Source organism: Amphibacillus cookii (assembly GCF_016908375.1).
Taxonomy (GTDB): domain Bacteria; phylum Bacillota; class Bacilli; order Bacillales; family Amphibacillaceae; genus Amphibacillus_C; species Amphibacillus_C cookii.
Map to the genome: position 1 here is coordinate 57,672 of NZ_JAFBDS010000003.1, position 57,671 is coordinate 115,342.

Genomic DNA, 57,671 nt, shown 5'->3' on the forward strand with positions numbered 1-57,671 from the left:
TTTTACTTGCTGTTCCATACGCTCAATATAATCCTCTGCCTCAGCAAATTTATTACTGCTACGATCAATATAATCTGCTTGTAACACTTGATTAATTCCTTTATGGACACGGGCAAGATTTTCACGTCCTTTTAATTCTAGACGTTTAACATATAAATTCTTTAATTGCTGTTGCATCTCCCCGTATTTAGTCTCGATTTCTTCAATTTGTGTCGTTGCCGAATCATTCATTTCTGTTAATTGGTCTACCCGAGCTTGATATTGATTCATTTCTATTCTTGCTTCCTCTAAAAGTTCGTGCTCATCGGTTTGCTCGGCCAAAACGACTTGTTTGCTGCGTTTGTCTAACATTAATTTGGCTTGATTTAATTCTTTTTGATACTGTTGTTTAATCATGTACTGTTTTTCAATTAATTGTTTAAGTTTTTTTACCTCATCCTCACATTTTCGAATGTATTGGTTTAAATGTGTCATCGGATGCTTCTCTTCTTTTTGATCAAGTAAATGATGAAAATCAGCTACTACTGTATCTTTTATTCGCGTAAAAATATTTGTCATAATTATCCACTCCTTTTTTTAATCGATCATCCAATCTTCTTGTTCATACCCTTCAGGTGTCTTCCGATAGCCACGGTATGCATAATACAAAAGTAAAGCCGCCACAATACCCACTAATGCCGGGGTATTTGATATCGACATTGACAATGCAATTAGCACCACCACTGCCCAACCTAGCTTACCAAATGCTGAATCAGTTAATAGAAACCGGCGTACACCATAATAGCCAAGCGCTAATGTTAAAAACAATCCTATCAATGGGGCAACTGTGGTTAAAACGACCATACCTGCTATACCTGCTACAATTATAAATAGTAAAGTTCGCAATCCGCTTCCCCTCCTTTCGATAGTTAAAGTTTAACTCGATAGCTGAGAAAGCGTAACAGACTCTAGCTATATCTTTCACTAAGACTAGAGGCGTATTTATAAAACAAACCTTCAATAAGTGGGGTTTTACGGACGATTATCTGTGATAAACGGACGCCATTTAAGAACCAACAGATGTCTCGGAACAAAAGAGCGTCTTCCAGAACGTTTACTGACTTATAAGTACTTTAAAGTTTCCGCTCCTCGCTTTCTAAATTCCGAGTTCTCTATTAGCATTTTTTAGTTTCAAACAACAGAAAAGGCTTAGCTAATATTAGCTAAGCCTAAAGAATGAGCTTCTCCAGCTTTTTCTTTGCTCTTGTTCGGCATGAACAGTGAGATATGGATAGTCTTTTAATTTACCGTAATAAAAGGGTGTTAATTCTCGCCAATCCCTTAAATCTTGAGGTCTAATTAACCCCGGTGGCTTGGCACTATGATATATACCACATTCTTGCAACATCGATGCAACAAATTGTGAACAGAAAAAAGCATTTTCCCTATGAAACTCTTTATTTAACATGACACCAAATAAACCTAAAAAATTATAACGATATAAGTGCTTATGGCTTTCCATAATCATAATTTGTTCAACAAGCTGAGCATATTCCTCTTCTGTTACTTTTAACTGGTAAATGGCACACATTGAACGATTAAAAAAGGGCAAACTCAAATTCTCGCGAATAAAGCCACCGATAAATGGATTATGTGGTCGTTTCCGTCCAAAACTATAGACGAGCTTTAAATCTTGATCTAATGCAATGGATACATGATTTAAGGATTGTTTCGTATAAAGATCAATCGTTTTCGCCAATAGTGTACCTGTGCTTAAAAATAATAAGTACACGGTTTTTGTCTTCATATACTGCCTCCCCTCTTTATTAATAGACTGTGTTTATAAAGGTAAAGTTTCATAGAAATAAAAATAGTATAACAAAATATAGGCTGAATAGTAACAAATTTCTAAAAAATACGACGCTGTACCTAGAAATGAAGTGAAACTTCTTTAACTTTTCTAAACTATTAAAACAGGGAATGAATCATCGGCCGATGGTTCATTCCCTGTTCGTTTTATTCCTTCAGTTTCGATAGCGCATCTGCGAGCGCTGAATTGGTAAATTGATCATTATTTTTCTTCATATATTTGTTCACATCACGTTTTGAGGCTTTACCTGTCTTATTTTGCTCTTTTCTTTTCTGGAAAGCAGATAACTTCTCACGATATCCACAACGACAGGAAAAGGTTTGCGCTTCTCCCGTACCACGCATCTCCATTTTTTTATGGCATTGTGGGCAACGTGCATTCGTTTGACGTGCAATCTGTTTCTTTTCACCACATTGACGATCCTGGCAGACTAACATTCGGCCTTTCTTGCCATTTACTTCAAGCATCAACTTACCACAATTCGGGCATTTCGTTCCAGTAACATTATCATGTTTAAACGATGTCTCACTATTTTTTATTTCACGAACAACCGAGCTGGCATATTGCTTCATTTCATTAATAAACGTATCCTTTTGCAACTTTCCATTGGCAATGGCAGTCAACTTCTGTTCCCATTCTGCTGTTAAGACAGGCGAGCTTAAATCAGATGGAACCAGTTCAAGCAATTGGCGTCCTTTAGACGTCGTATAAATGTACTTACCACGGGCTTCAATATAATGAGTATTATATAATTTATCGATGATGTCAGCACGGGTAGCTACCGTACCGAGACCCCCTGTTTCATTCAAAGTACGTGCTAATTTTTTATCATCCATCTCCATAAATTTAACCGGATTCTCCATCGCTTGGAGTAAAGTTCCTTCTGTAAATCGCTCAGGAGGTGTGGTTTCACCTTTGGTTCGTTTCACCGTAACGTCTAACTGTTGACCTTCTTTTAAAACAGGTAGTGATTCTTGGTCACCTAGATCTTGATAAAGCGCTTTCCAACCAAGTGCTTTCACCTGTTTGCCACTTAGTTGGAACGTTTCTCCATCAATCTCAGCGATAAACGTCGTTTGTTGATAGAGGTAAGGCTTAGACAAAACAGCAAGGAATCGTTTAACGACAAGATCATAAATTTTTCGTTCTTTATCATCCAGATCAGCTAGATTAACTGACTGTTCAGTTGGGATGATCGCATGATGATCAGAAACCTTTTTATCATCAACAAATGATTTATTCGCTTGAATACCTTGATTTAAAATTGTACGAGCCGCTTTTGCGTATTGATCAACACCACATGCATCGACCCGGTCTTTTAAGGTTGAGACAATATCAGAAGATAAATGACGTGAATCGGTTCTTGGATACGTTAATATTTTGTGTTGTTCATAAAGCTTTTGCATGATTGATAAAGTCTGTTTACCGGAGAAACCAAATGCTTTATTTGCTTCTTGCTGTAAAGCTGACAAATCATATAACGGTGGGGCGTAACTTTTCTTTTCTGTTTGCTTGACCGCAGTCACTTTTGCTTTTTTACCTTTAAGACGCTGAAGCAATTGATCTGCTTTATTTTCATTAAATAGACGACTATTTTGATTAGCATCTTGCCAATTAAAACTTAAACCAGAATCGGTTTGTGCTTTAATCCCATAATAAGGCTGCGATTTAAATTCGTTAATCTCTTTTTCGCGTTTCGCGATCATGGCCAATGTCGGTGTCTGAACTCGACCACTTGAAAGCTGTGCATTATGCTTTGTTGTTAGGGCACGCGTTGCATTTAAACCCACATACCAGTCCGCTTCAGATCTTGCAGCAGCAGCCATATATAAATGGGTATAAGCTTTTCCAGGTTTTAAATTTTTGAACCCATCACGAATCGCTTTATCGGTCACCGATGAAATCCATAGACGTTTAATCGATTTATTAATACGTGCCTTTTCAATTATCCAACGCGCAACGAGTTCGCCTTCACGACCAGCATCCGTTGCAATCACGATCTCACTAACATCTTTACGAATCAGTTGTGATTTCACTACTTGAAATTGCTTATTAGTTTGACGCATCACAACTAGCTTGAGTCGTTCTGGCAACATTGGTAAGTCTTCCAGTTTCCACGTTTTGTACTTTTGATCATAAGCTTCTGGATCGGCTAATGTAACCAGATGCCCCAGTGCCCAAGTGACAATATATTTCTGTCCTTCAAAAAAACCATTTTGCTTTTTCGTGCAATTTAAAACGCGAGCAATATCACGACCAACTGATGGTTTTTCTGCAAGAACAACCGTTTTACTCATTATGATTGTTTCATTCCTTCCTCTTTTACACTGCTTATAGCTTAACATAATTTAGTTGCGATTATAAAAGAATTCATTTTTAAGCTAAAATTAATAACGTTACATAATTTAACAGTGCAAAAATATATCCACCTGCTATATTTATACAAGTAATATAAGCTTGTTGTGGTTGGTCTGAACGATACCATTCAAACCACGCACGAATGCATTCGACACTAGCTAGTACAATTGGATAAACAACTGCCATAAGAAGTGCTGTCGTGTATGGTGGTCCCTCTAAACTTAAAATAAGCATAAACATTAAGGCGATACCTATAAAAATCCGAGCCACTACATCAATGAAATTATGTTTTTGATTAATATAGTTGAAACCAAACCACTTTCGTTTTTGTAAGCCGAAGCGTTGCTGAATCTGCTTAGAAATAAAGTATATGACTAACATTAAAACGATTGAATAACTGATCACTAATCCAATTAACATAGTAGTCCTCCCCCTACTCGTTTATATAACGATCATTTTTTCCTAATTTTACTATATATTTCATCATATCATTACGATCTGTCCGTGTAAACCTGCTATAATAGACAGATATATTCACTTTTATGATAAGGGGTGTTTAAAGATGACTATTGTGTTAACAAATCAAGGCTTTAGCGAAGCATCAGCTGTTGTTTATCCATACCAAGAACGCGCCCTGCAGTTTGGTGATGGGATCTATGAAGTCATTCGTATGTATCAAGGACAGGCATACTTAATGGAGGCACACCTTGATCGTCTATACCGATCTGCCCAAGCGATCAAACTAAGTATTCCATTTGAAAAAGACGACTTACATAACCAGTTAATTGAACTCGTTGAACGCAACAAGCTTACTAAAGATGGCTTAATCTATTTACAGATCAGTCGTGGATCAGCTAAACGGCTTCATCTGTTTCCAGACTGCGCGCCAAATTTCTATGCATACACTGACACACTCGCTCGCCCCATTTCACAGCTAGAGAGTGGCGTGAGCGTGGTCACACACGATGACATCCGTTGGCATTATTGTTACATTAAAAGCTTAAACTTACTTCCCAACGTTTTGGCGAAACAAACAGCTCATGAGCACGGCAGTTTTGATGCGATTTTGCATCGAGACGATATCGTAACAGAATCAACGGCAGCCAATGTCTTTATTGTTAAAGACAATGTCATCATTACCCACCCTGCAACTGAACGAATTCTCCACGGTTGTGTCAGAAATCGATTAATTGATCTCGCTAGAGCAAACGATATTTCTGTAATCGAAGCTTACTATACCGTAGCGGATTTGTTAAATGCAGATGAAGTATTTATGACCAGTAGTGGTATCGAAGTCCTTCCGGTTGTCAAAGTTGACGATCAAACCATCGCTAATGGTAAACGAGGAGTAATCACCAAGCAACTTCAGCAATGGTATCAAGAAGACGCAAATCTAATTTAACTGATCAGAGGAGGCGATTTTTTGAACAAAATTATCATTATTGGATCCCCAGGTGCAGGAAAATCGACCTTATCACGAAAATTAAGCGAAAAATTCAACATCCCCATCCACCATCTCGATAACTTGTATTGGCAAGCGGGTTGGCAAGCGATTGATGATACGGTATTTCAACAACGCCAAGAAAAGATCTTATCTGCTGATCGTTGGATTGTTGATGGCAATTACAGCGCCACGCTTGATATCCGCATAGCAGCATGCGATACAGTGATTTTTTTGGATTATCCAACTTGGCGTTGCTTAGTAGGAATTACGAAAAGACGATTGAAGTATCGCAAGAAGACAAGACCAGATATGGCTGAAGGGTGTCCAGAAAAATTAGATTGGGCATTTTTCCTGTTCGTTTTAAGATTTAGGCGTGACAAACTCCCAAAGACCGAGGCCATGCTCAAAAAAATCGGGCCCGATAAAAAGGTTTATCGGTTAAGGTCACCTAAACAAATGAAGCAACTATTGACAAATGTGCTTTAATCAATCTTTAAGGGAGGGAACAAACATCCCCTCCTTCTGTTATTTCTATTGTATAAAACGAACCTTCAATCAGCGGGCGGAGGGCTACAGGACGTAGGTCAGCAGACGTGGGCCACAGGACGTGGCGGTCTTAGTCTGTAATCCTTCTAAAGACATGGCGGTCTTAGTCTACGATCTTACCTGCCCACTGATGGTTCGTTGCGTGAATCAGGACATGAGCGTCCGTTACCTCCCGCCTAAATAGATGATGGCTGGGCTGCTCTATTTTGAGGCGGGGGTTTTACTGACGGTTATCTGTGATAAAGGTGCTACAATATAAAAAAAACATTAGGAAAACAAGTTATCAGATAGCGTAGTGCAAAAGCTATCATGCAACCTATTCAAAGCGCCTACTACACGACAATAACAGTGCGTTACATTAGCGCTTCACTTAATGAACATCAAGCCATTTGCTTTTGTGTAAGTAAGTGACGCGTTATAAGTGCTTAGTTAATTTCTGAGCAAAAATAAGGAATGAAAACGATCAGCACTCAAAAAATAAATTATTTTTCATGTCTTCTTCCGTTTCTAATTTATAACAAATAGTTTTAAACATTTAACGTTAATTTTAAAAAAAGTTATAATTAGATGAAAATTAACATTTTTTGTTATAATAATTCAATATCAAAAAATTTAAAATCTAGTTTGTTTTTGAAAACATTAACCTAAGAATAGGTATTAATAGTACAATAAATAACACCAATACATTATATACAGTTGCATTTAAATTAAAAGCATTTCGACAAATAGTCAAAATAATAAATAATAGTATGGGTATTAAATAAACCATCATTTTCTTCATAACAACCACTCCTATTTTTCATTAATTAAATAGCTTCTTCCATATTGTCGTCATCATCACTAAAAGTTAGCAATATATATGATAAATTTATAATTATTCTTATAAGATCAATCTACTATTTTCGTTCTTAATTATAAATCTGCTCAAATGTAATTTATGTTTAGGATGTAAAACATTTCTTTAATGACAGTTAACCTTTTTTTGTTGAACTAAATGCAACCGTTTTACTGATACCTCTATCCTCGCTTTTTTCATTTTATATTTAAGCGTCCACGATAACTATTAAACATATAAAAATTTGCAAATATATTACAAATTTTTATTTACTTATGTAATTATAATAACATTTTTATATAATTTAGAAGTGCTTTTTTCTATAATTATAAATTATTTTCTGTTTTTAACACTTTTTTATCAAACTAAAAATATATTGGTGAAATCTCCGTCGTTATGCAATTGCTTAACATAAAGTGAACCTTCAATCAGGGGGCGTTTTACAGACAGTTATCCGTGATAAATATATCTTTTATCTAAGCCTATTCATCCTCCTCCCTTTATACCAATACATATGCTAAACTAGCTGTAACAACATTAATAGACGATTGGGGAATATCAGAAATGAAAGTCATATTTAACGCTGACGATTTTGGTTTAACAAAAGGGGTGACTGAAGGGATTATCAAAGCACATTTAAACGGGGTGATCAATAGTACCACCTTAATGATGAACGGGAAAGCGGCTGACTATGCCATTGCGATGGCTAAACAAACCCCTTCTTTGCCCATTGGTATTCACCTTGTCCTTACCTATGGAAAACCTTTGTGCAATGATGTTCCTGAGCTTGTTAATGCCAATGGTGACTTTAAATTCACTAAAGACATAGAGCAATTAAGTCCGTGTGAAATTGTCCAAATTGAGCAAGAGTGGCGGACACAAATCGAGGCCTTCCTCTCAGCTGGTTTAACGCTTAATCATATCGATAGTCACCACCATGTTCACGGATGGACGGCATTAAAAGGTTTAATCATTACACTCGCAAAGGAATACCATGTACCGTTAAGATATACTCATACACTGAAAGATGAAAAAGACTTGCTTTATACAGATAAACTGTGGGCACGTTTCAATAATAACAACCACGACTTAGACGTGTTTCAACAACTAAAGAAAGTAAAGGCGGATTCAATTGAAGTAATTACACATCCTGGGATCGTTGATCAAGATTTGAGGCAGGTCAGTTCATATGTCGATCAACGGGAGCAAGAGTTGGAGATACTTTGTCAACTCAATGTACCCAATTGGGTGAATTAGTCTTTCAGTTTTCTGGTTGTTGCTAGAGGTAATCCCTTTATACGATTTCAATTAAAAAGGATGTGCTTCAAGCGCACATCCTTTTTCTGTTTATTTATATACTTTAATACGCTCTTCTAGTGGTTGGAACTGCTTTTCTCCCGGCTCAATCTCTGGTTTACCAAACGGCATTTGCGCGCGAAGTAACCAACTATCTGGTAACTGCCAACGTTGTTTGACTTGATCGTCAATTAACGGATTATAGTGTTGTAAAGAAGCACCTAACCCTTCATTTTCTAGAGCTGTCCACACCACATGTTGCAGCATACCTGACGCTTGATCTGACCAAATTGGGAAATTATCTTTGTACAATGCCATTTGTTCCTGCAAATCTTTCACCATATCTTGGTCTTCAAAAAACAGCACCGTACCATAGCCTGCTTTAAAGCTATCAATACGCGCATCCGTGTCTGGAAAGTTTTCAGCAGGAACGATCTTACGCAATTCTTCTTTTGTCATATCCCACAGCGCTTTATGCTCTTCATTAAATAAAACCACAACTCGTCCACTCGTTGCATTAAATGCATAAGGGGTGTGTTTAACTGCAAACTGAATAACTTCTTCAACCCGTTCCTCATCAACAACTTTCTCATCACTTATAACGTAAATTGAACGACGATGCTCGATTGCTTGGTAAAAATCTCTTGCCATAAGTATCTCCTCCTTGTATATACTAGATAATAATAGATCCTTATAAAATGAACCTTCAATCAATGGGCGGAGGGCTACAGGACGTGGCGGGTCTAGTCTACGATCTTACCTGCCCACTGATTGCAAGTTCGTTGAGTGAATCAAGACATGAGCGTCCGTTATCACCTACTTCAATCGATTGACCTCTATTCTCTATTTGAGAAGGGTGTTTTACGGACGGTTATCTGCGATAAAAATTTTTATAAGAAAATGATCTAATGATTACTATACCCAGCAAAGAAACAGATTAAACATTTGCCGACTTTTTCCTTCATTCCTATGTGTTGATTAACTTCGATGGTTTTTTAACGAATAGAGCACTAAACAATCCAATCAGGGGAAAAACAAGCATCGTAAGCAGTACAGGATGATAACTTCCGAATAAATCAAATCCACTCCCAAAAGGCAGTGGTCCTAGTGAAGAACCAATAACCATCATCATTGCAGCTACACCATTAATTGAACCGATATAACGACGCCCAAAAAAATTAGGCCAAATTGCTTTTAATCCAATACGTTCAAGCCCATTAGCAACACCCCAAAACAGACCAAAAACAAAAGCTAATACGCTTGATACCAGCATGGTTAATAATATTAATAGAAAAATTTCAATAATAAAAATGCCTACTAAGGCATAGTGACTTGGTATTTTATCTAAAACATATCCCGAGACAAAAGACATTGGAATGCCAACAAGCGCCATCATACTTAAAATCGTTGCTGCCATTTCTGCTGATAAACCATTGCTATTAAAAATTGAGAAAATATGAAAGGTAATTCCGGTGTTAATCATGGATGGAATACCAATACAAACTAAAATCAACCAAAAAGCACGTGTCCTCATCGCTTCCTTTAACGTCCAATCTGCCTCTATCGGATCTACCGTTACCGAAGCAAAATCGATCTTGTTCGTTATATTTTTTATTTTTCCATCTGGTTCCAAACCAATATCTTCTGGTTTATTGCGTACAAAAAACCAAGCTACAGGAACAAAAATAATCAGTAAAGCTACACCCCAGAAACGCCATGCAAATTGCCAACTCCACGTTCCAATTAACCACGTGTTAACAACCGGGAATAGTGCCGAACTAATAAATGTCCCTAATGACATCAAACTAAACGCTACCCCCCTCTTTTTAATAAACCACTGTGCCACTAAAGTGTTGGGAATGAGCGTCATGCTTCCTTGACCAAGTAACCGAATAAGGAAAAAACCAACAGCTAACATACCAATCGAATTAACGGTACTATTAAAAAATAACGCACACGCAAATAAAACACCAATGGTAACCATCATAATTCGCTGACCAAAGCGATCAATAAATCGTCCAACGACAATCATAATCATACCCGCACAAAAGGTCGCGATTGAATAAACACCAGAAATTTGTGTCCGTGACCAACCAAAATCATTGATAAATTGATCAATAAATGTTGAATTTGAGTACGTTTGACCAGGACCAGAAAAGAAAACACCTAGAGCTGCTACTGCAACCATCATCCAGCCATAAAAAAATTTCTCTTGAAAATATTTAAACAAAACCTTGCCCCTTCCTAATCTTTATCTTTTGAAAAAATGACTTTATATAAAACGAATCTTATTTTCGTTCGTCTCCCACTGATTGCAGGTTCGTTGAGTGAATCCGGACAATAGCGCCCGTTATCACCCACCTCAATTGATTTGCTCTACTCTCTATTTTGAGGTGAGTGTTTTACGGTCGATTATCTGCGATACGTTATGGAAAAGCTTACAATTATTTATTCCTTTTTAATTTCCTTAATTCAAAAAAAGCGTAAGAAAACAGAATTTCATTGCCTGTTTCAATGTAGAAACGATATTATTCACTTCTTTTAGCTAAAATATATAGGCATTCTAATATTAACGACTAATTATTATCCCGTATCCGCAATTGATTCAATGCTTCGTTAGCCTCTCGATAATAATTAGCAGATACCTTATATTTTCTTATTTGATAATAATAATCGCCTGTCATTTGCAAATAGTAAGCATAGCTTAAATACAGTTTTCTTTTTTTGAAAAACGGTAAAATTTCTTTCTCCATTAACACTTCAAAACCTTGATCAAAACCATAAATCAAGTAGTAATAAATACTAATTTCATAGTTTAATGGTTGGGAAATCGTTAATTCATGGTTTACTAGTTCTCTAGCAACCTTATGCCATTGTTTTGCTTGCTCAATATCCCCACAGTTATAATACGCTTTAAAAAGGCCGCTAATCGCATTTAACTCTGCTTCAGTAAAAGAATGCTTTGACAATTCATAACAGTGCTTATAATAGTGGATGGCTTGATCTGTTAGCTGCATATCACTGTAAAGCTCACCCATCGCCTGGTTACATCTGACTAACACATCATGCTCTTTTAGTTCTGTAGCAATCTTGCATGCTAACTCGAAATTTGTCAATGCTTCATTAACCTCGTTCATCCTTTTATAAGCGACGCCAAGTATAATATGAGATTCAGCACAACGCTTTAATTGGTACGTGTTCCGATAATAATCTAAGGCGCGTTTTACATAAACTGTACTATGATAAGTGTAATAGAGTCGAGTCGCTGTACATGAAATTTGGAAATAGAGATCATGTTTTTCTTGTTGATTATTAACGAGCTCTTCAGGCATCATTTTCTCCGCTCGCAAATAGAATTGAAAGGCGTCTTCATAAGCCAAGTTTGAATAGTTGTAATAGCCTGAAAATTTCAACCAATAGTAATGTTCAATTTCATTGAAATGACTCCTATCTTGTTCAAGAAAAGCATATTTCCGTTTTGCGTAATTAAGTTGATTCGTTAAAATAAAATAAAATAATGTATGCAGTTCGACTAACCAATACAAATCAGCATCAATTACCTTCTCTATTTCTTCTTCAATCCGTTGATAGGTTTCATGCGCCCTTATTATGTTTTCGTCTAATAGTTGATTAAACCATTGATAAACAAGGTTATTTATATTATGATCAAGTACCCGTTCGGGTTGAATTTCCAAGCGTTGACATATCTTTTCTATCGCATCTGGATTAGGATCAGCACTATTACGCTCTATTTTTGATAAATAAGATACCGAAACAATACCTTTAGCGAGCTCCTCTTGAGTCATATTGGCTTTTGTGCGGAAATACTTAATTTTGTGACCAATACCTTCTGACATCATATCACCTCTTATCCCTTATCTTACACAATAAAATATGGGAAGTCATTATTAATAAAAATGTTTACTCCATCTATTTCTATCTCCTCTCTATATCGTTCTTTTTTTAAAAAACTTAAATACTTGATATTTATTTCTATTTGGTGGATCTCGAACAAGTGAAGCATTTTATTGACAGTTATTATAGAAGGGAAATGTAATGATTAGATAATTATTTTTTAACATCAATTGACTTCATTACATTTTTAGCTTAAGCTAGGCTTTAATTATGTCTATTTTGATGGAGGAACAATCAAGTATGTTACAAGTGACAAATGTAAGTTTGCGTTTTGGCGATAAAAAGCTGTTTGAAGATGTTAATATTAAATTCACACCGGGGAATTGTTATGGTTTAATCGGAGCGAACGGCGCTGGTAAATCAACATTCCTTAAGGTATTATCCGGAGAAATTGACCCACAATCTGGCCATGTTTCTCTTGGCAAGGACGAACGATTAGCGGTTTTAAAACAAGACCATTTTGCTTATGAGGACTACCAGGTACTCGAGACTGTGATTCTGGGTCACGAACGCCTTTACCAAGTTATGAAAGAGAAGGACGCCGTTTATGCTAAAGCTGATTTTAGTGAAGAAGATGGCATGAAAGCAGCCGAATTAGAAGGTGAATTCGCAGAATTAAATGGTTGGGAAGCAGAATCAGATGCTGCCATTCTTTTAAAAGGATTAGGTGTGGCAGAAGATGTCCATGATAAAAAAATGGCTGATCTTAGTGGTTCAGATAAGGTGAAAGTATTGCTTGCACAAGCTTTATTTGGGTCACCAGATATTTTATTACTTGATGAGCCAACGAACCATTTAGATATCCAAGCCATTCAATGGTTAGAGGAATTTTTAATCAATTTTGACAACACGGTTATCGTTGTGTCCCATGATCGACATTTCTTAAATAAGGTTTGTACACATATTGCTGATGTCGACTATGGAAAAATTGAACTTTACGTTGGTAATTATGATTTTTGGTATGAGTCAAGCCAGCTTGCATTAAAAATGGCTCAAGACCAAAACAAGAAAAAAGAAGAGAAAGTTAAAGAATTACAGAACTTTATTGCCCGATTTAGTGCCAATGCTTCTAAATCACGTCAAGCGACTTCACGTAAGAAAATGCTCGATAATATCACTATTGAAGATATTAAGCCGTCTTCACGTCGTTATCCTTATGTAGCATTTAAACCAGAGCGAGAAATAGGTAATGACTTATTACGTGTTGAAGGAATAAGTAAAACGATTGATGGCGTTAAAGTCCTTGATAATGTAAGTTTCACCTTAAATCGTGATAATAAAGTTGCTTTTGTTGGACGAGATGAATTAGCGAAAACGACATTATTTGATATATTAATGGGCGAGATTGAACCTGATGAAGGTAGCTACTCGTGGGGCGTCACCACATCTCAGGCTTACTTCCCGAAAGATAATAGTAAGTTTTTCGAGAATAATGAATTAACATTGGTCGAATGGCTCCGTCAATACTCTCCTGAAGACCAAACAGAAACGTTCTTGCGTGGTTTTCTAGGTCGCATGTTGTTTTCTGGAGAAGAAGCTTTAAAGAAAGCAAAAGTATTATCTGGGGGCGAGAAGGTCCGTTGTATGCTTTCAAAAATGATGTTATCAAGTGCCAATGTACTCATCTTGGATGAGCCTACGAACCACTTAGATCTTGAATCGATTACATCAGTCAATAATGGTTTAATTCAATTTAATGGAGCTATCTTGTTTACTTCGCATGATCATCAATTTATTAATAGTATAGCGAATCGCTTGATTGAGATCACACCAAAAGGGTTGATTGATAAAGAAATAAGTTACGATGAGTATGTAAGCGACAGAGCGTTACAAGCTGAAATTGATAGCTGTTATCAATAGACAGAGGGACCTTTCCCTTTGTCTATTTTTTTTAAAAAAACACTTCTTTAAATACATTATTTACTTTAAAATTTTCTTTTATTGATGTGACAACTTTGTGAATTTTATAATGAAAATGCAGTAAAATATTGATATGACAATACTATCCAAAAAAGTTTGTGAAATATTATACAATTCCCTTGATACTTAGCAGACTTAAGAGTATAATAAGTTTTACAACATATTTGAAGGTATGTTTATTTAAAGTTGTGAAATAATGAACCTAAAAACGGAGGATGACAAACATGAAAGTAGCTGTAATTGGATGTACACACGCAGGAACAGCAGCCATTAAAAACACGCTTGCATTATACCCTGACGCTGAGATTGAAGTATTTGAACGTAATGATACGGTCTCATTCTTGTCTTGCGGTATTGCACTCTATGTAGGTGGTGTTGTCGAAAAGGCAGAGTCACTTTTTTACGCATCAGTTGAAGGTTTTGAAGAACAAGGCATTAAAATGCATATGCAACATGAAGTACTTAATGTTGACATTGACAAAAAACAATTAGCAGCAAAAGATTTGAATACTGGCGAATCAACGAACTATGACTATGATAAGTTGATTATTACCACTGGATCTTGGCCAATTACACCGCCAATTCCTGGATCTGACTTAGAGAACGTTGTACTATGTAAAAACTATGATCACGCGAAAGATATTATTCGTCGATCAGAGCATGTTAATAACGTCACTGTTGTCGGTGGGGGGTATATCGGTGTTGAACTTGTTGAAGCATTTGAAGAAAACGGTAAAAATGTAACATTAATCGATGCTGAATCACGTATCCTTAACCGCTATTTAGATAAAACCTTTACTGATCCTGTTGAAGCTTCATTCCGTGAAAAAGGCGTTAGCTTACTTTTAAATGAAATGGTTTCGGGCTTTGAAGGTAATGGTAAAGTTGAAAAGGTAATAACCAATAAGAGTGAAGTAAAGGCAGACCTCGTTGTGATGTGTATTGGCTTCCGTCCAAACACAGACTTAATCAAAGGGCAAGTCGATATGCTTCCAAATGGAGCAATCGTTGTTGATGAGTATATGCGTACAAGTGTAAAAGACGTATATGCAGCAGGTGATTGCTGTGCTGTACCTTACACACCAACAAAACAGCCTGCGTACATTCCATTAGCAACCAATGCGGTCCGAATGGGAACACTCGTCGCGCAAAATTTAGTTGAGGCTAAGCTTCCACATCCAGGTACACAAGGTACTTCTGGTTTGAAGATTTATGATCATTATATTGGATCAACTGGTTTGACAGAAACAGCAGCTGAAGTCAATAAAATCAAGGTGCGTTCTGCTTACTTAGAAGAAACATATCGTCCCGACTTTATGCCAGAAAACAATGTTATTAAATTGAAGTTAGTATATGAAGTAGACAGTCATCGTGTCGTTGGTGCGCAAGTTATTTCTGATACTGATCTTACACAAGTTGTCAATACAGTTAGTGTAGCGATCTCTAATGATATGACAATTGAGCAACTGGCATTAACAGACTTCTTCTTCCAACCACACTTTAATAAGCCAGTGAACTATTTAAATGAAGTCGCTCTTAAAGCGATGCAACAAGAAGTGAAAGAAGCGGTAAAATAAAGATATTTCGTCACGCTTGATTTTTGATCAAGCGTGACGATTTTTTTATGCGAATTTCTCTCTTCTTTCGTGCGTTCGCTCGATACTTTCATGCGAAACCCTCTCTTTTCGTGCGTTCGCTCGATCTTTCGTGCGAAACTCTCTTCTTTCGTGCGTTCGCTCGATCTTTCATGCGAAACTCTCTCTTTTCGTGCGTTCGCTCGATCTTTCATGCGAATTTCTCTTTTTTCTTGCGTTCGCTCGATACTTTCATGCGAAACTCTCTTCTTTCGTGCGTTCGCTCGATCTTTCATGCGAATTTCTCTTTTTTCTTGCGTTCGCTCGATACTTTCATGCGAAACTCTCGCTTTTTCGGGCGAACTCGCGACTCTTTCATGCGAATTTTTCTCTTTTCGTGCGTTCGCTCGATCTTTCATGCGAATTTTTCTCTTTTCGTGCGTTCGCTCGATCTTTCATGCGAAACTCTCTCTTTTCGAGCGAACGCATGAATCAATCCACCTAGTTTGCGGATCTGTTTTTTGTTGCTTGAATAAGTGGTTTAATTTCTGCGCGTTTGTTTTCATGTAAGCTGGCGACAATTTTACTACCTACTACCACACCATCACAATATTTGCTTAATGCTCGTACCTGTTCTGGCTTGGAAACGCCGAAACCCGCTAATACAGGTTTGTCAGTCATCGTCTTTAATTGCTCCAAATATATCGTGACCTTATCAGCAAAAGCCGCGCGTTCACCTGTTGTACCCGTTACCGTGACCGCATAGAGAAACCCTTCTGTTTGCGTAGCAATTTTTTTTAATCGTTGGTTAGAACTTGTTAAAGCAGCTAGACGGATGAGTGCTATTTGGTAATCTGCTAAGGATGGAGTCAATAAACCTTCCTCTTCTAATGGGAGATCAGGAACAATGATGCCATCTACACCTGCTTGTTGGCAAGATAGAGCAAATGCCTCAATCCCATAGCTATAGATCGGGTTAAGGTACGTCATTAATACAATCGGAATTGAGCGGTCTTGTTTCGTTTCTGTAAGTTTGTCTAACACAGACCGCAAGCTAACACCTTCGGCTAATGCTCGCAATCCAGCTGCTTGTATCGTCGGTCCATCTGCAACAGGATCAGAAAAAGGTATGCCTAATTCAATAGCTGTCGCCCCTTGCTCTTGCAAAAATTTTATCTGTTCAGGTAATGCGTCAATCCCACCATCACCTGCCATAATGTAAGGTACAAAAATTTTATCCCCTTTGGAAAGGGTCTGTTCAAAGGCTTGATCCAACTTCGCTTTAGGCATTTCCCTCACCTCCTAACGCATCTTTGACTGCTTCAACATCTTTATCACCACGACCAGAGAGACAGACCACAATCGATTGATCGGCAGGCATCGTTGGTGCGAGTTTTTCTAAATAAGCGATGGCATGGGCACTTTCTAACGCTGGGATAATCCCTTCTGCTCGTGATAATAACTTAAGCCCTTCTAGAGCCTCATTATCTGTTATCGAATGGTAGTTAACACGTTTAATCTCTTTAAAGTGACTATGTTCCGGTCCAACCCCCGGATAATCGAGCCCTGCTGAAATAGAATGTGCTTCTTCCACTTGCCCCTCTTGATCTTGGAGTAAATATGTCATCGTACCGTGTAAAATGCCGACCTTACCTTCTGTTAAGGTGGCCGCATGTTTCCCTGTATCGATACCTGATCCCCCTGCTTCAACACCATACAGCTTAACCGTGCTGGCATTCACAAATGGATAAAACATCCCCATCGCATTGCTACCGCCACCAATACAGGCAACAACAGCATCAGGCAGACCAGCTTCAACCTCGGCAAACTGCTGCTTTGTTTCTGTGCCAATGACACTTTGAAAATCACGGACCATTTTTGGAAACGGATGTGGGCCGACCACAGAACCTATAATATAGTGGGTATCTTCAACATGGGCAACCCAATAACGTAGTGCTTCATTAACCGCATCTTTTAACGTCCCACTCCCTTGGCTAACACTAACCACTTTAGCACCAAGCAACTCCATTCGAAAAACGTTAAGCTTTTGTCTACGAATATCTTCTTCACCCATAAAAACGATGCACTCAAGTCCTAACAAAGCACATACAGTTGCTGTGGCTACACCATGTTGACCAGCGCCTGTTTCAGCGACTACTTTCTGTTTGCCCATCCTTACGGTCAATAACGCTTGCCCCAGGGCATTATTTATTTTATGTGCTCCGGTATGATTGAGGTCTTCTCGTTTTAAATAAATCTTTGCCCCACCGAGAGCTTTTGTTAAGCGTTCTGCAAAATATAATGGCGTTTCACGCCCAACATACTTTTTCAAATAATAATTAAATTCCTTTTGAAATTCTGGATCTTCACTGGCTTGCTTATACGCTTGTTCTAGCTCAATGACTGCAGGCATTAATGTTTCTGGAACGAAGCGTCCGCCGAAAGAACCAAAATGTCCGGTTTCGTTTGGTTGTTGATAAGCTGACATATGCTTTCACCTAGCCTTCCTTTGCATTTTTTATAAATTGAATGATTTTTTTATCATCTTTTACACCATTGATCTCCACACCACTTGAGACATCAACACCAGCTGGCTGTATGTGTTCGATCGCTTGTTGAACATTGGTTAGGGTTAATCCACCAGCCAAGATCAGCTTTTCCCGACTTCGCTTAAATGAATCAATTAAGTTCCAATCAAATACATGGCCACTTCCTGCCACAGCACCGTCAAGCAAGACATAGTCAACGTCATTAATATAGTGACCCACACGGTCAACATCACTGGATGTTTGAATGGAAATCGACTTAATAACGGGATAGCGACTCGCTCGACACGCGGATAGTGACTCATTGCCGTGTAATTGCACATAGTCGAGCCCCACTTGATCAGCGATCTGATTAACTTCTTCAATGGGTTTATTAACAAAAACACCTACTGACTTTAGAGACGAAGGCAACCCCATACAAATGGCTTGTGCCGCTTCAATCGTTAGCTGTCGCTTGCTTTTCGCAAAAATAAAACCAATCAAATCTGCTCCAGCATCAGCTACTACCCTTGCAGTTGCTTGAGACTGAACGCCACAAATTTTAACCAACATGGTCTTCACCCACATTAATAAAATCATTAAACGTTTGCTTCACGTCTTCCGACTTCATCATCGTTTCCCCAACTAAAATGGCGTTTGCTCCTGCCGCTTTCACTCGAGCAACGTCATCCGATGTTCTCATGCCGCTTTCACTAATTAACACTTGTTTGGCTGGATCAATCGATGGTGCTAACTGTTCGGTAATCGCCAGGTCAACTTCAAAAGTCTTAAGATTCCGATTATTCACACCGATTAACGTCGATCCTAAACGTTGAGCTACATTCATTTCAACTTGATTATGAACTTCAACGAGTACTTCTAATCCCAAATCAGTCGCATATTGAAACAGGAACGCCAGTTTTTCCTCAGATAAAGCTGCTACAATTAACAAGATCACATCCGCCCCGCTGACATAAGCACGATCGATTTGAACGGGATCAATAATGAAATCTTTATTTAAAATTGGCAATTCAACCACTTGGCGTACAGCCTGTAAGTCAGCCATTGTCCCCTGGAAAAAGGGTTGATCCGTTAATACCGAAATCATTGAAGCGCCAGCAGCTTGATAAGCTTTGGCCTGTTTAGCAGGGTCTAAATTGGGATTGATCAAACCTTTCGATGGTGATGCACGTTTAAATTCAGCAATGATATTTAATCCATCACTTTTTTGACAATGCTGATAAAACGAGCGGATTGGCTGGATACGTTTGCGTTCAGCATACTTATTAGCTGCTTTTAAACGTTCCACTTCCTCCATTTTCTCCACTAAGATATCTCCTAAAACCGTCATTTCTTCACCCCTTGTTGGCTCTTACTGTAATGAATGAGGAAATCCAGCTTGGCTAACGCTGCTTTTGAATCAATGCTTTCTCGGGCCAATTGAACACCTTGCTGAACCGTATCTGCCTTCCCATTTGCAAAAATGCCAAGCCCAGCATTTAGCAATACCGTATCACGATGTGGGCCTTGCTTACCTTCTAATACAGCACGTAATATCTCTGCATTTTCTTGCGCTGTTCCCCCACGAATCTGCTCATTATTTACCGTTGGCAAGCCGACTTCCTCTGGTGTAATGGTAAATTGCATCATTTCTCCTCGATCAAGTAAAACACAGTGGTTCTCACCCGCAAGCGACGCCTCATCCATGTAACCTGCTCCATTTATAACAAGCGCCCGCTTACGCCCTAGTTGATGAAGAACATTAGCGACTTGTTCTAATAAATCACGGCGATAAACCCCTAACAACTGTGTCGTTAATTCAACAGGGTTCGTTAACGGACCAATCAAATTAAAAATCGTAGGTATCGCTAATCCACGTCTAACTTGCATCACTTGTTTCATCTCTGGATGGACATGCTGAGCAAATAGAAAGGCAATGCCGTTATCTTTTAACAGCTCTGTCATCTGTTCGGGTGTTGAGCTCAGTTCAACACCTAATGCTTCTAAAACATCTGCACTACCTGTTTGACTCGAAATACTACGATTCCCATGCTTAGCCACTTTAATACCGGCACCTGCTAAAACAAATGCACTCGTTGTACTAATATTAAAGCTTTGCGAACCGTCACCACCTGTACCACAGTTATCCATCGCACCAGCTATCTCTGTTGGTAAGGGTAAAGCCTTCTCTCGTATCACATTAACTAACCCGGTTATTTCACTTACTGATTCCCCTTTGACCTTTAGCGCGACTAAAAACCCTCCAATTGCAGCCTCTGATGTGTTCGGATCAAAGAGTAAACGGCTCGCCTGCTCCATCTCCGCAATCAACAAGTCCTGCTTATCAGTGACTTTCTCTAAGAAGCTTTTCACCTTTATCTTCCTCTCTAATTGTGGTTAAAAAATTCGCTAATAACTTCTTTCCATCTGTTGTACCAATCGATTCAGGATGAAATTGCATACCGTAAATCGGGAAATCGTTATGCTTCACCGCCATTATTTCCTGGTCTTCCAACGACATCGCCGTAACCGTCAAACAAGGCGGTAAGGTCTCTTTTAAGATGACTAAGGAGTGATAACGCATCACCTCAATCGTATCATTTAAATCTTGAAAAATATGATCATGATGATGCTTGATTTGCGATGTTTTACCATGCTTCACGAATTTGGCATGGCTCACGGTTGCTCCATAGGCTTCACCTATCGCTTGATGCCCCAGACAAATCCCTAAAATAGGAATCTTTTGTTCAAAGGCTTTGACAACATCAATGCATATGCCCGCTTCTTTTGGTGCACCTGGACCCGGAGATAAAACAATTGCTTCAGGTGATAATGACTCTATTTCTGTTAAAGTGATTTGATCATTGCGTACGACTTTGACCTGTTCGCCCAACTCACTAATGTATTGATACAAGTTATAGGTAAATGAATCATAATTATCAATTAATAAAATCATCGGTTCGCTACCTCCAATAACGATTTGGCTTTATTTAATGTTTCCTGATATTCACTAACTGGATCTGAATCATATACAATACCTGCTCCCGCTTGAACATAGGCTGTTTGACCTTTTACAACCATTGTTCGAATCGCTAAAGCTAAATCTAAGTCGCCATTTAGGTTAATATAACCAACTGATCCAGCATAGACGCCTCTTTTTTTGGACTCAAGTGCATTAATGATTTGCATCGCACGTATTTTAGGTGCACCAGAGACGGTTCCTGCCGGTAATGTTGCGATTAATGCATCCAATCCAGTCATATTTTTCGCCAACTTCCCTGTTACCTCTGAAACAATGTGCATAACATGTTGATAACGTTCAATCTCCATATATTTAGCGACTTCTATCGTGTGTACTTGGCAAACCCTTCCCAAGTCATTTCGGCTCAGATCAACAAGCATCTTATGCTCTGCTCGTTCTTTTTGGTCAGCCAGTAACTGTTCAGCTAGATCAAGATCTTCTGCTTCCGTTCTCCCTCTAGGACGTGTACCTGCGATTGGATTAGTGACTACCTCATCGCCTTTAATTTTAATGAGACTTTCTGGAGACGCACCTAAAACGATATAATTTTCAAAATCGATATAGAACATATATGGCGATGGATTGGCTAGTCGCAATCTACGATAGAACGTAAACGGATCAACAGTGAATGAAGCCTTCATTCGTTGTGACAAAACAACTTGAAAAACGTCGCCATCAATAATATGTCGTTTTGCCGTTTCTACCATTTCAATGAAGGTACGCTCATCAATTGAAGGGGTAAATGTTAAGGCGAATTTTTCGTTTCCTTGTTTCACTTGATTGGTCAAAATTTGTTCTGTCAATTGATCCAATTTAGCATTCAAATCTTGTTTCGTTCTTGTTTGCGTCATATCAACAGCAACGACAGTGACTGATTGTTGTTGATGATCAAAAATGACCACTTCTTGGTAGAACATCAGATGAACATCCGGCATCTCAATCTCATCATCAAGTCGTCCTCCTATATCTTCATATTGACGGATGCTGTCATAGCCGATATAACCAATTGCCCCACCATAAAAAGCAAACGGTAAATCTAAGTCAACATGAGGAATATGTTTTTTCACAATTTCCAGTGGATCGCCTTGTTCAATGTGGTTGTCTTGATCAGTATGAATTTCGACTCGCTGTTGTGAGGCGATAATCTCTTTAAACGGATTGACGCCGATAAATGAATAGCGTCCTTTCTCACCATGACCACTTGAACTTTCCAGAATAAATTTCCGCTTACCTTGAAGTCGATTAAACACAGCAATTGGTGTTAACGTGTCACCATTAAGTTCTCTTATTTGATATTGATAAACCATCATCGATCACCCCTTTTATTAGGATAAGTTACTTATCTTTCATCTAACCACTTATTATTTAATCAAAAAATATAGCTTTAAAGAGAGAATAAAACGAACCTTCAATCCGTTCTTCACCCAATGATTGGTCGTTGAGTGAATCAGGCCATTGATCTCAATAGATTGACCTCTACTCTCTATTTTGATCCGGACGGTTATCTAAGCGGACAAAAAACCCCTAAAACAGACTTAAGACTATTTTAGGGGACGATTTATTGAGCTCAAACCGCGGTACCACCACCAGTTTAGAAACATACGTTTCTACGCTTTATATCTTGTAACGGGGATCAACCGTTTCTTCTTACTCGTTTCCTTTCAGAAAAACTCTCGCAAGGCCATTCGGCTTAACAAGCATACTGGATTCACAGCCCCACCAGCTCTCTGTCATGACTTGGTTAAGCGTACTATTCTTGCATCATTGATTTTTTTGTATATACAAAAAGGGTTCCCTGATCCAGTAAGGACGAGGAAACCCGTGGTGCCACCTTGGTTAGCAATTTATTGCTCACTTGACGATCAATCATTTAGATGAATCGTTGTTTCTTGATAACGGTGAAACAAATCCCGTCAAAGCCTACTAAGCTAAATGCCGTTCAGTTTGAATGCTCAGAAGTCCATTCACTTAACACTCCACACTAGTTCGCACCAACCACTAGCTCTCTTTTCGTAAAGCCATTAAGCTACTCCTCTTCGTCAACACAAAACGTTATGAGTTGGTTACTATCATATTATGTTCAAGTAAAGAAGTCAACCTAAAAGAATAAGAATTTTTAGAAAATATCAATATCCTAAAGTAACCACTACTTTAAGTTGCTCTAAAAATAAAACGAAACTTCAATCCGTGAGCGGAGGGCTACAGGATGTAGGTCATGCAGATGTTGCCACAGGACGTGGCGGTCTTAGTCTGTAATCCTTCTTAAAGATGTGGTGGTTTTAGTCTACGATCTTACTCACCCATTGATTGTTAACTGAGTGAATCAGGACATTAGCGGCCGTTAAATAGGGTCTGTATAAACTCAAAGCTCGGTAATTTCTTCTTCAATCTTCTCACCTAAATGACGACCTGGTTGATCCGGATAGCAAAGGAGTTCATCACCGACAACTAATTCAATAGCTGGTTTAGCAGTTTGATCACCTGCTAGCAGATGCACACTATCTGCTTCTTGAACCGTTACCGATATTTGCTTATTTGTATCCTTTACTTGACAAACAATTCGAATAAATGGGCGACGCTCTAGCTTCACCCGCCCAACAGAAAGCAGCCGCGTCTTCGTACGATTCCATAACGGCACTTGCATACCTGGTTTGATTTCCGCTAAATATTGGGTTTTATCTTCACCTAATGAAATATAATGGTGATAGGCGCCAGCATTCACACGAAAGGGACGAGGAGGATAAGTTTCTGTCGAGCGATTTTCAGATAACGCCACTAAATAACCATTACCTGTGTTGCCAATTAAGACCCCTTCTAACGGATCAAGTTCATCGATTAAGTCTAAACACACACGCGTCCCTTCACCAATCGAGGCTATTTCAATAACTTTAGCTATTTCAAACGGTTCCATCATCAGCTTCCTTTCCAGCGATTCATCTCCAACAAAATATATATTTATCGGCGTGAACATTGTTGCCCTTTGGATTTAATCATTTAATTGATTTATGCATTTTCAAAAATTTTGCTATAAGGATTAATTAAGACTTTTCTATTTAGTTATTATCATATACAATATAAAACGAAACTTCAATTAGTGAGTGGCTTTGTTTTTCGCCCACTAATTGGTCGTTGAGTAAATCAGAATAGCATCCGTTATCGCCCAGCTAAATAGATCGATCTCTGCTCTGTATTTAGTGGCTGGCGGTTTACGGCGGTTATCTGTGATAATTTGACTTTACAATATATAGGAGGCAAGACCGATGCGTAAGGGTTTGATTATTTTGTTTCTACTGTTAGTGGTCACTTTTGGTATCATTGGATTACGGCAAGATGGACCGAATCACGATGTAAAGATTAAAGATGAAGGCGTCGCAACTATTGTAGACTTCTAGTTTAATGAAGGATTTATCTCTACAAACAAATTTAAGTATAATAGAAACCCTATTTCACATAGATAGCTTATTATTTAAGATGCAAAAAGGCACCTATAGATGAAGCACTTTACTCAAGTGTCTTCGCTATAGGTGCCAGTTTAGTTTAACCAACTTGCTTTCTTTCTACTCTAAAATAGTGACATCTACTTCACGCACACCCCAAGATAGGGCTTCTTCACGTGTAGGAACGTGAATATCAATTTTGTTACCTTGAATCGCACCACCCGTATCGCCTGCTACTGCTTCACCATATCCTTCTACATGGACACGTGTGCCTAGCGGAATAACAGATGGATCAACAGCAATCACTTTCTTATTGCGATCTTCATTTAAATTTAAACCTGTTGCAGTAATGCCTGTACAACCGTCGCATTCCGCTGTATAAGCAGTTGCTGTCATACTTATTGTCTTCTGCTCGGACGATTCTTCAGTCTGTGATTGATTGTCATCCGACTCAGAAGCTGCAACTTCTTCGGTCTCTTCTGGTGCTGACGCTGGTTGTGCGGGTGTTTCTTCAACCACTTGATCAACTGCTTCAGCATTTGGATAAATAACGAGCTCTTGACCAACAATAATGAGATCCGAGTTTAAGTCGTTCCAATTCATTAGATCAAGAACGGTCACCTCATACTCACCTGCTAGGTCATATAATGTATCTCCTCGTTCTACTTGATGATATATTTCTTCTTCCTCAATTTGAAGAACTTGTCCTGGGTGAATGATATCTGAATCAAGTTCATTTAATGTGCGTAACGTATCAATTGAGGTGTCATGAACGCTAGCGATTTTCCATAAACTATCACCTGATTCTACCTCATATTCTTGCGCATGAAGTGATGCCGAAATAGCAGTTGATACTACTGTCACTGTTAATAGTGACAAAACCATCTTCTTCATTTCATTGCCTCCTTTTCGTTAAGCAACTTCCATCATAGTACAAAGTATTGCTTAGCAGGTTACAGGCTAATTAAAGATTAATAAAAAATAGCGCTGTAACTGTTACATTTGTCATTCTGGGGCAATGTTTAAGGATTTTATACATCTTTTTGTTATTTTTTTACCGTTTTTTCTTATTTCCCTACTAGAAGTTGCGAGATTTAAATAAGAAAGACTATAATAATACTAAGAAATGAAGAGCAAGTGGAAGGACGGATTATGTTGTTTACTAGCAAACAAATCGCTACTTTTTCTGATTTAGAACATAGTTTATATAGTTACATTATTAAAAATATAGATAAAGTCATTTACATGCGGATCCGAGATCTAGCAAACGTCACACATGTATCGACAACAACGATTCTCCGATTTTGCAAAAAATTAGATTGTGACGGGTTTTCAGAATTTAAAGTCAAGCTGAAGATGTATCAAGAAGGCCAAGAGGAGAGAAACGACATCTTAACTGGTGAGAAGAGTTTAACTGAATTTTTAGAACGGACATTGACACAAGATTTCCAAAGTAAAATTAATGATATTGCTAAAGTGATTGCCAAAGCACAACGTGTCGTTTTCATTGGTATCGGCAGTTCAGGGATCTTAGCAGAATACGGTTCACGCTATTTCTCAGGTTTAAAGAAGTTTGCCTTCTATATTAAAGATCCGTTCCTCCCTATTCATGAACAATATATAGAGGATAGTGTCACGATTGTCCTTTCCGTATCCGGTGAGACCAGTACGACACTCGCACAAGTTAACCAATTTAAGCAAGAAGGGAGTGTTATTGTTAGTATCACTAACAATGCCGATAGTGCCCTTGCTAAACTATCTGATTATAATCTAGCGTATTATGTCAGTACCGAATTTGTTGGCAATACCAACTTAACGACACAAATCCCCGTTGTTTATTTACTAGAACGACTGGCAAAGGCAACTTATCAAGAGATGTCATAGGGATTAGGTAATCTTATTTTATTCATTAAACGCGTTTGACACATTTAAGCATTAAATTTTTTTGGAAAGCATTTAAAAACATCAACTATTTATATAAGTTAAAAACACCATCGTCAATGACGATGGTGCTTCTAATCTATTTAATTTAATTCTGTTATTCGCTCTGTTAAATCAATTCTCGGTCTTGCTTTAGGTACTTTCTGTGGATAACCGAGCTGGAGCATACCGACAAACTTTTCTCCTTGCTTCACACCAATCAACTCGCGAAAATGAACATCATCTGTTAACGGTCCAGTTTTCCAAATCATCCCGATACCTTTCTCCCAACAAAGTAAGCTGAGGTTATGAATAATTAAGCTCGTTGAAGCATAGTCTTCTTGCCTAACCTTAAGTAGATGACTTTCTTCCATGATCACCATTAAAAATACAGGTACGTGTTCAAAAGTTTCATAGGCCTTCTGATAAGCAGTTGCCTTCTCTTCTCCGGCTTTCCCCTTACTCATATATGAACCGGCGAGGTCAGCAAGCTTTTGCTTCGTATCACCAGTAATAAAAACAAAACGCCACGGCTGTGTCATTTTATGGTTTGGCACCCAAGCCGCTGTCTTAAGTAGTTGCTTTATTTCTTCTAGATCGACAGGTCTCTGGTCAAAACGCGAGATCGATCTTCTTTCTTTGATGAGTTGTTCAATCTGCAATTATCTCACCCCTTCTCCCCTTTGATGAAACTAGTATAGCATATTTTAGTTGAGCTCGCAGTTATGTTAGCTTGCTCAACCACTGATTTTTTAAATAGTGATTGCTTCTTCCGTATGATCATGTTAAGATGAAAATATATTAATAAATTAATTTAATTAAGTAGATTGGAAGGTGGTATTTTTGGATACTCAGCAGCTTGTGAGAACATTTAACACCCTTTTTCAACCGGAACACGATGTTCGGACTTTTTTTGCACCTGGACGGATTAATTTAATCGGTGAACATACAGATTATAATGGCGGCTATGTGTTCCCTGCATCGATTTCATTTGGTACTTATGCGGTAGCCGCTCCACGGGATGATCGGAAAGTTCGTCTTTATTCCATCAATTTTGAGGACTTAGGTATAATTACGGTTGATTTAGATGATTTAAGCTATAACAAAGCGGATAACTGGGCGAATTACCCTAAAGGAATGATTCAAGCTTTTATTGATGAAGGGTTCGCGATCGAACATGGTTTTGATATTTTATTTTATGGCAATATCCCCAATGGTGCTGGGTTATCTTCATCGGCATCAATTGAATTAGTAACGGGGGTTGTGTTAGCCTCCTTATACCATTTAGAGATTGATCGCATCCGTATGGTTCAGCTAGGTCAACAAGTAGAGAATAAATATATTGGCGTCAATAGCGGTATTATGGATCAATTTGCAATCGGGATGGGCAAGAAAGATCATGCGATTCTATTAGACTGTCATACATTAGACTATCAATACGCACCCGTAGAGCTTGGTGACTATGTGATTGCGATCATTAATACCAATAAACGCCGTGAATTAGCAGATTCTAAGTATAATGAACGTCGTAGCGAATGTGACAGCGCATTGCGTGACCTTCAGACCCAATTGCCCATCGAAAGCTTAGGTGAAATGAGCATTGCGATGTTTGAAGAATACAAAGGGCTAATTAAAGATGACATCCATGTTAAGCGTGCTAAGCACGCTGTTTACGAAAATCAACGTACAAAAGATGCTTTAGCCCGCTTAAAAGAAGGTGATCTTGTGCGCTTTGGTGCATTACTGAACCAATCCCACCTGTCATTACAACATGATTATCAAGTGACTGGCATTGAGCTTGACACATTGGCTGAGGCGTCATGGGCACAACCTGGCGTGTTGGGCGCTCGAATGACTGGTGCAGGATTTGGTGGTTGTGCGATCGCTTTAGTAGAAAAAGATAAACTGCCTACCTTTAAAGAAAATGTTACAAGAATCTATACCGATAAAATTGGCTATGCACCGACTTTTTATGAAGCAACAATCGGTGATGGCGCAAAAGAGCTTAACGAATAAGGAGGATATTTGCATGCGTGTATTAATTTTAGGTGGAGCTGGCTACATCGGTTCACATGCTGTCTATCAATTAATTGAACAAAAACATGAAGTGATCGTGATTGATAATCTTTCCACTGGTCATCGAGATGCCATTCATCCAGCAGCAACTTTTTATCCAGGAGATATCCGTGATCTTGTCTTTTTACGTGAAGTATTCGGAAATGAACAGATTGATGCCGTTATCCATTTTGCAGCGAATTCTTTAGTAGGCGAATCGATGGAGAATCCTTTAAAATACTTTGATAATAATGTTTATGGTACACAAGTATTACTGCAAGCAATGGAGGAATTCGGTGTGAAAAATATTGTTTTCTCTTCAACAGCAGCAACCTATGGCGAGCCAGAAGTGGTGCCCATTACTGAAGATATGCCTACTGTCCCTACTAACACATACGGTGAAACTAAGTTAACCATGGAAAAAATGATGCGTTGGTGTGAGAAAGCATATGGGATTCGGTTCGTTTCATTACGTTATTTTAACGTTGCCGGGGCAAGGGCAGATGCTAAGATTGGTGAAGACCATGATCCTGAAACACATCTGATCCCCATCGTTCTGCAAGTGGCGCTAGACCAACGTGAGTTTATTACTATCTATGGTGATGATTATCCAACCGAAGACGGGACGTGTATTCGTGATTATATTCACGTAGAAGACTTAATTGATGCGCATATACGGGCCGTTAAGTATTTATTAGATGGTGGTGATAGTCATATCTTTAATCTGGGAAGCTCCCAAGGCTTCTCTGTTAAGGAGATTGTCGCAGCCGCTCGTCATGTGACAGGCCACCCTATACCCGAAAAGATCGGCAAACGACGCGCAGGTGACCCTAGTAAATTAATTGCCTCATCAGCTCGAGCCAAAGCCATCTTAGGCTGGCAACCTAGTCGAACAGAAATTAAGCGTATTCTGACTGATGCATGGCGGTGGCATCAACAACACCCACACGGCTATAAGGAGGGATCGTATGATTGAACAGACCATCGAACAGTTAATCATAAAAGTGATCGAAGCCGGCTTGATTGATGCGCGTGATCGTATCTATTGTCGCAATCAAATCTTAGGCTTACTTGAACGGGATACATTTTCAAGTACGGACATAGCTGACAGTGATCGATCAATACCTCAGTTGCTTCAGCTATTAATTGATGATGCCGTGGCGCGTCATGTTATCGGTCCTGCCCTAGATGAACGTGAACGACTTGATGCCGAGTTAATGAACGTTTTTTTATCTAAGCCATCTGAGATTAATCAAATATTTCATCGGCATTATGCTGAACACCCTAAACATGCAACTAATTTTTTCTATCACTTGAGCCAAGTTAGCAATTATATTCAAACCGAACGCATTGCAAAAAACATACATTACAAAGCAAGTACAGATTATGGTAAAGTAGATATAACCATTAATTTGTCAAAGCCTGAAAAAGATCCTGAGCAAATCAAACGCGAGCGCCAAGTTAAGCAAGATGTCCAGTATCCCCAATGTTTACTATGTATTGAAAATGAAGGGTATGTGGGTAGGACTGGACATCCAGCTCGGTCAAACCATCGCGTGATCGATCTTAATTTAGCTGGAGAAGATTGGCATTTTCAATTCTCGCCATATGTTTATTACAATGAACACAGTATCGTTTTTTCTAAAGAGCATCGACCAATGGTCATATCTAAAAATACGTTTAAGCGGTTATTAGCTTTTGTTGAGCAATTTCCACATTATTTTATTGGTTCCAATGCCGACTTACCGATTGTTGGTGGTAGCATTCTTAGTCATGACCACTATCAAGCTGGGCAATATACGTTTGGAATGACTGAAGCAGATGATGCTTTTACGTTTACACTAAATCGTTATCCTGATATCACAGCCAGTGTCCTTCATTGGCCGATGTCTGTTATTCGCTTACGGCATTCGAGTCAAGAGCGACTTACTGACGCGGCTGACCAGATCTTAACCGCCTGGCGTCAGTATAGCGATCATGAAGCTGATCTTTTAGCTTTCACCGAAGAGACACCACACAACACGATTACGCCAATTGCTCGGTTTAGAGGTCAACAATATGAACTCGATTTAGTGCTACGTAATAACCGTACAACAGACACACACCCAGATGGACTGTTTCATCCTCATCAAGATGTCCATCATATTAAGAAAGAAAATATCGGCTTAATCGAGGTCATGGGTTTAGCGGTCTTACCACCAAGATTGAAAAACGAGCTTGATCAAATAAAGAAATATTTAACCAATCAATCCAGCGAAATCGAAGCTTATCATCAAGAATGGGCCGAACAAATGAAACAGAACACCCCGAATTTAACCGTTGACAATGTTGAGCACGTTGTCGAACAGGCGCTAGCGAAGAAATTTATTAAAGTGTTACAGGATGCAGGTGTGTTTAAATTAAACACAGAAGGGAAAGCAGCTTTTAAACGGTTTCTTTCAACATTAAATAGTTAAGTAAAGAGGAGGAATGATTATGCAAGTTAAACAAATCCCTTTAACGATTGAAGGGCAATCATGGACGGAATACACATTAGAAAATGATCACGGTATGAGTGTTAGCTTCTTAGATTTCGGTGGTATTATTACCTCTATAAATGTTCCAGATCGAAATCAGCAAATTGAGAACGTTGTCATTGGTTTTCGCAACTATGAAGATTACTTAAATAACAGTAATTATTTCGGTGCGCTCATCGGACGTGTAGCAGGACGTATTGAGAATGCTCGCTTCACATTAAATGACAAAACGTATACGTTACCAGCAAATGAAAATTCGCATCATTTACACGGTGGTCCAATTGGGCTCCACGCTGTTATATGGCAAGTCGAGTTAATCGAAACAGCCACACATGTAGGTGCTATCCTCTACCATACAAGCCTTGATGGTGAAGCAGGCTACCCGGGTACGATTAAATATAAAATATCGTATACGTTAACAAATGACAACGCACTCACGATCGATTACGAAGCATTCTCTGATCAAGATACGGTGTTAACCTTAACTAACCACTCGTATTTCAATTTATCGGGAGATTTAAAAGATACCATCCTTGGTCATCACGTTAAAATGGATGCAAGCCAATTTGTAGAGTTAGATGAAGAACTGATACCTACTGGAAGAATTTTGCCTGTCGCAAATACGGTATTTGATTTCACAACAGGACGTCCGCTTGCAGATGGTGTCGATTCTGGTGATCCACAAACCATTTATGCTAAAAATGGTTATGACCATTTCTTTATTTTTGATCAACAAAAAGAAGAGAAGATTATCGTGACAGAACCTCACAGTGGCCGAGTCCTAACCGTTACCACTGACCAACCAGGTGTTGTTATGTACACCTCAAATGGATTAGATGATACGTTAACATTAAAAGAAAGAAACAGCGCGAAGCACTTAGGGGTTTGTTTAGAAACACAAAGCTCCCCTGCATCACTTGAGCATGCAGGCTTTCCAAGCATATATCTTAAAGCATCAGAACTTTATCACAAAACAACAACCTTTACCTTTACAACACAGAGCTAACCAATGATCGTTATGTGCCTTTACTGAAAATAGTCATTCAACCTTGATAGCGCTCAATAGACTCTGACTTTACTTCTGCATGGATGCGCCCGCAACACGTTTAGCACGTTATGTCGTTCCGAAAAGCAAGGGATTCGCTTTTCGCGGGCTCATCCTATTCATGCAGAAGTTTCACCCCTTGCTTATCTCCAATTAGACTGTGGTTTCTACTGAATGCGATTTCTCCATTTTTCGTGCGATCGCAACTCGCTTTCATGCGAAATTCTTACTTTTCGTCCGATCAAGGTTTATAATCAATCGAAAATCTATATTCAAACGGAACGTTTATATTTAATATGAGATCTACCCTTATGCTATCCCTGGAAATTCAGATGCGAAAGTTGAGCATATAAGAACAAAGCGACGGCAAAGTAAAAGTGGACCTCATATCGAAATTTCACCATTTTTCGCAAACAACTCCACTAATATCAGTGCAACAGCTCCTAATGCTGTGGCATGATCACCTAAATCGGATAAACAAATCGCTGTTGACTTAGCTGAAGCTGTTAATGCACGCTCTTTCACCGTCGCTTTAATGGCTGGTAATAAATATTTACCTGCCTTAGCGACACCACCATTCAAAATGATTTGACTTGGATTTAACGTATGAATCAAATTCGTTAATCCGATTCCGATATATTTACCGGTTTCGGTTAAAATCATTTCGGCAAACTGATCTCCTGATTCTGCCGCTTTGTATACGTCATATGCTGTTAAATGATCACCTTCAGTTAAAGAAGTGGTAACCCCCTCTTTCATTAGCTGGTTTGTTCGCTCAGCTATAGCAGGACCAGAAATAATCGTTTGCAAACACCCGCGATTACCACACGAACAAACCTCACCATTTAAATCGATCGTCATATGACCAATTTCGCCGGCTATATGTGACTCCCCACGATATAACTCACCATCAATAGCAACACCAGCCCCTACACCTGTTCCAATGTTAACAGCGACAAGTCGGTCACTGCCTTTCCCTTGACCGAACCACGTCTCTGCTAATGCTAGGGCGCGAGCATCATTTTCAACGCTAACCAAATAAGTGAAGTGATTGGATAATGTCTCTTTAATTGGCATGTTATATAAGTCTAAGTTAGGTGCATAAAGCGATTCACCGGCTTCAGCATCGACTACGCCATGCATCGCTACCCCAATGCCGATCACATCATTAGCTCGTTCTGAGTTGAGTTTAAGGATTTCTTCTGTACCTTCAATTAACTTGTCGAGAAACTGTGCTTCTGTAATCGGTAATGGTAACTGATATTGTAGATTAGATATAATGTCACCAGCTAAATTGGTTAATACAATATCTATTTTAGTTGGACCTGCATCAATGCCAATCATATAGTACGCTTGATGATCAATCACAAGCATCGTTGGCTTCCGTCCACCTTTTGACATGCCTTGTGTACTTTCTTTAACAATCTTTTGATCGATTAACTCTTTAACAAGTGACCCCACTGTCGGAGGGGTTAATTTTGTTTCTTTCGCTATTTGCGCTCGAGATATGGGTCCATCATTTAAAATTTTCGTTAAAATAATTGATTTATTTAATGACTTCATCGCTTGAAAACTACCACGTTGCATCTACTTAACCTCCGTTAACTCAATACTATCCTGACCTTTATTTTATCACTTTAGTTAATTTAATTAAAGAAGTTGATAGAAATACATCGTCGATATTCACAGCAAAAAAGAACAAATTTGAGTAACTGGTCATTTCACGCTTAATAATGATAAAAAAATAGATGATTACTTAAAAAAAGTTGAAACGCTTTTACCTCGCGTTTCAACTTTTCCAACGGTAACGACACAGCATTTACAGGAGTTGATATTCTTTTAATAACCGTATTACCTCGGTATCAGACATACGGTTAAGCCCTTTATTGATGATTTGTTTTGTTTCATCCGGTAATGCTAAATCAGTAAGTTTTTGCCCATCGAGCATTTTAGCTGTTGAATCAAGTAAAACACGTATATCATAAGCAGAGGCAAAAACTTCTGGCACCCCTCTATCAATATTAAGTAAAGTGTAGACAGCCTCCATTGCTGTTCTTACAGAGTACTCAGTCGTAAAGACGGTATCTCTTGGTGTTTCAGCAAAGTTGCCAATAAAGGCAGCGTTAACACATCCCTCGGGCACCACATTGGGGCGATCACCAGCCGATCGAGTCATGAAATAAGAAGTAACAAAAGGCATCATACAGGGTATACAATTAGCAGCATGTGTAGCCATGTCATGAATTTCAACTTCTGGAACACCTAAGTGATAAAGCCATTCCTCCGTAATTTCAATACCTGTACAATCTTTCATTGGTTTTTTGATATAGTTACCAGGAACGTCACAATATAAGCTATAAACCCAAACAACTAACTGATCAGCTGGCTGATCCTTAAAGTGGGGTTGTCTGTTAAGGGTAAAGCTCATCAGCCAATTAGAGTCTTTAATAGTGACTATCCCACCAGTGACTACTTTCCCGCTAAAGGGATCACGTTTGCAAATTTTCTCAATATAAGTTGGGATACGATCGTCTAAAGTCGTGATCGTCGCTGATTCCCAGTTGCTTTCTGCAATGTTTCCACAGAATATTTCCGGTGATCCAAAGGCAGGATCTTGTTTAGCTATATTTTTCCACAGCTCCCAACTCCCCCCAAGATCATGATTAATAGCAGCTGGTGTATGATTATCACCAAGCGTAGAACTTTCCGTGTTACTTCCGTTCGTGATAAATACAAAGTCATCTTCTGTAAGTGATAGATGCTTTTCCTCGTTGTGCTGTTGATAAACGATTGTTTTAGCAACTTTTTTATTATGAGTAATGGCAAACTCTACTTGTGTCACTGTTGTATCGTATTGAAAGGTAACACCATGATTTTCTAGAAATGTTATAAGTGGTAAAGCTAAAGATTCATATTGATTATATTTGGTAAACTTAAGTGCAGAGAAATCAGGTAAACCACCGATATGATGAATAAACCGCGCAAGGTAACGGCGCATCTCCATTGCACTGTGCCATGGTTCAAATGCAAACATCGTTTGCCAGTAAAGCCAAAAATTCGACTCAAAAAAGTCTTCACTTAATACATCTGTAATTTTTAATTTTTCCAATTTATCTTCTGGAGTGAAAAAGAGTTGAATCAGTTCCATTGAAGCCGTTTGGCTCAAGGTGAACTTCCCATCAGTATGGGCGTCCTCCCCTCTGTTCACAATCGCACGTTGCAAAGAGTAATTGGGGTCTTCCTTATTAAGCCAATAAAATTCATCTAGTACAGAAGCTCCATCTATTTCTAGCGAAGGAATCGAACGGAACAAATCCCATAAACATTCAAAATGATCTTCCATTTCTCGACCCCCACGAATGATAAAGCCACGATCGTTATTATAGATACCATCAAGGCCTCCACCGCCAATATCAAGCGCTTCGAAAATATGGATGTTTTCACCTTTCATTTGACCATCACGAATGAGGAAAGCAGCGGCCGATAAAGAGGCTAAACCTGATCCAATCAGGTAAGCGCTTTTTTTATCGACATCTTTTGGTTTTTTCGGACGAGCAAATGCTTCATAATTTCCATTGCTATAATACATTAGAATAACCTCCTCGTTTTAAATTCATCTTCATTGTATTGGTTATTTTTGCATGCTAATATAGACATTAAATACTCGATGTTTAATTTTTCAACATTAATGTGAAATTGTATAAAAAATAATAATGCTTTGAAGTGTCGTGCAGTAAGAAAAAAACTTTTATGATTAAGAGGCGATTTACTGTGACCATGTATACGAAGCAAGCTTTAGCCAATGCCTTAAAAGATACGCTGAGTATAAAACCTTTAGACAAGATTACAGTTAAAGAATTAGTGCAAGTCTGTAATCTTAATCGGCAAACATTTTACTATCATTTTCAAGATATCTACGCCTTACTTGCATGGATTTATAAAACAGAAGCAATTGGGGCGATTAAGGATTGCAGTTCACACAAGACATGGAAACAAGGACTAACGATTATTCTGAATTACATGGCAGATCATAAGCGTTTGTGCATTAATACCTATCGTTCATTAGCAAGAGAGCATTTAGAGATGTCTTTAAATCAAGTGCTCTATGATTTGTTAGTGGGGGTGATCGATGAAATGACGGATTCTGAAAAATTATCTGAATCAGATAAGCAATTTATTCTTCAATTTTATAGTCACGCTTTTACCGGAATATTAATTGACTGGATTAAAGATGAGATGAACATACCAACAGAAAAAATGGTTGATTCTATTAGCCTATTAATGGACGGACAATTTGGCTACTTAATTGAAAAACTAAAATAGATTAAAAAAAGATCAGATGAAATAATACAATGCCGAAACTGACTAAATAGAACACCAAAAACCACAGGCTTATTGTTTAAGACTGTGGTCAAGTTCGTGATCTTATGGTTGTATACTATTTGACGTTGGTGAAGGGAATTCTCCATTTCATGCGTTTGTGTAATGGGGGTAGACTTTCGTTAACGTCTTTTCTATTTCTCTAATTATAGCAATGGGTTCGGTCATCCAGTGATTCGCTTTCCGCAGGCACGGCTTCAGCTAACTCATGTGCGCACCAAACGCGCACATGAGTGGATCTTCAGCTCGTGCTATTCCTGCAGGAGTCTCATTACTTCCTGACCGAACCCGTATGAATTTACGTGTAGATAGACATTTAAATTAAGTTAAGATCTATTGAATCGAAATCAGCCCAAAATGCACCTAACCAAACAAACATTCACTTATAAAATCGGCAATTATTCTCACCCACGTCATTTGACAAAGAACCGATCTTATTGCCCTTTTTTCGGGGTGAATTGTGACTCTCCGAATAAGTTCATATTTAGATTGATCAACCCTCTAAAACATTAATTAACTCAAATGTAGTCACATCAACCAAACCACGATTTGAGATGCGAATGTCTGGAATAACAGGTAGCGCAATTAATGACAATGTCATAAATGGTGCGTGGATCGAGCAGCCAAGGTGCTGCCATGCCGCTTCAAGTTGCTGAACCTGTCTGACGACGTCTTCTGCGTTACGATCTGACATTAAGCCAGCTACTGGCATAGGAACTTCTGCTAAAACGTCACCTTGATCAACTACCAACATCCCTCCACCAAGCTCAATTAACTTGTTAGCTGCGATCACCATATCGTCATCATTGGCTCCCATCACAAGCAAATTATGACTGTCGTGAGCAACCGTTGAGGCAACTGCACCACGCTTTAAACCAAAGCCATGGGCAAAGGCAACTGAAATATCACCCGATTGATGATGGCGATCAAGACAAGCCAATTTAACGACGTCTTGTGTTAAGTCTGAGTGTACTTCTCCTGTCTGATTCGCCGTTAGCTTAAATTGAGTACGCTCTGTTCGCGCACTATTTTCTATAATTTTTATTACATTCGTTGTAACGGTCTCCTTGCTTCCGCTCGTTTTAACAACAAGATCAGACTTCGTCACTGGACGTTGAACATGGACTGAATTTTTGATCTTGGCTGGATACGTATATGATGGTAAATCTATAGTGAGTTCGCCTTCGCGCGCAACCAGCTCACCATTCACAATCACCATTGAAGGTTCCATCTTTTCTAAATCGTCAAGAATGATTAAATCTGCTACTTTACGAGGCGAAACACTGCCATAATCATCAGCTAATTTGAAATAGCGAGCCGTATTTATGGTCGCAAGCTTAATAGCGGTAACAGGATCAACCCCCTCTTCTATCGCTCGCCTAACAACATGGTTAATTTGTCCTTTCTCAACTAAAGTCTGAGGGTAGATATCATCGGTCACTAAAATAATATGGTCTGTATTGACTTGATCTTCTGTTATCACCTTAATGACTTCCTTGACGTCTTGCCAAGCCGAACCTTCACGAATCATTAAATACATACCTAGACGCAGCTTTTCCAAAGCTTGTTCACGTGTCACTGTTTCGTGACAAGAATCAACACCAGATGCTAAGTACGCTTGTAACATTTGATCTGATCCTTCTGGGAAGTGACCCGTCACTGTCTGTTCTGCTTCAATCGTGGCATTGATCTCACCGATCATTTTCTGATCACGAGCGATCACGCCCGGAAAATTCATGACTTCTCCAAGACCAACCACGTTCGACCAAGTTAAACCTTCTTGAACATCCTCAACCGTAATCGTCGCACCAGCATCTTCCAAACCATCTGTTGCGGGTACACACGAAGGGAAAGTAGTGAACACATGCAAAGGTAGCTGTTGTCCCTCCTCATGCATATAGCGCACGCCTTCTCTGCCAAATACATTCGCCATCTCATGTGGGTCCATAAAGATACTCGTTGTCCCTTTGGTTAAGGCAATACGGGCAAATTCAGTTACGGTAAGCATCGTACTCTCAACATGCATATGACCGTCCATCAACCCTGGCGCAATATACTTACCATTAAGGTCAATCACCTTGGTCGCCTCACTAATCGTGTGATCGGCTTTGCCTACATATGCAATCCGTTGTTCTGAAATAGCAACATCGATCCCCTTATTTAGCTCACCTGTAATCACATTAACCAACGTCCCATTTTTTAAAGCGAGGTCAGCTGGCCGTTCTCCCAACGCTACTGCTATTAATTGTTTATTTATTTTCGGTAATTGACTAATCATTCATTAAACTCCCCTTCTCATTTCATTAACCGCATGATGGTATTGAAAAAAGCCTAGTAATAACTAGACTTTTCCAAATGTGCAACGAAAAGAAAGGAGACTAACAACATGTCAGACGCACCCTTCCTTGTCACACATGTAGTCCAATGATTTACGGTCATTCGGTAGAAACGCTTATGCCTATTCATAAGCTTATACATGTACTCCACAAGCTATGCTATTTTTTGTACCACATTTCCTCACTCAGAATCCACTTACTTGTTAAATGATCTTACACATGCGTGCACTCGCTGTGTTCGTTTTTATTATACTTGGCACTTTAAAATCTTAACTTTGTCGCTTCACACGTTTTGCTAACGCACAAAAAAACGATCATTTAAATAGTGATAAACGCCTTCTTCATCACAACTATATTCGGTGACTTCATCTGTTATCGCTTTTATTTCATCTGGAGCATTTTGCATGGCGACGGTTTGTCCGGCTAATTCAAACATTTGCAAATCATTAAAGCTGTCACCGATCGCTAAAATTTGATCTGATGTTAAATTCAACGCATCTAGGAAACTTTGAATACCCGTTGCTTTGTTTTTTTCTGCTACCATAATTTCGATATTATGCTTAGAAGACGACGATGTAGAGAAAGGGATATCTTGTTTGAGCTGTTCTAATGTTCTCCCCCACTCTACCATTTTATTCTGCTCTTTGCTAAAGCAGTAAAATTTAGAAAATGCTTCACCTTCAATACGATCGACAAATACAATGCCACCATGAATAGCTTCTTCTCGTTCAATCCATTCGTTAATACCAACGGTGTCAGGTTTGGGGCCCACAACAGCCTCAAGTAACATCGCTCGATCTTGTTGCTCTGCTTGGCAAGGTCCTGATGTAGGAAAAAGCTCATAGTATACTCGTTGCTGACGCGCCTTTTCGATGACGCGGTTAATCAGATCAACAGGCAAAGTATGCTGGAATAATTTCTTGTCCCCCAGATAACCGGTCATCCCATTTGAACTAATAACCCCATCTACCGCAAACCCTTCCGGTGTCGTCGTGTAAATCTCATCTTTCCCTCTGCCTGTTGCTATAAAAACATAGATACCTTTTGCACGCAAACGATCGATTATTTCTTTTGTGTTCTGACTAACACGGTTATAATGATCCAGAATCGTACCATCCATATCAAGAAAAATAGCTTTTGGTTCCGCCATGCAGTGATCCCCCTATTGCTTTATGTTTAAAATCTAGTATAGCACGTTTAAAAAAGTTGAACAGGGGGAATTTTCTACTTTCGTTGTCTGTCACTTTCAATTAAACACTGTCTATTGACAAAAAATCACCTATTTACAACATGTTCATCATTTATTAAGGAAAACACACTCATATGTTTCTCATTTAATCGGCGTTAACTGCGCTTCAATTGCCGAACGCTTTTCCTCTAAGAAAGGTGGCAACGCTAATGATTCGCCCAACGACTCGACCGGTTCATCTGTGGTAAAACCGGGTTCATCTGTAGCTAATTCATAAAGAATACCATTAGGTTCTCTAAAGTAAAGCGATTTAAAATAATAGCGATCAATTAAGCCAGAGTTTGGCATGCGTTCTTCTTTTATCCTTTCATACCACTGCTTAAGTTGTTGTTCATCCTTTACACGAAAAGCGACATGATGAACACTCCCTCGTCCTGGCTTTTCCTTACTTAAATCATTCCTCACTTCTAAATGCACTTCTGCACCTGTACCACCTTGTCCCGTTTGATAAACTTCAACATCTGCTTGTCCTTCCTGATAAGCGGGGTAACGACCTACATGTCTGAAACCCATCACACGAGTGAGCACACCTTCGGAAGGAGCCAGCTCAGGAATCGTCAATCGAATCGGGCCAAGCCCTGTTATACCATATTTTTGTGGAACTGGACTTTTATCCCACGGGATACCTGCTGCTACCCCTTGATTATTTTGATCGGATACAAGCATTAGCCGTTGACCTTCAGGATCTTCAAAGAAAATCACTTGACGACCCAATTGTTCAGTTAAACCTTGATATTTTACTTGATAGTGCTCAAAACGTTCAACCCAATACCTTAATGCCTCATCATCGCGCACACGTAAACCTGTAAGCGAGATACTGTTGTTACCTCGATAGGTTTGCCCTACACCGAGCATTTCAAAAAAAGTAAGATCTGTTCCGGGACGGCCCATTTCATCTGCATAAAAAAGATGATACATGTCTGGTGAATCTTGATTAACCGATTTCTTTACAAGTCGCATACCTAAAATTTCTGTATAAAAATGATAGTTCCGTTTTGCACTAGCTGTTAAAGCTGATACATGGTGAATACCTAAAAATTGCATCGTCTCTCCTCCAATATCGTGAAAATCTTATTATAGATAGTATACGCTATATTTATCTCGAATTCAAGATAAATATACAATACTCTTCTCTTCTTCTATAGCATATGGTATCCTTGATATAATTATATAGCTTTGACTACTAGGGGTGCCTATCAGTATAGGCTGAGAGAGAAGCGCGATGAGGCTTTTTAACTCTTTTGGACCTGATCTAGATTATACTAGCGTAGGGAAGTAGCTGATTTTACAACCCGTCAGGTCCTGTCTTTAGCTGATGCAGGCTTTATGAGCCTAAGCAACAATTAAAGGAGGACTCTTTTTATGAAAAAAACAAAACACATCACGGTGATGGCTGCATTTATCGCGATTGGCGTGCTTGGCGCCTCATTTCTCTGGTTTCCAACTGGGGTAGCGCGCGCTTACCCTGTTCAACATGCGATTAACGTAATTAGCGCCGTTATCCTTGGACCTCTACCTACTGTTATTATTGCATTTGGGATTGGTTTAATTCGTAATTTATTAGGATTGGGCACTTTACTTGCCTTTCCAGGCGGTATGGCAGGTGCATTGCTCGCAGGCTTTTTTTATCGATATAAACCAAAGATACGTGTGGCTGTGATTGGTGAGCTGATTGGAACCAGTATTTTAGGGTCATTATTATCGGTACCTGTTGCCCACTTATTAATGGGACAAAGCGTCGCCGTCTTTGCCTTTGTACCTGGCTTTTTTGTTAGCAGTATGACAGGTGCATTGCTGGCCAGCCTTATTTTATCACGGCTTAAACCAAGCAAATGGCAACAATATTTTCGTTAAACGTCACCCACTGCATTAAGCAGTGGTTTTTTTATAACTCAACTTTCGCATCTGAATTTTCAGGGATAGCATTCATATTAAATATAAGCGTTGCCTTTGCATATAAATTTTCGATTTTAGACGCGCAGGTGAGTTATGTTCCGCTTTCCGCGATCGCACGAAAAGTGAGAATTTCGCATGAAAACAAGTTGCGTTCGCACGAAAAGTAAGATTTTCGCATGAAAGCGAGTTGCGTTCGCACAAAAAAGTAAGAATTTCGCACGAAAGCGAGTTGCGTTCGCACGAAAAGTAAGAATTTCGCATGAAAGCGAGTTGCGTTCGCACGAAAAGTGAGAATTTCTCATGAAAGCGAGTTGCGTTCGCACGAAAAGTAAGAATTTCGCATGAAAGCGAGTTGCGTTCGCACACAAAATGGAGAAATCACATTCAGTATAAACCCTCAGTCTAAGTAGACATAAGCAAGGGTGAGACTCCTGCGAGAATAGAATGAGCCCGCGAAAAGCGAATCTATTGCTTTTCGGAGCGAAATAACGTGCTTAACGTATGCGGCACATCCATGTCAACAAGCCTATTGAACACGATCAAGGTTGAATTGACTATTTTCAGTGGGCGAAAGTTGAGTTTATACATTAAAAAAGCATAAAACGAACCTTCAATGATCCGCCCCCAAAAGTTACACTTAAACTCTAACTCTTGGGGGTTCTTGATATGGTGAAATATAGTTTTGAATTTAAAAGTATTTAAGTGGTGAAGGAAAAAGCAAACACACATCTACTAACGACAAGCGAATAAAAAGCTTCTAATAAACAAAATGACAATTAACAGTCAAAATATAATTAAAATTTGACTATAAACAGTCAAAATGATATCTTTAAGCTATTAAGAAGGAGGCACATAATGAAACAAGATGCAAATGTCTCATTAAAACCCACCATTCAATTTGAACAAAACAAACACCTTTTCACTAAATCCGAGCAAAAGATTCACCACTACATTACAACACATCAAGACCATGTTATTTATGATTCATTAACTGAACTCGCTGACCATTGCAAAGTCGCGGAGGCAACTGCTTTACGTTTTTTTCGCAAGCTTGGTTTTAGTGGTTTCCAAGCTTTTAAACTAGCCTACGCACATGAACTTACTCAAAGCAAGCCTAGCGATCAGTCAGTCGGATACACGAAACAAATTAAAGACAACATGATCAATGCAATCGAACAATCATTTCAACTGGTTGATCAAGATGAACTCAATCAAGTCATTGATTGCATTGACCAAACTGAGGATGTCGTCGTTTTTGGTATTGGTGCTTCAGGGATTGCTGCTCTTGATATGCAAAACCGATTAATGCGGATTGGCAAAAACATTTCCGTTGTGACGGATACACATGCTCAAATTATGCGAGCAACATCTGCAACTGATCAAACAGTGATTATCGCCATTAGTCTTACTGGAAGTACAAAAGAGATTATTGACAATGTCAACATAGCGAGAGAAAAAGGCGCTACTATCATTGCTTTAACAAATTATGCGAAATCTCCTTTAACTAAATTAGCACACTATATATTATTATCATCTGTTAAGGAGAACCCTATTGATAGAGGCTCGCTCGTATCTAAAATATCTCAATTATTTCTAATTGATTTAATTTGCACAGGATTAACGATAAAAAATAATGATGAGGCCAAACGCATTAAGAGAGAAATCACCGAGAATACAACAAACAAGATTTTTTAAGGAGAGGTACTATGCTTATTAAAGGTGCAAAACTATTTTTAGAAGACCGTGAATGTATCGGAAACATCTTGATAGAAGCCGGAAAAATAACAAAAATAGTTGAGAAGCTTCCAAATGATTTAGCTGAAAACACAACTATAATCGATGGCTCCGGCTTAAATCTTATTCCAGGCTTTATTGACACACATATTCACGGAGCAAACGGCGCCGATGTGATGGATGCCACAAATGATGCCCTTCAAACCATGGCAAGTTATCTCGTTAAAGAAGGAACGACGAGTTTTCTTGCTACAACCATTACGCAATCAAATCAACAAATTGAAGCAGCCCTACAAACAGCGGCACACTTTCATGGCGAACATGGCTCTGCTGAACTACTGGGTATCCACTTAGAAGGTCCATTTGTTGAAAAAGAAAAAGCTGGTGCTCAACCCACTTCATTCATTAAAGCACCTAATCTTGATTTATTTAATCATTGGCAACAACTAGCGAACGGTAAGATTCGCACCATTACAATGGCACCCGAGCTAGATCAGGACGGTACATTTATTCGAGCACTTCGACAGGAAAATGTCAATGTATCTGCAGGCCATACCAATGTAAATTTTTCTGAATTAAAAACAGCCGTGAATAAAGGGGTTAATCAGTTAACGCATTTATGCAATGCAATGAATGGTATTCATCATCGGGATATTGGTGCAGTCGGTGGTGCATTTTTACTTGATACACTGCATGCCGAAATTATAGCTGATGGCATCCATGTTTCCCCCCCAATGCTTGAGCTTATTTATCAAAATATCGGTACTAACCGCTTAATCTTAATTACCGATGCTATGCGCGCGAAAGGGCTCCCTGCTGGGGATTACGAACTGGGTGGACAACCTGTAAAAGTAACGGAAGATCGAGCTATTCTAGCAGACGGTACCTTAGCCGGAAGTATCCTCAACATGATCGATGGCGCTAAACAACTGCATCAACTACCCGATGTCACCTTAAGAGACATTGTTCAGATCGCATCTGTCAATCCTGCTAAGCAGATCCATGTATTTGACCACAAGGGCTCAATAACAGTGGGAAAAGATGCTGATTTATTACTCGTTGATGACGAATTAAATTTGAAAATGACGCTAACAAAAGGAAAAGTAGCATTTAATGAGGAGTGACAACATGAATATTATTAAAGTAGACGATTATCAAGCAATGAGTCAATGGGCTTGTCAGCATATTATTGGTAAAATTAACCAAACGAACCATCCCGTATTAGGCTTGGCTACCGGATCCACACCTGAGGGGATGTATCAGTGCTTAATTGACAGTTACCAAGCAGGGTTCGTTTCTTTTAAAGACGTAACAACCTTCAATTTAGATGAATATGTAGGATTAGCTATTGACGATCCCAATAGTTATCATTCGTTTATGCAGGATAAACTATTCAACCATATCAATATCCGTGAAGAACAGACGCATCTACCTAATGGGAATACAAAAGATCATCAACAGGAATGTAAAGATTATGAACGACTTATTCAACAAGCGAAAAGTATTGATCTACAAATATTAGGGATTGGATTAAATGGCCATATTGGCTTTAATGAGCCTGGAACACCTTTCACTAGTCGTACACACGTTGTTGAACTCGACCCATTAACACGTGAAGCGAATGCACGATTTTTTAATCAAAAACAAGATGTGCCAACACATGCCATTACGATGGGCATCGAAACCATTATGGAGAGTAAAGAAATCGTATTACTTGTCTCTGGAGCTAATAAAGCTGAGGCGGTTAAGCGTTTAGTTACAGGAGAACTGAGTGAGTCTTTTCCTGCTTCAATATTAAAACAGCACGATAATCTTACTATTGTAGTTGATCAGGCCGCAGCAGTCCATCTAAATTAACAGGCATCGATTTGCGAAATTTGTCATCCTATGTCAATTCACATCCTTTCTAGGCATGACAAATAAAACAAACCTTCAATGTAGTGAGCGCTTTTGTTCTTCGCCCGCTGATTGAAGGTTCGTTGAGTGAACCCGAATATGAGCGTCCGTTATCATCCACCTCCATCAATTTGCTCTACGCTCTATTTTGAGGAGATGGTTTACGAATGATTATCTGTGATAAAAATTCAACATAACCTAAAGCTAAGAAAAGCGGAATGCATGCGTTTATACTTGCTTTTAAGATTCCTTTCGCTCATAGCGTTTCTATGCTTGCATGCAAAAAAGGCGAATGAAAAATCGATTGATACATCTCATTCGCCTTGATCACGATATTTACTTTTGTCCCAAATGCATCCTTGATCACTTAGTACTTATTAAATGCATCAGGGTCTGGACCCCGTCGATCATCTTTGTTCATCGCATTAATCTGACTCATTTCCTCAGCTGTTAATTCAAAATCAAACACATCAGCATTGCTAATGATACGGTGTTCTTTAACCGATTTCGGTATCGTTACTACCCCGCTTTGTAAGTCCCATCGAATAATAACTTGTGCGACTGTTTTATTATGATGGTTCGCAATCTCGGTCAGAATAGGATCATCTAATAGTTCACCTTGTTTTAAAGGTGACCATGCTTCAAGTTGGATATGGTGATCACGACAATACGCACGTAATGGCTCCTGTGTTAAATGCGGGTGAAATTCGACCTGGTTAACCATTGGCACAATTTCACAATCCTTGATTAGCTCGGCTAAATGGCTTTCTTTGAAATTGCTGACACCAATCGCTCTGATCTTCCCTTCCTTATATAGCTTCTCAAGGGCACGCCATGTATCTTTGTATTTATTTAATTCTGGAACAGGCCAGTGGATTAAGTAAAGATCTAAGTAGTCTAACTGTAAACGCGCTAAGGTAGATTCAAACGCATCTAATGTTGATTGATAACCTTGATCACTATTCCATACTTTAGAAGTAATGAATAATTGATCTCGTGCAACATCAGATTGTTTGATTGCTTGCCCCACACCTTCTTCATTTTTATAAACAGCTGCGGTATCAATGCTACGATAGCCATTTTCAATTGCTTTTGTCACCGAGTGAATCACTTCATCTCCATCTTCTACTTTGAAGACTCCAAGTCCAAGCCAAGGCATTTCCACTCCATTATGCAATGTCGTTGTTGATGATAAATCGTTTAACATCATAAATGACCTCCTTCATTGTTATATGATCTATTGTCTCATATTTCTAAAAAAATGAAAAAGAATTTAAATGTTACAGGCTTGCTAAGATATAGAGTTGGATCATAGACATCTCAGATGGATCTCGTCTATTGCCTGATAATCGTTTTTTCGAATGAACGATAAAGCGAACCTTCAATCAGGAGAGCTTTTCGTTCTTTCCCAGTGATTGATCGTTGAGTGCATCCGAACATTAGCGGCGGTTATCTGTGATAAAAACATTGCATAATGCGAAGGCTAGACTTAAAATGTATATAGATTCGAAAGTTGCTTGCAGGAAACATTTAAGACGATGCACAATTTCTAACTGCACGCCTATACTAAAGATAGAACTCGAAATCAAGAAAGGATTTCATACTTATGGACGAAAATTTACTACTTGCATTTGGATTAACATTATTTGCTGGTTTAGCAACAGGTATCGGCAGTATACTTGCTTTTTTCACCTCCACAACGAACACGAAGTTCTTGTCTTTCTCACTTGGATTCTCAGCAGGTGTCATGATTTATGTTTCAATGGTTGAGATCTTTTTTAAAGCTCAAGAATCATTAATAGCAGAGCTTGGCCAAGTACGCGGTTCTTGGATGACCGTAATTGGTTTTTTTGGTGGCATGTTGTTAATTGCACTTATTGATCGATTTATCCCAAAGCAAGGTAACCCTCATGAAGTTAAGAAAATAGAGGATATGGATAAAAGACCGACACAGGTAAATGATCCAAGTCTATTAAAAATGGGGACGTTTACTGCACTGGCGATTGCGATTCATAATTTCCCCGAAGGCATTGCGACATTTACAGCTACCCTTCAAGATCCGGGCTTAGGCGTTGCCATTGCCATTGCGATAGCGATTCACAACATACCTGAGGGCATTGCCATCTCCGTGCCGATCTATTATGCAACAGGCAGCAAGAAGAAAGCATTTAAACTATCTTTCTTATCTGGCTTAGCTGAACCTGCGGGGGCGATACTCGCCTACCTCATTTTAATGCCTTTCTTAACAGAAACACTATTCGGTGTTGTTTTTGCCGGTGTCGCTGGTATCATGATTTTCATCTCATTGGATGAGCTACTTCCGGCTGCTAAACGTTACGATGAAACACACACATCAATCTATGGTCTTATTGCTGGGATGGCCGTTATGGCACTGAGCTTATTATTACTTATCTAATCATGAAAAGAGAGACTGTATCAAAATCTATTGATACAGCCTCTCTTTCGTTAACTTTTAAATAAAATATGGTTCTCTAAATAAATGTGTTGAAGGGTATGGGTCTCTAATTCTGCAAGACGCGCATAAGTTATCCGATAAGAATTACACGCACCTTCAGGTGGGGTAAAACCATTTGTCAAATCGCGCATGTCTTTCAATAACTCCCCTACTTTTTGGTGCTCTTCTTCCATTTGATCATTCAATGTTTCTATGTCTCGCTTAAGTTGTGCATCACCTGTTTGCTCATATTCACGTATAAGAGGAAAAAGCTCTTGCTCTTCTGTCACTAAATGAGGCTCAATCTCTGCTTTAAATGTATGAAAATTTTGATAGAGCTGTTTTAAATGCGGATGATTATGGCCATGCACCCGAAAAATTTTAGTTACGAATTGGCTGAGCGGCTCAAGCTCTTGCTCTAAATAGCGATGATGGTGTTCGACAATATGTGTGATAAGCTCTGTGTGCGAGACTACTGTCCAGTCTATATTTTGATGGCCTGCTTCCTGCCATTCTTGATATGCTTTGTTCAATGTATCCATAACGGCTTGACCATCAATGTTTTGCCTTTTTTCAAATACAGCTTGTAACGGCTGATCTCCCCCACAACAAAAATCAATCCGTGCTTCTTTAAATAAATCGCTCGCTTTTGGAAATGCCTTAACGACCTCTGCCGGTGTATGTTCAACGCGAAATGTATCCATAAAATATAACCTCCTAAAGAAATGGTCATTAAAAGATAACACAAATATTTAGGAGGATCGGTGATCTCGATCACTTTTTCTAGCATAATGCCTACTGAAGGCATGGTAAACGACCGATAACACTACTCCGCATTTACTTCATGAACTTTATAAAAATCATACAAAGGTGCGGGCACTTCTTTAAGAAAAGCTGAAACACCGTCAATCGCAATGACTGTGAGTGCATGCATTGCACGCGTACAAGCCGTGTACAAGAGGTTTCGATCCAATTCAGTAACATATTGATCGACCGAAGCATCATAAACAACCACCGCGTCAAATTCTATCCCTTTTGCTAAATAAGCTGGGAGCACTTGAATACCTTGTTTAAAGGTATGTGTTTCCGTCCCGACAAAGTGAACATCTTGGTAAGATTGCTTAAGTAGCTTAGCTAAAGCCTTGGCCATTGCCTTGTTCTTTGTAATGACGGCGATATTTTGATGAGCGTGGTTTAAGTAATCACTAATGGCTGTATAAAGTTTATACTCAGCAATGGTTTCATTATCGACTTCAATAACAACAGGCATCTCTCCTTCACGGTTAAACGGCTCAATTTGATTTCCGTTCGGCATAAACGACCTCGTAAATTCGACAATCGGTCGTGTTGATCGATAGCTTCTCAACAATGTGATCCGCTCAACGTGTTGGTCGCCTTGATCTACCAAAACATTTTGATCTGTCATCGCATGATAGTAAATCGCCTGATTGATATCACCCAAAAGTGTCATTCGACTATTTGGATAAATATGAGCTAAATAGCGCAATTGAAAGGGAGAATAATCCTGTGCTTCATCCAAGAAAATATATTTAATCGCACGATTGGCTTCAAATCCCATTAGCATCCGTTCAAAATAAAGAAATGGTGTCGCATCCTCCCATGTTAAAAAGTTATCTTTGATACGTTTTATCGTAGAATCACTAATGGCTTGCCATTCTAATCTTGTTAATGGTTGATCAACGTCAGCTTGCTCAAACAGTTGAAGGTATGTTTTCTTTGTATCCATAAAGTAAAACCGTTTAATTTTTTTACGTAATGGCTTTAGTTGTTCTCTAATCACTTTCCGTTTTAAATAATCCGTTTCTTTATCGACATCATGATAGGTTTCCATGTCCTCACTTGATTCTTCCTCGAGCGCTTGGTAAGCTTCTTGAAAATCTTCCTTACTTAGGAGCTCGATCTCATTTTCAACCCACTTTGCTTTCATATACTGACGTTCTTGCTTCTTCAATTCTGCTAATATCCACTGTGACATCTTTTCTAAACGAACTTGAATGGGTGTCGCATTTGAAAAACTGTAAAAATAACGCGATAGTTGTGTTTTAGATAGGAGTAAATCGCTTCGAAAACGAATATTTCGAAATGCCATGCCACTTTCCTTTAAATGTTCTAAAAAATGATCAACATGGCGCTTGAATAACTCACTTGATTTATAACGCATACCAACGAGACGCTCATTTGCTTCGTTATCGCTATTTGCCAAAGCAAATTCTAACTGTTCAAATGGCGATTCAATCACAAAACGTCTACCTAGCTGCTGTTCAATATAATGATAAAACGTCATTTGTTTAATATTATCTTCGCCTAGTTCCGGTAATACACGCGAGACATAACTGTTAAACAAAGGATTGGGTGAAAATAAAATCATTTGATCTGCTGTTAACTGTTCACGGTAACGATATAATAAATAAGCGACACGTTGTAATGCAGCAGATGTTTTCCCACTGCCCGCTACCCCTTGAACAACAAGCATTTTGCTTTTTTCATTGCGAATAATTTTATTTTGTTCGCGCTGAATCGTGGCAACAATACTCTTCATTGTCGTATCCGATGACTTGCCAAGCACAGATTGTAAGAGATGATCACCAATGGTCAATCCCGTGTCAAACATACCTGTTAGTTCACCCTGCTTAATCACATATTGCCTTTTTAAAGTCATTTCACCTTCAACTTGCTGATCAATCGCTTGGTAACTCGCACGACCCGGTGGATAGTCATAATACATACTTGAGATCGGCGCACGCCAATCATAAACGAGAAATGCTTCTTCCTTCTCATCCATTAATGATGACGTACCAATATATATACGTTCTTCCGTTTGTTCGCCTGCTTCTATAAAGTCGATTCTGCCAAAATAAGGTGTCTCTCTTAGACGTAATAATTTATCTAATTGCTGGGACAACTGACCATGACTACGTTCTCTTTCTGATAAAAACTCAGCTTGTTGCTTCAAACTTGCTTGCGTTTCAATGGCGTCATCTAATTCTGTTAAATTGACCGTGACATCATCCCAGAAGTCTTTCCTTATATCAATCACGCGATCCTTTAATGTTTTCATATAAGCGGTTAAGCGATGAATTTTCCGATCGATATAACTACTAACCCGCTTCACACGTTGATATTCTTCTTGCCAATCCTTTTCATGTTTGGTCATATGTTTCACTCCTCTATTGCCAAAACCAGTCGCCGCTTAGCGACACCTTACTTTTACCCTCTATTCTACGTGATTATCCCTAAAAAGACTAGAAAAAAGCGGTTTTTGCAAAAGTCTTTCATCCTGCTTGCAAATACGTTATCATATATATTTAGAGAGGCGAAAGATTTTTTTGAAAGAAGGGGTTATCATTCAAGAACAGCAATTAGTTAAACAAAATGTTGCCATCATGTGGTTTGCCAATTTTTTTATCGCTGGTAGTATCACAATGGTTCAACCTTTTTTATCGCTTTATATTGATTCATTAGGGGATTATTCAGCTAGCTATGTTCAAACATGGTCAGGGTTAATCTTTAGTGTCACTTTTGTTACAGCATTTATTTTTTCTCCTATTTGGGGAAAAGTGGGTGATCGTTTTGGTCGTAAACCCATATTAGTTGTTTTTGCTTTTGGATTAGGGGTTTCATTGTTCCTAATGGGCTTTGTCACGTCGATTGTTCAGCTCTTTTTCTTACGAATGTTTATGGGGATTTTCACTGGTTTTATTTCAATGTCACAAGCTTTAATTTCAACACAAACGTCAAAACGTGTCGCTGGACAGGTATTAGGTACATTACAAACTGGGAGTATAACAGGCACATTATTGGGGCCATTGATTGGTGGAGTGTTGGCTGATTTATTTGGTTATTCTGCTACGTTTCAATGGTTGGCTTTTGTGTTGCTCTTTGCTAGTTTACTCGTTCTTTTCGGGGTCAAAGAATTTCGAATTCAAGAAGAAGAGCAACCGATTCACTATTCGAGTCGACAAGTATTGTTGCATATCTTTAGACATCCGATGTTATTAATCGTGATGTTTATGTCAATGATTGTTCAAGTCGCTAATTTTAGTGTACAACCGATTTTGTCTTTATTTGTTGGTGACATCCACGGATCAGCTAACATTGCCTTTTTCTCTGGCCTCGCCTTTTCATCAGCTGGTTTAGGTAACTTGTTAATGGCACGTAAATGGGGAAGGATTGGTGATCAGGTCGGTTACATTAAAATATTGACGATTTTATTATTTGCTGCTGGTATTATCTATTTCCCAGCTGGATTTGTGACAAACCTTTGGCAATTAATTATATTGCGTTTTCTACTAGGTATTACTATTGGTGGTATTATCCCCATTCGAATTGCATATATACGCCAAGAAGCACCGATTTCAATGCAAGGCGAAGTGCTTGGTTACAATACAAGTCTACGCTTTTTCGGCAATATGATTGGTCCAATGCTAGGGGGAACCATCAGTGCTTATTTCGGTTATTCTGCTGTGTTCATCTTAACAAGTGCATTATTATTGTTAAGTGGTATCATCATGGCTGTCGCACAGCGTCGGCATCCCGAGCTTGTGCCTAACCATGCTTGATCTCACATGATCGATTCGTTTGATTATCTTAGTAAAAAAGCCAACATCCGATGAGCGATGTTGGCTTTTGCTTTATCTTTTTGCAATAACGTCCATTTCTACTTTAACCCCTTTAGGGAGTTGGCTCACTTCAACTGTCGCACGGGCAGGATAAGGTACTGTTAGAAACTCAGCATACGTCTCATTTAACGTAGCAAAATCATTCATATCGGTTAAATAAATCGTAAACTTTGCCACGTGTTCAAATGTTAAATTGGCTTGTTTTAAAACAGCAGCTAAATTTTTCATCACTTGAACTGTCTGTTCTTTTATTCCCCCTGCTACAACTTCCATCGTGTTTGGATCGAGTGGGATTTGCCCTGAAACAAATACAAGATCCCCCAAATCAATCGCTTGTGAATAAGGGCCAATTGCTTCAGGCGCCTGATTAGTCTGAATCGCTTTACGTGTCATAAGTATGACTCCTTTTTTATTCATTTTGTTGTTAGCATTTTACCACACTCGCGTTTTTTTAGTAAACTAATGATGTCTGGTTTATAAATGATGACGAAGGGAATACATCGCAATATAGGAAGGGTGATCAATTTGTTTAAAACATTTCCATTAAAAACAAACAAGCATAGTGACATGATCGAGATTACCAATCAAATTCAACAATGGCTGACTGAAGAGCAAGTCGATAACGGGGTTATTGTTGTCTCCTCCATGCATACAACTGCCGGCATTACCGTCAATGAGAACGCCGATCCCGATGTCAAAACGGATTTTTTACGAAGGCTTGACGAAGTCTACCCGTGGGAGGACAAAAATGACCGCCATATGGAAGGCAATACCGCAGCACATTTAAAAACCAGTACAGTAGGACATGCTCAAACGATCGTGATTGATCAAGGTCAATTAGTGCTCGGCACATGGCAAGGGATTTATTTTTGTGAATTTGACGGACCACGCTCACGTCAATTCCATGTGAAAGTACTGCGGTGATGGAATGAACACCACCCCACCGATTATTGAGCCGACCTCCTGATATAAGGAAGTCGGCTCAATTTAAATCTTACACAAGTAATGTTTCTGCCGTGTATTGCGTTGTATTTGCTTACGTTTATCTTTATCTCAATTCATCATCTAACGGGACAATCTGTTCATCTAATACTTTCTTCCATTCACGCTTCATCCTTTGAGGATACGTAAAGGGCTTAACTTCTGGATGCATCGTCTTAAAGGCATCATAATCCTTACTTTCAATAATGCTTTTCATGTTTGGGATGCTCTCCATACCCATCATGTACTGTATTGCTGATGCGTGTAATTCATGGCTTGATACACACCACGACTGACTAAACGCTTCGATAGTTTCATTTTTCTTACCTGTAAAGAAACGTCGTTTTACCGCAAAGATATCTTCTTTTTCTTCAATGACCTCTTGATCAATCGCATTTAAAATATCTCGATAGACCGCTTTGACGTTTTCTTCCTTGTTTAATTTTTGTAAGGCTTTTCGCTGATTTTTACACATTTAGAGACATGAGAATTAGGATTTGCTTTCACATAAACCCTTATGTATAATTAGATTATAGAGACGGGTGTCGATTTTAAACACTTAATTGTATGAATTTGTGCCACTTGGCATAAACTAAAAGCTGTTAGTGCGTCAACACTAACAGCAAAATAGACTTACTCCCTTCAAGGGGGTCAGTACTGCGACGAAATAATCCGCCGAGCGATCAACTCATAGGCGGATTATTTTTTTGTGTTGTTAAAGGCAATTACTGCTACGATCAACACAGAAAAATTAATCATGATGGTCAACGTTTCAAATACCGTCATGCAGCATCACCCCCTTTCTTACAAAAGGTAAGGTGAGTACTGGACCGCCCATGAGTTAGCAAATCTATTAAGTTAAATTATATCACAAATTCAAGAAGCAAACGATAGTCATAAGTGAGACAGTATGTTTGGTATATGACTATTGTATCATGTCAATCAAATTAGAAAAATCAGTTCAGTGAAGCGAGTAATCGCAGGTTTAATTCAAGCTGAAAACCCTCTTCAATAAACTTGGAGCTTTTTTACATAGAAAAGACTAGGTTTTCACCTAGCCTTCTTGTTAACTTCTCTTACTATGCGTTTACTTTTAGGACGACAACAGACATTGGTGGTAAAGTCACCTTTAATCCTCCGTCCTTGTTTTCAAATGCTGTAAAGGCAACCGGCTTAACTTTATCTGGATTGTCAAATGTATTATGATCATTCATTTTTTCAGAAGTAATCACTTCTCCAGATACGTTGGCAAAATCAACACCGCGAATGTCAAAATCAATTTCTGCTTGGTGATCTTTATCCGCATTTGTCAAACTAATATGAATGGATCCGTCTTTGGCTTTTGAAGCAGACCCATTCACTTGTGGATACGCTGCTCCATCTACTTCTAACATTTTTGTGTCAATATCTAATGCGATTCTTTCGGCATCTTGATGGACTTTATACATTTTGAAAACGTGATAGGTTGGCGTTAATAACAGCCTGTCTTCTTCTGTTAACACCATTGCTTGAATAACATTAACCATCTGGGCAATATTTGCCATCTTAATACGATCATTATGATTATTGAAGATATTTAATGACACACCTGCAATCACCGCATCACGCACTGTGTTTTGTTGATATAGAAAACCTGGATTGGTTCCTGGCTCGACATCATACCATGCACCCCATTCATCAACAATCATCGCTACACGTTTTTCAGGGTCATATTTATCCATAATGGTACTGTGTTTTTCAATTAATTCTTCAATATAGTATGCCTTTTGCATCGACATTTCCCACTCTTTATCATCAAAACGAACGGCGTCACCCTTGTTCCAGAAGCCGCCTGGATGGACATAATAATGTAAGCTTAAGCCATCCATCATGTGATTAGCTTCGCGCATTAACGTTTCTGTCCATTGATAATCAGCAACATTTGCTCCTCCGGCGATTTTGAAAATTTTATTGTCGCCATAGTTGCGGACATATGTTTGAAAACGTCGGTAGAGATCCGCATAGTATTGTGGCCGCATATTGCCACCACAACCCCAGTTCTCATTACCGACACCAAAGTATTTAACGTTCCACGGTTTTTCTTGGCCATTTTCTTTACGCCAATTTGCCATTGGTGACTCGCCATCAAATGTCATGTATTCAACCCATTCTGACATCTCCTGTACCGTTCCACTACCTACATTGCCATTAATATAAGGCTCTGTCTCAAGCAACTCACATAATTTCATAAATTCATGTGTACCGAAGTGATTATTTTCAATGACACCACCCCAATGTGTATTGACCATCCGCTTTCGTTCTTGTCTAGGGCCAACACCATCTTTCCAATGATATTCATCGGCAAAACAGCCACCCGGCCAACGTAGAACAGGAATATTAAGATCTTTTAATGCAGCTAATACATCATTGCGAATACCATTCGTATTTGGGATGGGTGAATCTTCTCCTACCCATAAGCCTTCATATATACATCTGCCTAAGTGTTCAGCAAACTGACCATAAATATTCTTATCAATTTTCCCTCTTGACACATCAGCATTTAAAACGACTTTTGTTCCCATGTTAGCACCTCTTTACATTAATTTTATTTGAATAAGACAACACGCATGTGCGCGTATATCACAAGCTATTTCCGTTTCAGCAAGCGGTAAGGTTTGATCTAACCACACCTCTCTTAGCGAATCAATTTGATCTGCGCTTATTTCTAGCTGGTCAAAGGTAACAGAGACGGTTTGTTCACGATCGCTAATATTAAATAAACCGACATAAATGTCTTGCTCCACATAGGAACGCCAAACCACTCGATCGTTTTGTCGATAAATTTGGCAGGCATCTCTTCCCTTCTTATGGACATTTAATAGATCTTGATTGGTGATGAGCGCATGTGTAAACGTATCATTGTCTCGCAATTCTCCACCAAACATGAGTGGCGATCTAAACATCGACCAAAGCGTCATTAAAGTCATCTGTTCATCTTGAGTAAATCGGGTATAACGATCACTTGCTCCACCGTCAACTGAACGAATACCAATATGCCCTAATGGGAGCATATCCGCGTCCGGCCAGTGACCTGGTCCGACATTTTTACTCCAGCGATAACAACGGTCAAACATATCATAGAGCGGTGGCCATAGATCCCAAAAATCATCGGTCATGCGCCACATATTTGCATTTTCTTCAAGAATTGCTACATCATTTAAATAGGCAGGTCCAGGCGATAGACTAAGTACCATTGGACGCCCGCACCGATCAATCGCCTGACGAATCATTCGGATTTCATCGATATGCGCGCCATAAAGTTTGGAATCGGCAATATCATCAACCTTAACAAAGTCCACTTCCCATTCCGCATAGAGCTCAAATATTGAATCATAATAGAGCTGAGCTGCTTGTTTCGATGAATCAAGCCCATACATATCCGTATTCCACGGGCAAATCGAATTTGGTTTGGCAATTTCTCGTGCCGTGGAATCACTACCTTTAATTGGTGTGTTCTGATGCACCGCCTGACGCGGGATACCGCGCATGATATGGATACCAAATTTTAAGCCAAGTTTATGGATGTAGTCAGCTAATGGTTTAAAGCCACGACCATTACTTGATGATGGAAAGCGGTTCTCTGCCGGAATAAGCCGAGCATATCGATCCATTTGTAAAGGAACAAAAGGACGATAAGCAGATGACACAGCATCAGGCTCTGACCACTGAATGTCGACCACGATATATTCCCAACCATATGCCTTTAAATGTGTCGCCATATAATCTGCATTCGCTTTCACTTCTGCTTCAGTCACCGTTGCGCCATAGCAATCCCAACTGTTCCACCCCATTGGTGGTGTTAGCGCAT

51 protein-coding genes, 2 riboswitches and 2 other annotated features (2 of these 55 cut by a window edge) are annotated in these 57,671 nt (G+C 39.0%); of the genes, 19 read left to right on the top strand and 32 right to left on the bottom strand.

Going from position 1 to position 57,671, the window contains the following annotated elements; all coding sequences use genetic code 11:
• From JOE23_RS05515 to JOE23_RS05535, 5 genes are all read right to left on the bottom strand, one after another.
• Positions 1-558, bottom strand: the 5' portion of a protein-coding gene (locus JOE23_RS05515) for a PspA/IM30 family protein (protein ID WP_204436367.1). The gene continues 72 nt to the left of window position 1, outside the view; only the first 558 of its 630 coding nucleotides appear in the window; it begins with the start codon at positions 556-558; its stop codon lies beyond the left edge, outside the window.
• Between the two features lie 18 nt (positions 559-576).
• Complete coding sequence (locus tag JOE23_RS05520) at positions 577-885, bottom strand: lmo0954 family membrane protein (protein WP_204436368.1); 309 nt, start codon at positions 883-885, stop codon at positions 577-579.
• Between the two features lie 313 nt (positions 886-1,198).
• Positions 1,199-1,786 (bottom strand): hypothetical protein, encoded by a 588-nt coding sequence (locus JOE23_RS05525; RefSeq protein ID WP_204436369.1) that lies wholly within the window; start codon positions 1,784-1,786, stop codon positions 1,199-1,201.
• A gap of 209 nt (positions 1,787-1,995) precedes the next feature.
• On the bottom strand, positions 1,996-4,146 hold the full coding sequence (locus JOE23_RS05530) for a DNA topoisomerase III (protein WP_204436370.1): 2,151 nt from the start codon (positions 4,144-4,146) through the stop codon (positions 1,996-1,998).
• A 79-nt stretch (positions 4,147-4,225) separates the two neighbouring features.
• Positions 4,226-4,627, bottom strand: coding sequence for a DUF4181 domain-containing protein (locus JOE23_RS05535; protein WP_204436371.1), 402 nt, complete (start codon positions 4,625-4,627; stop codon positions 4,226-4,228).
• A 142-nt stretch (positions 4,628-4,769) separates the two neighbouring features.
• On the opposite strand from JOE23_RS05535, the gene dat reads away from it, so the two are divergent.
• The 3 genes from dat to chbG all read left to right on the top strand — a co-directional run bounded on the left by dat (position 4,770) and on the right by chbG (position 8,289).
• Positions 4,770-5,609, top strand: coding sequence for a D-amino-acid transaminase (gene dat / locus JOE23_RS05540; protein WP_204436372.1), 840 nt, complete (start codon positions 4,770-4,772; stop codon positions 5,607-5,609).
• A gap of 21 nt (positions 5,610-5,630) precedes the next feature.
• Positions 5,631-6,137, top strand: a complete 507-nt coding sequence (locus JOE23_RS05545; protein WP_204436373.1) for a P-loop NTPase family protein — start codon at positions 5,631-5,633, stop codon at positions 6,135-6,137.
• Positions 6,138-7,596: 1,459 nt separating this feature from the next.
• Entirely contained in the window at positions 7,597-8,289 is a 693-nt protein-coding gene (chbG, locus tag JOE23_RS05550) for a chitin disaccharide deacetylase (RefSeq protein ID WP_204436374.1), read from the top strand.
• A 90-nt stretch (positions 8,290-8,379) separates the two neighbouring features.
• Here chbG and JOE23_RS05555 read toward each other — a convergent pair whose 3' ends face one another.
• From JOE23_RS05555 to JOE23_RS05565, 3 genes are all read right to left on the bottom strand, one after another.
• Positions 8,380-8,979: a nitroreductase family protein gene (locus JOE23_RS05555; RefSeq protein WP_204436376.1), complete on the bottom strand. Its 600-nt coding sequence runs from the start codon at positions 8,977-8,979 to the stop codon at positions 8,380-8,382.
• Between the two features lie 316 nt (positions 8,980-9,295).
• Positions 9,296-10,558, bottom strand: a complete 1,263-nt coding sequence (locus JOE23_RS05560; protein WP_338021895.1) for an MFS transporter — start codon at positions 10,556-10,558, stop codon at positions 9,296-9,298.
• Between the two features lie 346 nt (positions 10,559-10,904).
• A complete protein-coding gene (locus JOE23_RS05565; protein WP_204436377.1) occupies positions 10,905-12,185 on the bottom strand; it encodes a helix-turn-helix domain-containing protein in 1,281 nt (426 codons plus the stop codon).
• 298 nt (positions 12,186-12,483) lie between these two features.
• Between JOE23_RS05565 and JOE23_RS05570 the strand changes: the two genes are divergently transcribed.
• Both JOE23_RS05570 and JOE23_RS05575 read left to right on the top strand, forming a co-directional pair.
• Entirely contained in the window at positions 12,484-14,103 is a 1,620-nt protein-coding gene (locus JOE23_RS05570) for an ABC-F family ATP-binding cassette domain-containing protein (protein ID WP_204436379.1), read from the top strand.
• Between the two features lie 284 nt (positions 14,104-14,387).
• Positions 14,388-15,740, top strand: coding sequence for an FAD-dependent oxidoreductase (locus JOE23_RS05575; protein WP_204436380.1), 1,353 nt, complete (start codon positions 14,388-14,390; stop codon positions 15,738-15,740).
• On the opposite strand, the gene JOE23_RS05580 is transcribed toward JOE23_RS05575, so the two are convergent.
• The 9 genes from JOE23_RS05580 to JOE23_RS05620 all read right to left on the bottom strand — a co-directional run bounded on the left by JOE23_RS05580 (position 15,680) and on the right by JOE23_RS05620 (position 24,195).
• On the bottom strand, positions 15,680-16,156 hold the full coding sequence (locus tag JOE23_RS05580) for a hypothetical protein (RefSeq protein WP_204436381.1): 477 nt from the start codon (positions 16,154-16,156) through the stop codon (positions 15,680-15,682). The two genes, JOE23_RS05575 and JOE23_RS05580, sit on opposite strands and share 61 nt — an antisense overlap.
• Before the next feature lie 82 nt (positions 16,157-16,238).
• Entirely contained in the window at positions 16,239-17,027 is a 789-nt protein-coding gene (gene trpA, locus JOE23_RS05585; protein ID WP_204436382.1) for a tryptophan synthase subunit alpha, read from the bottom strand.
• Positions 17,020-18,225 (bottom strand): tryptophan synthase subunit beta, encoded by a 1,206-nt coding sequence (gene trpB, locus JOE23_RS05590; RefSeq protein WP_204436383.1) that lies wholly within the window; start codon positions 18,223-18,225, stop codon positions 17,020-17,022. Before trpB ends, trpA begins: the two co-directional genes overlap by 8 nt.
• 10 nt (positions 18,226-18,235) lie before the next feature.
• The gene (locus JOE23_RS05595) at positions 18,236-18,835 is read right to left on the bottom strand and encodes a phosphoribosylanthranilate isomerase (RefSeq protein ID WP_204436384.1); all 600 of its coding nucleotides are present in this window, start codon (positions 18,833-18,835) and stop codon (positions 18,236-18,238) included.
• Positions 18,825-19,613 (bottom strand): indole-3-glycerol phosphate synthase TrpC, encoded by a 789-nt coding sequence (trpC, locus tag JOE23_RS05600; protein WP_204436386.1) that lies wholly within the window; start codon positions 19,611-19,613, stop codon positions 18,825-18,827. The genes JOE23_RS05595 and trpC overlap by 11 nt, the downstream gene beginning before the upstream one ends.
• A complete protein-coding gene (gene trpD / locus JOE23_RS05605; RefSeq protein WP_204436388.1) occupies positions 19,610-20,635 on the bottom strand; it encodes an anthranilate phosphoribosyltransferase in 1,026 nt (341 codons plus the stop codon). Before trpD ends, trpC begins: the two co-directional genes overlap by 4 nt.
• Entirely contained in the window at positions 20,607-21,218 is a 612-nt protein-coding gene (locus JOE23_RS05610; protein WP_204436392.1) for an anthranilate synthase component II, read from the bottom strand. The genes trpD and JOE23_RS05610 overlap by 29 nt, the downstream gene beginning before the upstream one ends.
• Positions 21,215-22,591, bottom strand: a complete 1,377-nt coding sequence (gene trpE / locus JOE23_RS05615; protein ID WP_204436850.1) for an anthranilate synthase component I — start codon at positions 22,589-22,591, stop codon at positions 21,215-21,217. Before trpE ends, JOE23_RS05610 begins: the two co-directional genes overlap by 4 nt.
• Positions 22,592-22,830: 239 nt before the next feature.
• Positions 22,831-23,058, bottom strand: a binding site (T-box leader).
• A 28-nt stretch (positions 23,059-23,086) separates the two neighbouring features.
• Positions 23,087-23,336: a binding site (T-box leader), on the bottom strand.
• 310 nt (positions 23,337-23,646) lie between these two features.
• On the bottom strand, positions 23,647-24,195 hold the full coding sequence (locus JOE23_RS05620) for a 3-dehydroquinate synthase II domain-containing protein (protein WP_204436393.1): 549 nt from the start codon (positions 24,193-24,195) through the stop codon (positions 23,647-23,649).
• A 349-nt stretch (positions 24,196-24,544) separates the two neighbouring features.
• Between JOE23_RS05620 and JOE23_RS18055 the strand changes: the two genes are divergently transcribed.
• Entirely contained in the window at positions 24,545-24,676 is a 132-nt protein-coding gene (locus JOE23_RS18055; RefSeq protein ID WP_275581454.1) for a hypothetical protein, read from the top strand.
• 165 nt (positions 24,677-24,841) lie between these two features.
• Here the strand turns inward: JOE23_RS18055 and JOE23_RS05625 are convergent, their stop codons facing one another.
• Positions 24,842-25,615 (bottom strand): 3D domain-containing protein, encoded by a 774-nt coding sequence (locus JOE23_RS05625; RefSeq protein ID WP_204436396.1) that lies wholly within the window; start codon positions 25,613-25,615, stop codon positions 24,842-24,844.
• A gap of 261 nt (positions 25,616-25,876) precedes the next feature.
• On the opposite strand from JOE23_RS05625, the gene JOE23_RS05630 reads away from it, so the two are divergent.
• Positions 25,877-26,605: a MurR/RpiR family transcriptional regulator gene (locus tag JOE23_RS05630; protein WP_204436852.1), complete on the top strand. Its 729-nt coding sequence runs from the start codon at positions 25,877-25,879 to the stop codon at positions 26,603-26,605.
• A 140-nt stretch (positions 26,606-26,745) separates the two neighbouring features.
• On the opposite strand, the gene JOE23_RS05635 is transcribed toward JOE23_RS05630, so the two are convergent.
• A complete protein-coding gene (locus tag JOE23_RS05635; RefSeq protein ID WP_204436397.1) occupies positions 26,746-27,303 on the bottom strand; it encodes a nitroreductase family protein in 558 nt (185 codons plus the stop codon).
• Positions 27,304-27,484: 181 nt separating this feature from the next.
• Here JOE23_RS05635 and JOE23_RS05640 point away from each other — a divergent pair, with 181 nt between their 5' ends.
• From JOE23_RS05640 to JOE23_RS05655, 4 genes are read left to right on the top strand one after another with little or no spacing between them, the layout of a single operon-like run.
• Positions 27,485-28,657 carry a galactokinase gene (locus tag JOE23_RS05640; RefSeq protein ID WP_204436398.1) on the top strand — a complete coding sequence of 391 codons (1,173 nt, stop codon included), beginning with the start codon at positions 27,485-27,487 and terminating at the stop codon, positions 28,655-28,657.
• Between the two features lie 13 nt (positions 28,658-28,670).
• The gene (galE, locus tag JOE23_RS05645; protein WP_204436400.1) at positions 28,671-29,672 is read left to right on the top strand and encodes a UDP-glucose 4-epimerase GalE; all 1,002 of its coding nucleotides are present in this window, start codon (positions 28,671-28,673) and stop codon (positions 29,670-29,672) included.
• Complete coding sequence (galT, locus tag JOE23_RS05650) at positions 29,665-31,152, top strand: UDP-glucose--hexose-1-phosphate uridylyltransferase (protein WP_204436402.1); 1,488 nt, start codon at positions 29,665-29,667, stop codon at positions 31,150-31,152. The genes galE and galT overlap by 8 nt, the downstream gene beginning before the upstream one ends.
• 19 nt (positions 31,153-31,171) lie before the next feature.
• Positions 31,172-32,218, top strand: coding sequence for an aldose epimerase family protein (locus JOE23_RS05655; RefSeq protein WP_204436404.1), 1,047 nt, complete (start codon positions 31,172-31,174; stop codon positions 32,216-32,218).
• 423 nt (positions 32,219-32,641) lie between these two features.
• On the opposite strand, the gene JOE23_RS05660 is transcribed toward JOE23_RS05655, so the two are convergent.
• Positions 32,642-33,844 (bottom strand): ROK family transcriptional regulator, encoded by a 1,203-nt coding sequence (locus JOE23_RS05660; protein ID WP_204436406.1) that lies wholly within the window; start codon positions 33,842-33,844, stop codon positions 32,642-32,644.
• Between the two features lie 232 nt (positions 33,845-34,076).
• Entirely contained in the window at positions 34,077-35,846 is a 1,770-nt protein-coding gene (locus JOE23_RS05665) for an oleate hydratase (protein WP_204436408.1), read from the bottom strand.
• Between the two features lie 188 nt (positions 35,847-36,034).
• Here JOE23_RS05665 and JOE23_RS05670 point away from each other — a divergent pair, with 188 nt between their 5' ends.
• Complete coding sequence (locus JOE23_RS05670) at positions 36,035-36,580, top strand: TetR-like C-terminal domain-containing protein (protein ID WP_239585302.1); 546 nt, start codon at positions 36,035-36,037, stop codon at positions 36,578-36,580.
• Positions 36,581-37,130: 550 nt separating this feature from the next.
• On the opposite strand, the gene ade is transcribed toward JOE23_RS05670, so the two are convergent.
• The 3 genes from ade to JOE23_RS05685 form a co-directional block, all read right to left on the bottom strand.
• A complete protein-coding gene (gene ade / locus JOE23_RS05675; RefSeq protein WP_204436412.1) occupies positions 37,131-38,915 on the bottom strand; it encodes an adenine deaminase in 1,785 nt (594 codons plus the stop codon).
• 119 nt (positions 38,916-39,034) lie between these two features.
• A riboswitch (purine riboswitch) is annotated at positions 39,035-39,135 on the bottom strand.
• 133 nt (positions 39,136-39,268) lie between these two features.
• Positions 39,269-40,123 (bottom strand): HAD family hydrolase, encoded by an 855-nt coding sequence (locus JOE23_RS05680; RefSeq protein WP_204436414.1) that lies wholly within the window; start codon positions 40,121-40,123, stop codon positions 39,269-39,271.
• A 180-nt stretch (positions 40,124-40,303) separates the two neighbouring features.
• The gene (locus tag JOE23_RS05685; protein WP_204436416.1) at positions 40,304-41,266 is read right to left on the bottom strand and encodes a ring-cleaving dioxygenase; all 963 of its coding nucleotides are present in this window, start codon (positions 41,264-41,266) and stop codon (positions 40,304-40,306) included.
• Between the two features lie 131 nt (positions 41,267-41,397).
• Positions 41,398-41,513: riboswitch (TPP riboswitch) on the top strand.
• A gap of 71 nt (positions 41,514-41,584) precedes the next feature.
• On the opposite strand from JOE23_RS05685, the gene thiW reads away from it, so the two are divergent.
• The 4 genes from thiW to nagB all read left to right on the top strand — a co-directional run bounded on the left by thiW (position 41,585) and on the right by nagB (position 45,709).
• On the top strand, positions 41,585-42,076 hold the full coding sequence (gene thiW / locus JOE23_RS05690; RefSeq protein ID WP_204436419.1) for an energy coupling factor transporter S component ThiW: 492 nt from the start codon (positions 41,585-41,587) through the stop codon (positions 42,074-42,076).
• Between the two features lie 897 nt (positions 42,077-42,973).
• Positions 42,974-43,813 carry a MurR/RpiR family transcriptional regulator gene (locus JOE23_RS05695; RefSeq protein WP_204436420.1) on the top strand — a complete coding sequence of 280 codons (840 nt, stop codon included), beginning with the start codon at positions 42,974-42,976 and terminating at the stop codon, positions 43,811-43,813.
• Between the two features lie 11 nt (positions 43,814-43,824).
• Positions 43,825-44,976, top strand: a complete 1,152-nt coding sequence (gene nagA / locus JOE23_RS05700) for an N-acetylglucosamine-6-phosphate deacetylase (RefSeq protein WP_204436427.1) — start codon at positions 43,825-43,827, stop codon at positions 44,974-44,976.
• Positions 44,977-44,980: 4 nt separating this feature from the next.
• Complete coding sequence (nagB, locus tag JOE23_RS05705; RefSeq protein ID WP_204436429.1) at positions 44,981-45,709, top strand: glucosamine-6-phosphate deaminase; 729 nt, start codon at positions 44,981-44,983, stop codon at positions 45,707-45,709.
• Positions 45,710-46,115: 406 nt separating this feature from the next.
• Here the strand turns inward: nagB and JOE23_RS05710 are convergent, their stop codons facing one another.
• The gene (locus JOE23_RS05710; protein ID WP_204436854.1) at positions 46,116-46,955 is read right to left on the bottom strand and encodes an aldo/keto reductase; all 840 of its coding nucleotides are present in this window, start codon (positions 46,953-46,955) and stop codon (positions 46,116-46,118) included.
• A gap of 399 nt (positions 46,956-47,354) precedes the next feature.
• Between JOE23_RS05710 and zupT the strand changes: the two genes are divergently transcribed.
• Positions 47,355-48,164: a zinc transporter ZupT gene (gene zupT / locus JOE23_RS05715; RefSeq protein WP_017471143.1), complete on the top strand. Its 810-nt coding sequence runs from the start codon at positions 47,355-47,357 to the stop codon at positions 48,162-48,164.
• A 50-nt stretch (positions 48,165-48,214) separates the two neighbouring features.
• Here zupT and ric read toward each other — a convergent pair whose 3' ends face one another.
• Both ric and helD read right to left on the bottom strand, forming a co-directional pair.
• Positions 48,215-48,907 (bottom strand): iron-sulfur cluster repair di-iron protein, encoded by a 693-nt coding sequence (ric, locus tag JOE23_RS05720; RefSeq protein WP_204436435.1) that lies wholly within the window; start codon positions 48,905-48,907, stop codon positions 48,215-48,217.
• A 122-nt stretch (positions 48,908-49,029) separates the two neighbouring features.
• Positions 49,030-51,378, bottom strand: coding sequence for an RNA polymerase recycling motor HelD (gene helD / locus JOE23_RS05725; protein WP_204436437.1), 2,349 nt, complete (start codon positions 51,376-51,378; stop codon positions 49,030-49,032).
• Positions 51,379-51,550: 172 nt separating this feature from the next.
• On the opposite strand from helD, the gene JOE23_RS05730 reads away from it, so the two are divergent.
• Positions 51,551-52,783, top strand: coding sequence for an MFS transporter (locus JOE23_RS05730; protein WP_275581455.1), 1,233 nt, complete (start codon positions 51,551-51,553; stop codon positions 52,781-52,783).
• 72 nt (positions 52,784-52,855) lie between these two features.
• On the opposite strand, the gene JOE23_RS05735 is transcribed toward JOE23_RS05730, so the two are convergent.
• Complete coding sequence (locus JOE23_RS05735; RefSeq protein ID WP_204436439.1) at positions 52,856-53,236, bottom strand: RidA family protein; 381 nt, start codon at positions 53,234-53,236, stop codon at positions 52,856-52,858.
• A gap of 132 nt (positions 53,237-53,368) precedes the next feature.
• Between JOE23_RS05735 and JOE23_RS05740 the strand changes: the two genes are divergently transcribed.
• Positions 53,369-53,767 (top strand): secondary thiamine-phosphate synthase enzyme YjbQ, encoded by a 399-nt coding sequence (locus JOE23_RS05740; protein ID WP_204436857.1) that lies wholly within the window; start codon positions 53,369-53,371, stop codon positions 53,765-53,767.
• A gap of 124 nt (positions 53,768-53,891) precedes the next feature.
• On the opposite strand, the gene JOE23_RS05745 is transcribed toward JOE23_RS05740, so the two are convergent.
• The 4 genes from JOE23_RS05745 to JOE23_RS05755 all read right to left on the bottom strand — a co-directional run.
• Positions 53,892-54,299, bottom strand: coding sequence for a hypothetical protein (locus JOE23_RS05745; protein WP_204436440.1), 408 nt, complete (start codon positions 54,297-54,299; stop codon positions 53,892-53,894).
• Between the two features lie 224 nt (positions 54,300-54,523).
• On the bottom strand, positions 54,524-54,610 hold the full coding sequence (locus JOE23_RS18240) for a putative holin-like toxin (protein ID WP_420827533.1): 87 nt from the start codon (positions 54,608-54,610) through the stop codon (positions 54,524-54,526).
• Positions 54,611-54,903: 293 nt separating this feature from the next.
• On the bottom strand, positions 54,904-56,385 hold the full coding sequence (locus JOE23_RS05750) for an alpha-N-arabinofuranosidase (protein WP_204436444.1): 1,482 nt from the start codon (positions 56,383-56,385) through the stop codon (positions 54,904-54,906).
• Between the two features lie 12 nt (positions 56,386-56,397).
• Positions 56,398-57,671: the 3' portion of a glycoside hydrolase family 27 protein gene (locus JOE23_RS05755; protein ID WP_204436445.1), read on the bottom strand. It continues 16 nt past the right edge of the window; only the last 1,274 of its 1,290 coding nucleotides appear in the window; the start codon falls outside the window, past its right edge; the stop codon is at positions 56,398-56,400.

What these genes read in the sequence shown, in the direction of transcription:
- JOE23_RS05525 (WP_204436369.1), bottom strand. Translation starts at nt 1,786, where the DNA reads ATGAAGACAAAAACCGTGTACTTATTATTTTTAAGCACAGGTACACTA.
- JOE23_RS05530 (WP_204436370.1), bottom strand. Translation starts at nt 4,146, where the DNA reads ATGAGTAAAACGGTTGTTCTTGCAGAAAAACCATCAGTTGGTCGTGAT.
- JOE23_RS05535 (WP_204436371.1), bottom strand. Translation starts at nt 4,627, where the DNA reads ATGTTAATTGGATTAGTGATCAGTTATTCAATCGTTTTAATGTTAGTC.
- dat (WP_204436372.1), top strand. Translation starts at nt 4,770, where the DNA reads ATGACTATTGTGTTAACAAATCAAGGCTTTAGCGAAGCATCAGCTGTT.
- chbG (WP_204436374.1), top strand. Translation starts at nt 7,597, where the DNA reads ATGAAAGTCATATTTAACGCTGACGATTTTGGTTTAACAAAAGGGGTG.
- JOE23_RS05555 (WP_204436376.1), bottom strand. Translation starts at nt 8,979, where the DNA reads ATGGCAAGAGATTTTTACCAAGCAATCGAGCATCGTCGTTCAATTTAC.
- JOE23_RS05565 (WP_204436377.1), bottom strand. Translation starts at nt 12,185, where the DNA reads ATGTCAGAAGGTATTGGTCACAAAATTAAGTATTTCCGCACAAAAGCC.
- JOE23_RS05570 (WP_204436379.1), top strand. Translation starts at nt 12,484, where the DNA reads ATGTTACAAGTGACAAATGTAAGTTTGCGTTTTGGCGATAAAAAGCTG.
- JOE23_RS05575 (WP_204436380.1), top strand. Translation starts at nt 14,388, where the DNA reads ATGAAAGTAGCTGTAATTGGATGTACACACGCAGGAACAGCAGCCATT.
- JOE23_RS05580 (WP_204436381.1), bottom strand. Translation starts at nt 16,156, where the DNA reads ATGAAAGATCGAGCGAACGCACGAAAAGAGAAAAATTCGCATGAAAGA.
- trpA (WP_204436382.1), bottom strand. Translation starts at nt 17,027, where the DNA reads ATGCCTAAAGCGAAGTTGGATCAAGCCTTTGAACAGACCCTTTCCAAA.
- trpB (WP_204436383.1), bottom strand. Translation starts at nt 18,225, where the DNA reads ATGTCAGCTTATCAACAACCAAACGAAACCGGACATTTTGGTTCTTTC.
- JOE23_RS05595 (WP_204436384.1), bottom strand. Translation starts at nt 18,835, where the DNA reads ATGTTGGTTAAAATTTGTGGCGTTCAGTCTCAAGCAACTGCAAGGGTA.
- trpC (WP_204436386.1), bottom strand. Translation starts at nt 19,613, where the DNA reads ATGACGGTTTTAGGAGATATCTTAGTGGAGAAAATGGAGGAAGTGGAA.
- JOE23_RS05610 (WP_204436392.1), bottom strand. Translation starts at nt 21,218, where the DNA reads ATGATTTTATTAATTGATAATTATGATTCATTTACCTATAACTTGTAT.
- trpE (WP_204436850.1), bottom strand. Translation starts at nt 22,591, where the DNA reads ATGGTTTATCAATATCAAATAAGAGAACTTAATGGTGACACGTTAACA.
- JOE23_RS05620 (WP_204436393.1), bottom strand. Translation starts at nt 24,195, where the DNA reads ATGGAACCGTTTGAAATAGCTAAAGTTATTGAAATAGCCTCGATTGGT.
- JOE23_RS18055 (WP_275581454.1), top strand. Translation starts at nt 24,545, where the DNA reads ATGCGTAAGGGTTTGATTATTTTGTTTCTACTGTTAGTGGTCACTTTT.
- JOE23_RS05625 (WP_204436396.1), bottom strand. Translation starts at nt 25,615, where the DNA reads ATGAAGAAGATGGTTTTGTCACTATTAACAGTGACAGTAGTATCAACT.
- galE (WP_204436400.1), top strand. Translation starts at nt 28,671, where the DNA reads ATGCGTGTATTAATTTTAGGTGGAGCTGGCTACATCGGTTCACATGCT.
- galT (WP_204436402.1), top strand. Translation starts at nt 29,665, where the DNA reads ATGATTGAACAGACCATCGAACAGTTAATCATAAAAGTGATCGAAGCC.
- JOE23_RS05655 (WP_204436404.1), top strand. Translation starts at nt 31,172, where the DNA reads ATGCAAGTTAAACAAATCCCTTTAACGATTGAAGGGCAATCATGGACG.
- JOE23_RS05660 (WP_204436406.1), bottom strand. Translation starts at nt 33,844, where the DNA reads ATGCAACGTGGTAGTTTTCAAGCGATGAAGTCATTAAATAAATCAATT.
- JOE23_RS05665 (WP_204436408.1), bottom strand. Translation starts at nt 35,846, where the DNA reads ATGTATTATAGCAATGGAAATTATGAAGCATTTGCTCGTCCGAAAAAA.
- JOE23_RS05670 (WP_239585302.1), top strand. Translation starts at nt 36,035, where the DNA reads ATGTATACGAAGCAAGCTTTAGCCAATGCCTTAAAAGATACGCTGAGT.
- ade (WP_204436412.1), bottom strand. Translation starts at nt 38,915, where the DNA reads ATGATTAGTCAATTACCGAAAATAAATAAACAATTAATAGCAGTAGCG.
- JOE23_RS05680 (WP_204436414.1), bottom strand. Translation starts at nt 40,123, where the DNA reads ATGGCGGAACCAAAAGCTATTTTTCTTGATATGGATGGTACGATTCTG.
- JOE23_RS05685 (WP_204436416.1), bottom strand. Translation starts at nt 41,266, where the DNA reads ATGCAATTTTTAGGTATTCACCATGTATCAGCTTTAACAGCTAGTGCA.
- thiW (WP_204436419.1), top strand. Translation starts at nt 41,585, where the DNA reads ATGAAAAAAACAAAACACATCACGGTGATGGCTGCATTTATCGCGATT.
- JOE23_RS05695 (WP_204436420.1), top strand. Translation starts at nt 42,974, where the DNA reads ATGAAACAAGATGCAAATGTCTCATTAAAACCCACCATTCAATTTGAA.
- nagA (WP_204436427.1), top strand. Translation starts at nt 43,825, where the DNA reads ATGCTTATTAAAGGTGCAAAACTATTTTTAGAAGACCGTGAATGTATC.
- nagB (WP_204436429.1), top strand. Translation starts at nt 44,981, where the DNA reads ATGAATATTATTAAAGTAGACGATTATCAAGCAATGAGTCAATGGGCT.
- JOE23_RS05710 (WP_204436854.1), bottom strand. Translation starts at nt 46,955, where the DNA reads ATGTTAAACGATTTATCATCAACAACGACATTGCATAATGGAGTGGAA.
- zupT (WP_017471143.1), top strand. Translation starts at nt 47,355, where the DNA reads ATGGACGAAAATTTACTACTTGCATTTGGATTAACATTATTTGCTGGT.
- ric (WP_204436435.1), bottom strand. Translation starts at nt 48,907, where the DNA reads ATGGATACATTTCGCGTTGAACATACACCGGCAGAGGTCGTTAAGGCA.
- helD (WP_204436437.1), bottom strand. Translation starts at nt 51,378, where the DNA reads ATGACCAAACATGAAAAGGATTGGCAAGAAGAATATCAACGTGTGAAG.
- JOE23_RS05735 (WP_204436439.1), bottom strand. Translation starts at nt 53,236, where the DNA reads ATGACACGTAAAGCGATTCAGACTAATCAGGCGCCTGAAGCAATTGGC.
- JOE23_RS05745 (WP_204436440.1), bottom strand. Translation starts at nt 54,299, where the DNA reads ATGTGTAAAAATCAGCGAAAAGCCTTACAAAAATTAAACAAGGAAGAA.
- JOE23_RS18240 (WP_420827533.1), bottom strand. Translation starts at nt 54,610, where the DNA reads ATGACGGTATTTGAAACGTTGACCATCATGATTAATTTTTCTGTGTTG.
- JOE23_RS05750 (WP_204436444.1), bottom strand. Translation starts at nt 56,385, where the DNA reads ATGGGAACAAAAGTCGTTTTAAATGCTGATGTGTCAAGAGGGAAAATT.